Origin of the sequence: Paraburkholderia sp. BCC1886, from assembly GCF_900996245.1 — a bacterium.
In the GTDB taxonomy this organism is placed as follows: domain Bacteria; phylum Pseudomonadota; class Gammaproteobacteria; order Burkholderiales; family Burkholderiaceae; genus Paraburkholderia.
In genome coordinates this window covers 1-57,671 of sequence record NZ_CAAJGK010000074.1, presented here as the reverse complement: position 1 = coordinate 57,671, position 57,671 = coordinate 1, and the positions used below count along the sequence as shown (strand labels likewise).

The window sequence follows — 57,671 nt, the reverse complement described above, 5'->3', positions numbered from 1 at the left end:
GATCTCGGGCGGGGCATTTGCACAGGCAGCCGGGGGCGCAGGTAATGGCTCGAATGGCAGCACCGCCGGGCCGGCGAACCAGGCTGCACAGAGCGATAACACGAATAGCGGTTACGGAACGCCCGGTATGACCAATTCGGGCAGCGGGGCGGGGCTGCGCGCGCCGAACTCGGGCCTGCCGAGTGGCACGAATAGCGACACGAAGACCAGCGCGCCCAAGAGCAACAACACGCTGGCAAGACCGAGCGTCGTGTCGCCGGCCGCGAATCAGTAAGTGCAATAAGCGGTAAAGACGACAAGCCGTCTATCGGCTCGAACGTAAGCTGACAGGCGGCTAACAACTCCTTATTTCTTTTATTCAAGGAGGCGATCAGACTGCGGCGACTTTGTAAAAGTGGCCATGTCTGATCGGGCAACAACCGCGCAGAAAAGCAGAACGATAGCTTTGCGGTTCTATTGCTTTTCGTTGGAGCCGTTGGTCTCCTGCCGACGCATCGGCATGGCATCGATAGTCGACACCAACTGCGCCTGCGTGACCGGTTGGCGCGAGTCGATCTTCACGCCGCCATCCTTTCCGATCAATAGAGCCCGAAACGTTCCAGCAGAAACGTTGAAGCGCTGTCGCAACGCATCGGCCGAATCGCTCGTGCCCGTTACGTCGTTTCCCACCACCTGAATCAGATCGAGATCGCGCTCGGCGAAATCCTTGCAAGCCTGCGTGGCAATTGCGCGCTGTTTATCCAGCGACGAGACGTCGTGCGGATTCGCGAAGACGATCAACAACCGGCGTTGCCACACGAGTTGATCGATCGACGGGTCTTTCGCGACGACCGGACGTGAATAGGTCAGCGCAATAGTGCAGAGCAATAGCGCGCCACTCAGCGCGACCATCGTTGAAGACCGGTTCATCTTTACACCTCATCGGATTGCTGGAATGAACGGTGAACGAGCAACCTGCGGACCCGGCGCGGGGATTATTACCCCCGGCTAGCAGTAGCACCTGGTTCACCGGGAACAAAGACATTGGTGAAACGGCAGAGCCACGGCGCGATGCTTTCACACCGCTACACTTCGAGTACCGCTGTTTGCGCGGCTGCAAATAGGACCGTCACTCCGAATCTCCAGCAGTCCGGTAACCGAATTGCTCTTCCCGTTAGTCGTTAGCAGGACCGCCGCCCGGTCGCGCGGCGGTCAGCGCGCGTCTGTGTTCCTGATACAAGCGCGTACCTCCCGGCATTCGCTTTCAAAATCTTTACTCTTCCCCGGAGAATCCATGAGCAAACTGATGACAGCGTTCGGCGCCCCGGTACCCGATAACCAGAATACGCAGACCGCCGCCCCGCGAGGCCCCACGCTGTTGCAAGACGTATGGCCGCTCGAAAAACTCGCGGCTCGTTCAAAACCACTTTCGGCAAAACGCCGCGCGAGTTTCGCAAGCAGGGTTGATGCATTTGCCGGGTGCGCAGACCAGGAGCCCTCCGTGAGCCTATGAAGAAAGCGCGATAATCGCGCTCACCGCGACTTCCTTCTTCAGCTCACATGCGACCTCCGCGCCTCGATCAGCTCGACGATCTCGACCGCAACCTCGTGGCCCTGCTTCAGGCCAACGCGCGCGATAGCGTCGCCAATCTCGCACGCCAGCTCGGCGTGGCGCGCACCACGGTGATCGCGCGAATCGCGCGGCTCGAACGCAGCAATGTGATTGCCGGCTACAGCGTGCGGCTCGGGCAGGACGTGCTGGATTCGAGCCTCTATGCGTACGTGGGCATCATCATCGCGCCGCGGCACGGCTCGGCCGTGCAGAAGCGCCTGAACCGCATGCCCGAAGTGCAACTGCTGTGCGCGGTCAGCGGCGAATTCGATTACGTCGCCTGGTTGCGCGCCGACTCGCCCGATCGCCTGAACGATCTGCTCGATCAGATCGGCGGTCTGGAGGGCGTGGAGCGGACCACCACGTCCATCATCCTCGCGCGCAAGATCGACCGCGGTACGGTGTGAGCGCCAGGTTTCGACGAATCGGCTGAAAACATCGTCATAACGTCGAACCTACCGGTCATAACGCAGCAGTTTGCGCGTATGAACTGATTTTGCATCTCCTTAGACTGTGTGCCACGGGTTCGACGCGCGTGCGCCGGCAACCTACCGCACACACTCACTGAACGGGGAGACGCTCATGAAAGTTGCCATCGTTGGCGCAGGTTTGATCGGTCGCACTATCGCGCATCTGTTGCAGGAAACGGGCGACTACGAAGTGGTGGCTTTCGAACGCGATGCCCACGCGCTCGAACTGCTCACGAGTCTGGGCATTGCGGCGCGGCGCATCGATTCCGCCGACGCCGCGAGCCTGCGGGCCGCCGTGCAGGGTTTCGATGCGCTGATCAATGCCTTGCCGTATTACCTCGCGGTCAACGTGGCCTCGGCCGCAAAAGGCGCAGGCGTGCATTACTTCGATCTCACCGAAGACGTGCGCGCTACGCAGGCGATCCGGGCGATCGCCGACGAATCCACCCACGCCTTCATGCCGCAATGCGGGCTCGCGCCCGGCTTCATCGGGATTGCCGCGCATGAACTGGCCAGGCGTTTCACGGAGATTCGCGACGTGAAGATGCGAGTGGGCGCATTGCCCGAGTTTCCGACCAACGCGTTGAAATACAACCTGACGTGGAGCGTCGACGGCTTGATCAACGAATACTGCCAGCCGTGCGAGGCGATTCGCGAGGGCCGCACGCAGTGGGTGCAGCCGCTCGAAGGCTTGGAACATTTTTCACTCGACGGCACCGAATACGAGGCCTTCAACACTTCCGGCGGTCTCGGCACGTTGTGCGAAACGCTCGCGGGCCGCGTCGAATCGCTCGACTACAAGTCGGTGCGTTATCCGGGGCACCGCAATCTGATGCAATTCCTGCTGGAAGATCTGCGCCTGGCCGGCGAGCGCGATACGCTCAAGAACATTCTGCGCCGTTCGATACCGACCACCGCGCAGGACGTCGTGCTGGTATTCATCACGGTGAGCGGGATGCGCGAAGGACAACTGGTGCAGGAAGTGTTTACCCGCAAGATCTTCGCGAGCACGGTGTGCGGCATGCCGATGAGCGCGATCCAGATCACCACGGCCGGCGCAATGTGCGCGGTGCTCGACCTGTTCCGCGAACGGAAGCTGCCGCAGCGCGGTTTCGTGCGTCAGGAACAGGTGCCGCTCGGCGACTTTCTGGCGAACCGCTTCGGCCAGTTATACGAAGGTCAGCGGTTGCAGAGCATGGCGACGGCGTAAGCGCGCCGCAAGCCGCGACACTCAGGACCGCCTGTCCGGAGAACGCCCGGGCGGCAGGGCGTTGCGCTGCTGCGGGTCGCGCGCGAACTTGCCGCCCGCTTCGAGCCACATGACGTTGATGATGCCGAAGCCCAACGCCACGCCTATACCGAGAATCCAGGTGAAATACCACATTGCTGTCTCCTTGATCTGGGGGCGGCTCTGTCGCGACCTCATGTCTGCCGCGATCATGAAGAAGAAACCGGCGCCCCGCAAGAGGGCGCATCCCGCTGGCCGCTCGCGGCCGCCCGGGTAGATGGCCCGTGCATTGCTATGATGCCCTGCAGCGTTCATGGCCAGCCGTTAACATGGCGGCGGCGCGCGGTCAGGGTTCGACGGAACTAACGTCCGGCTTACACCGCGCATCGCACTTCGTGCACCCGCGCGGCAAGCGCTGGTCTGTTTTCGTTCTCAAGGTTATTCAACATGCTGATCAATTGCGCCGCCTATCAGGACGGCCGGAAGCTCGCAGACATCGATATCGATAGCATCAGCGATTACGTCGCGCGGCCCGAATGCTTCGTTTGGGTGGCACTCAAGGATCCGGACCCGGACGAACTGGCCGTCATGAAACACGAGTTCGATCTGCACGAACTTGCCATCGAGGACGCGCAGCACGGTCATCAGCGTCCGAAAATCGAGGAGTACGGCGAGTCGCTGTTCGCAGTGATGCACACGGTCGAAAAGGACGACGACGGCGAACTGCTGATCGGCGAAGTGGACGTGTTCGTGGGGCGCAACTACGTGCTGTCGGTGCGGCGCAATACGCGAACGGGTTTCCAGAATGTGCGGGCGCGCTGCGAGCGCGAACCGGAGTTGCTCAAGGAGGGCTCGGCGTTCGTGCTGTACGCGCTCGCCGACGATATCGTCGACCGGTATTTCCCGATCATCGACTCGTTGAGCAGCGAGATCGAAGCGCTCGAAGACCGCATCTTCGAACGCAACGATTCGGCGGCGTCGCGAGCGATCATTCAGGATCTGTACTCGTTAAAACGCCGTCTCGTGATTCTGCAGCACCATATCGCGCCCTTGCAGGAAGCGATCAGCAAGTTTACCGGCGGCCGCATTCCCAACATCTGCGAAGGCATGCAGGCTTATTTCCGCGACGTGTACGACCATCTGGAGCGCATCGTCAGGACGATCGACGGCCGGCGTGAAATGGTGGTCACCGCGGTTCAGGTCAATCTCGGCATGATCTCGCTGGCCGAGGGCGAAGTGACCAAGCGGCTGGGTTCGTTCGCCGCGCTGTTCGCGGTGCCGACCATGATCGCCGGTATCTACGGAATGAACTTCGAGAAGATTCCGGAGCTGCATTACAAATACGGCTATCCGCTCTGTCTGATCGTCATGCTCACGGTGGACATCGTGCTGTACTGGCGCTTTCGCAAGTCCAACTGGCTGTAACGCGGTCTGCGGCCTCGCGTTGTTCCCGGTTGCGGCGTGTGCAATAAAAGGCCAGCATAGGCGGCCCGCCGGATTGCAGTGCATCGCCGCAGATTCTGCGCACCGGTGCACTGCAGCACCGCATATCGTTGACAATCCGGTGAGCCTGCGCTGAGAATAGGCCTCGCAAACGTTTGCGCGCAACTATAAATACGGCTCCTGAGTGGCTTTCCCGTCACTCGTCGCGAGCCTGACAACCATGGAGATACGCATGACCCAACTGATTCGCCGTCGCCTGCTCACGGCCGCCGTCCTCGTCACCGCCTCCGCTGCACTGCCGTTTTCGGTCGCCCACGCGCAAAGCGCGCCGGCTCACAAGCCGAAAGTGGCGCTCGTCATGAAGTCGCTCGCCAACGAGTTCTTCCTGACCATGGAAACCGGCGCGAAGGACTATCAGAAACACAACCCCGCGCAGTTCGACCTGATCACCAACGGCATCAAGGACGAAACGGATACCGCGAACCAGATCCGTATCGTCGAACAGATGATCGTCTCCAAGGTCGACGCCATCGTGCTGGCGCCGGCCGACTCCAAAGCGCTCGTGCCGGTCGTGAAGAAGGCGGTCGACGCGGGCATCATCGTCGTGAACATCGACAACCGGCTCGACCCGGACGTCCTCAAGTCCAAAGACCTGAACGTGCCGTTCGTCGGCCCGGACAACGCAAAGGGCGCGCAGAAAGTCGGCGACTACCTCGCGAAGAAGCTGAAGTCGGGTGACGAGGTCGGCATCATCGAAGGCGTGTCGACCACCACCAACGCCCAGCAGCGCACGGCGGGCTTCAGGCAGGCCATGCAAACGGTCGGCGCGAAGGTCGTCTCCGTGCAGTCGGGCGAATGGGAAATCGACAAGGGCAACGCGGTCGCATCCGCCATGCTCAACGAGTACCCGAATCTGAAAGCGCTGCTGGCCGGCAACGACAACATGGCAATCGGCGCGGTTTCCGCAGTGCGCGCCGCAGGCAAGCAGGGCAAGGTGCTCGTAGTCGGTTACGACAACATCAACGCCATCAAGCCCATGCTCAAGGACGGCCGCGTGCTCGCCACCGCCGATCAATACGCGGCCAAGCAGGCCGTGTTCGGTATCGATACCGCGCTCAAGGCACTCAACGAGCACAAGAAGCAGTCGGAGTTGTCGGGCGTGGTCGAAACGCCTTGCGATCTCGTGACGAAGTAAAAGTAAACGCGCGGCGGATTCGCGCTCACGCATTAGATGCCTGAATTCAGGGCGTTATTACGCGAATCCGCGCCTTTTCTTCAAACGCTCAAGAAACCTGCCGCGCCGCCGTTAATGCCAGAGGTAAGCGTCATGACGGCCGCGCGATGGGAGGGGCGTCGCCGTGAGCCATGGAACCAGGATTGCAATGGATTCGACCGACCACGACGTCTTGCCCGACGTCCGCTTGAACAGCGCGGTGCTGTCCGTCAGCGGCATCGGCAAGACCTACGCCGAACCGGTGCTCGGCGGCGTTTCGCTGTCGCTGCATGCGGGCGAAGTGCTGGCGCTGACCGGTGAGAACGGCGCCGGTAAAAGTACGCTCTCCAAGATCATCGGCGGGCTCGTCGAGCCGAGCGCGGGCAGCATGCTGCTCGGCGGCGAACCGTATGCGCCGGCAAGCCGTGCCGAAGCCGAAACGCTCGGCGTGCGCATGGTGATGCAGGAGCTGAATCTGCTGCCCACGCTGTCGGTCGCCGAAAACCTGTTTCTCAACCGGCTGCCGCAAGCGGGTGCGTTCCGCTTCGGCTGGATCGACCGTCGCAAGCTGCGCGAGGACGCGCGGCTCGCCATGGCGCAAGTCGGCCTCGACGCGATCGACCCGGATACGCTGGTCGGCGAACTCGGCATCGGGCATCAGCAGATGGTCGAGATCGCGCGCAATCTGATCGACGATTGCCGCGTGCTGATTCTCGACGAGCCGACCGCGATGCTGACCGCGCGCGAAGTCGACCTGCTGTTCGAGCAGATCGACCGCCTGAAGGCGCGCGGCGTCGCGTTGGTCTACATCTCGCACCGGCTCGAAGAACTGGCCCGCGTGGCCGAACAGATCGCCGTGCTGCGCGATGGCCGGCTGGTCCATACCGACGCGATGGCCAATCTGAGCAGCGATCAGATCGTCACGTGGATGGTCGGCCGGGAACTCGGCGAGCGCATCGACCTGGGCGTGCGCAACATCGGCGCACCGCTGTTGAAAGTCGACCGGCTGGCGCGCGGCAAGGTGGTGCGGGACGTGTCGTTCGAAGTGCGCGCGGGTGAGATTTTCGGCATCAGCGGGCTGATCGGCGCGGGCCGGACCGAGTTGATGCGGCTCATCTACGGCGCGGACCAGAAAGACAGCGGCACGGTGCTGCTGGCGGCGACGCCCGGCGCGCCGCCCACGCCGGTGCAGATCGGTTCGCCCGCCGACGCGGTGCGCGCCGGCATCGCGCTGATCACCGAAGATCGCAAAGGCGAAGGCCTGTTGCTGCCGCAACCGATCGCGGCGAATGTGTCGCTGGGCAATATCGGCAGCGTGGCGCGGCACGGCATCGTCGATGCGAAGCGCGAGAACGCGCTGGCGCAGAAACAGATCGACGCAATGCGGATTCGCAGTTCGAGCCCGGCGCAGATCGTCGGCGAGCTGTCCGGCGGCAATCAGCAGAAAGTGGTGATCGGCCGCTGGCTCGCACGCGATTGCCGCGTGCTGTTATTCGACGAACCTACGCGCGGCATCGACGTCGGCGCGAAGTTCGATATCTATGGATTGATGGGTGCGCTGGCCCGTGAAGGGCGCGCGCTCGTCGTGGTGTCGAGCGACCTGCGCGAGCTCATGCTGATCTGCGACCGGATCGGCGTGATGTCCGCGGGCAGCATGACGGGCGTGTTCGAGCGCGACGCGTGGTCGCAGGACGCGCTGCTGGCCGCCGCGTTCGCCGGCTATCGCAGCCGCGACGCGTTGCTGCATGCGAGCGCTGACCATGAACCCCATCAGGAAGCAGGGAGTCTGTCATGACCGATCAATCTTTACGGGAAGCGGCGAGCAAGCCGGGTAATGCTGCCAATGCCGCTAACGCCGCTGAAGCACGCACTGTCACGCCGCCGCCCGACCCGTCCGCGCCGATCGCCAGCGGTAAACCGGCGGGCACGCGGCTCGGTTTTTCGAACTACCTGGGTCTTGCCGGCGCGTTGCTGGCAATGATCGTGCTGTTCTCGCTGCTCAGTTCGCACTTTCTGACCTACGACACGTTCAGCACGATCGCCAATCAGATTCCCGATCTCGTGGTGATGTCGGTCGGCATGACCTTCGTGCTGATCATTGCGGGCATCGATCTGTCGGTCGGCTCGGTGCTGGCGCTGGGCGCGTCGGTGGTCAGCGTGGCGGCGCTGAAGTGGGGCTGGGCGCCGTTTCCGTCGGCGCTGCTGGGTGTCGCCGCGGCGGCGCTGACTGGCGCCGTGACCGGCTCGGTGACGGTGGGCTGGCGGATTCCGTCTTTCATCGTCTCGCTCGGCGTGCTCGAAGCGGCGCGCGGCATGGCCTACCAGATGACGAATTCGCGCACCGCCTACATCGGCGACGCATTCGACTTCCTGTCCAATCCCATCGCGCTGGGCATCTCGCCGGCGTTTCTGATCGCGGTGGCGGTCATGGTGATCGCGCAACTGGTGCTCACGCGCACGGTGTTCGGCCGCTATCTGGTGGGAATCGGCACCAACGAGGAAGCGGTGCGGCTGGCGGGCGTGGATCCGCGCCCCTACAAGATCATCGTATTCGCGTTGATGGGCGCTTTCGCCGGTCTCGCCGCGCTGTTCCAGATTTCGCGTCTGGAAGCGGCCGACCCGAACGCCGGTGTCGGCATGGAACTGCAGGTGATCGCGGCGGTGGTGATCGGCGGGACGAGTCTGATGGGCGGGCGCGGCTCGGTGATCAGTACGTTTTTCGGCGTTCTGATCATCTCGGTGCTGGCCGCGGGCCTCGCGCAGATCGGCGCGAACGAGCCGACCAAGCGGATGATCACCGGCGCGGTGATCGTAGTGGCGGTCGTGCTCGACACGTACCGGAGCCGACGTAAGCGGGCGTGAGCGGGTGTGAGTGGATGTGAGTGGATGTAAGAGGGCGTAAGTCGAAGTCGCGCTCGTACGAGTGCGGCCGACTTCGCAAATTCCGTAAAAAGTTTCAGTATGCATGGTTTGGGTCGGTCTTCGAGGAAGACGTCCGGTGGGTCGCCAGTTGGCGCGGCCGGCGGGAACAACGGGCAGGAGAGCAACAGGTTATGGCGACGATCAAGGATGTGGCAGCCGTGGCGGGCGTGTCGTTCACGACGGTTTCGCACGTGGTGAACAACTCGCGGCCGGTGTCGGCCGACGTGCGTGCGAAGGTCGAACTCGCGATCCGTCAGCTTCACTACGTGCCGTCGGCGGTGGCGCGCTCGCTCAAGGCGCGGGCGACCGCGACCATCGGTCTGGTGGTGCCGAACGCCACGAACCCGTATTTCGCCGAACTGGCGCGCGGTATCGAAGATGGCTGCGCGCGCAACGGTTACTGCGTGTTCTTCTGCAACTCCGACGATGATCCGGCCAAGCAGCGCAACTATTTAAGGGTGCTTCAGGAAAAGCGTATCGACGGACTGATCGTCGCGTCCGCCGGCGACGACGCGGTGCTGGCGCAGACGCTCGCCGACGCGCGCGAGCCGCTCGTGATCGTCGACCGCAATATCGAAGGGCTGAACGCCGACCTGGTGCAGATCGACCACGAAAAAGGCGGCTATCTCGCCACCCGGCATCTGCTGGAACTCGGCCACGTGCGGATCGGCTGCATTACGGGGCCGGTGCAGACGGCCGTTAGCGCGATGCGGGTGCACGGTTTTATCCGCGCGATGACCGAGCGCGGCATCGAGATTCCGCCCGACGCGATCGTGGAGAGCGACTTTTCGGGAACCGGCGGCCATCGGGCGGCTGGGCAACTATTCGATACGGTCAAGCCGACCGCGATTTTCGCGGGCAACGACATGATGGGTATTGGCGCACTGCGCGCGGCGGCGGAGCGCGGTATCAACGTGCCGCGCGACTGCTCGATCATCGGATTCGACGATATCGAACTGGGGCGTTTCACGTATCCGGCGTTGTCGACGGTCGGTCAGTCGGTACGTGCTCTAGGCGATATGGCCGCGCAGACCCTGGTCGAGCGGATTGCCGGGACGACCTCGGGTGCGGCGCGCGGCGCGGGGCGTCGGCGCGTCGTTTCGCCGCGCCTCGTGGTGCGTGAATCCACTGCGGCATGGGCGGGCGCCGGCCGGCGCAATCTGGCGGCATGAGCCGATGAGCGCAGAACGAAAGGAAAGGGGACAGGCGTGAGCAGCAAGGAAGCGCGAGACGTCGCGCAAAGTTCGGCAGCGGGCGAAGCCCGAAGCGATGGAGCCGGCGACGCAAAAACCGATGCAGGCACGGACGCAAACACCGACGCAAGCACCGACGCAAAGCGCGGCTTGCCGCGCGGACGGGTCGCCGTGGTCGGCAGTCTGAACATGGACCTGGTTGCGCGTGCGCCTCGCCTGCCGCATCCCGGCGAAACCCTGGCCGGCCGGACCTTCGCGCAGGTGGCGGGCGGCAAGGGCGGCAACCAGGCCGTTGCCGCCGCGCGCCTCGGCGCGCAGGTCGCCATGCTCGGCTGCGTCGGCGCCGACGCCAACGGTGAGCAGTTGCGGGCCGGATTGGAAGTGGAAGGCATCGATTGCGCAGCGGTCGACACCGGCTCGCAAGCCACCGGCGTCGCGCTGATCGTCGTGGACGACGCGAGCCAGAACGCCATTGTGATCGTGGCGGGCAGCAACGCCGAAGTCACGCCGGACACGATCGCTCGCCGCGAAGCCATGCTGGCCGCCGCCGACGTGGTGGTTTGCCAGCTGGAAACCCCACCCGCGAGCGTGCGCGCGACGCTGGCGGCGGCCCGCCGGCTGGGCAAGACGGTGATCCTGAATCCCGCGCCTGCCACCGGTGCCTTGCCCGCGGACTGGCTGCCGCTGATCGACTATCTGATCCCGAACGAACTCGAAGCCGCCGCGCTCACTGGTCTGCCGGTCGGCTCGCCGGAGCAGGCAGCAGCGGCCGCGGCCGCATTGCGTGCCACGGGCGCGCGCAACGTGCTGGTCACGCTCGGCCCGCGCGGCGTGCATGCCACGCTGGAAGGCGCGGAGCCGACGCTGTACGACGCGCCGGCAGTCACCGCGGTGGATACCACGGCGGCGGGCGACACGTTTATCGGCGGCTTCGCGGCACAACTGGCGCAGGGCGCGAGCGTCGATTCGGCCATCCGCTTTGCACAACGGGCCGCCGCGCTGTCGGTGACACGGGCCGGTGCGCAACCCTCCATTCCGACGCGCGCGGAACTCGACGGCGCGGCCTGACAGGCGCGCAACAAAATGCTACGAACGCGCGTGTTGAGACGCGCGCCGTTCGGTCTAAAGCACGATCTTTCGAACCCTTACGCATCAATCGTCAGACGATTGAAATCCTTCAAGTCCCGGTTTGCTTTGCCGTAAACGAGAACAACAGAGCGCGGTTTCAAACGCGCCGCACGTAGAGACACTTTGACCCCACTACGTCGCCTCTCATTTCGCTAAGCACAGGAACCAGCATGTTGAACAAGGGCATTACGATCAAGGCTCGAATCGGCCTCACGATGGCGTTTCTCGCCGCTTTGCTGATCGCCATCGGCGTTTTCGGATTGTTCGGCATGAACCGGTCGAACGCCGCCTACAAAGACACCTTCACCAATGCCATGCCGAGCGCGGTCGCAATCGGTAATGCGGAGATTTATGTCGCGCGCGAACGTCTCTCGCTCGACCGGGCGGCGCTCTTCGCGGGCACCCCTGAAGCCCAAACCACCATCGAACGTGCGCGGACCATGCGCGCGACCTCCGACATGTGGTGGAAAAAGTATATGGACCTGCCGCGTGGCGCCGACGAGGACCGCCTCGCGCAGGATATCGTCGCGAAGCGCGACCGGATGCATCAGGAATTGGACGGTTTCGCGGCCACTGTTTCGGCCAATAACCAGAGTGGCCTGATCGACGGTGCCAAGCGCCTGCAAGCGAGCTACAACGACCTGTCGAGCGCCGACGACGCGCTGAGCAAATATCAGTTCGACGCCGCCAAGGCGGGCTACGACTCGGCGCAGGATAGCTTCACGATGTTCCGCACGGTCAGCATCAGTGCGCTCGTGATCGGCGTGCTGGCTGCGGCTTTCTCGTATCTGACGCTCAGCCGTGCGATCGGCCGGCCGCTCGGCGAAGCGCTGGGCCACTTCGACGCCATCGCTTCGGGCGATCTGCGTCGCCCGGTGGTGATTACCTCGCACGACGAGATGGGGCAGCTGCTCGACGGCATCGCCAAAATGCAGCGCAGCCTCACCGAAACGGTGCGCACGGTGCGCGGCGGCAGCGAATCGATCGCCACGGCAACCCGTCAGATTGCCGCCGGCAATATCGACCTGTCTTCGCGCACCGAAGAACAGGCCTCGGCGCTGCAGGAAACCGCGTCGAGCATGGAAGAGCTGACCGGCACGGTCAAGCAGAACGCCGACAACGCCCGCCAGGCCAGTTCGCTCGCGGCCAATGCATCGGACATCGCCAACAAGGGCAGCTCAGTGGTGAGCCAGGTCGTCGGCACGATGGGCGACATCAACCAGAGCTCGGCGAAGATCGCGGACATTATCTCCATCATCGAAGGCATCGCGTTCCAGACCAACATTCTCGCGTTGAACGCGGCGGTGGAAGCGGCGCGTGCCGGTGAAGAGGGCCGCGGCTTCGCGGTCGTGGCAGGCGAAGTGCGCAGCCTCGCGCAGCGCTCGTCGGCGGCGGCGAAGGAAATCAAGGAACTGATCGACACGTCGGTCGAACGCGTGCAGTCGGGCTCGGCGCTGGTCGACGAAGCCGGTCGCACGATGACCGAGATCATCGGCGCGGTGCAGCGCGTGACCGACATCATGGGCGAGATTGCGGCGGCTTCCGAAGAGCAAAGCAGCGGTATCGAACAGGTGGCGCGCGCCGTGACCCAGATGGACGAAGTCACGCAGCAGAATGCCGCACTGGTCGAGGAAGCGGCAGCGGCTGCCTCTTCGCTGGAAGATCAGGCCGGCAAGCTGCGCGCGGCGGTCGCGGTGTTTCAGGTCGAGGAAGGCGGGTATGTTGCGCCGGCCAGCTTCGCTGCGAAGCCTGCTGCGATAGTCCGACGCCCGGTGGCGGCGCGCAAGGCGCCGTCGCTGGCGTCCGCGAAGCCGGTGGCTGCAGCGCCTGCGAAGGCACTGGCAGGCGCTACGGCGGGTGGTGAGCAGGATTGGGAAACCTTCTAAGCCTGGAAGGCTGGCGGAGCTAGTGGGAGCGCGCAACGTTCGTTCCCGCTGGACTGGCTAGAGGCTGGAGGTTCGGGGCTGAAGGCTCGAGGCTTGAAAAGACCGCGACGGCTGACGCCCTCGCGGTCTATTTTTTTCATGAGAGTCGCATCAAGTCGTCTCGACGGGCTCGAGCGACGCCCCTGCCGACGCCTGGTTCCGGTACATTGACGGGCGCGGCCCAGGCCTCGACTGACGGTGAACGCGCGGCTCGTGCCGCCGCCGCGGTCGTTTGCCGGTTGCGGCTTCGATCCTTGCCGCTGATGGCGCTCCATGACCGCTGCGGCATCACCCCATTCGTCGACACCCTGTTTGTCTGCATCGTGTCGACCCACTCCGTCGTTCAACCTTTTGACCCTCGCTCAATGCGCCAGCCCCCAAGGACCGACATGACGCCATACGACCTCGCGCATCGCCTCGTCGAAGCACGCCGGCAACATCGCCCGATCGAAGCGCCCGCACCGGACAGTTTGCCGCCCGACGCGGCGACTGCCTATGCGATCCAGCAGGCCGTCATCACGGGTCTCGGCGACTCGACCGGCGCGTGGAAGATCGGCGCCAAAGCACCGGGCGGCGCGGCGGCAGGTGCGCCGATTCCTGCCTCGGTGGTGTTGCCTTCGCCCGCACGGGTCGCGCATGGCGGCTTTTTTCGCGTGCTGGTGGAGCTCGAAATCGCCTTCCGCTTCACCGAGGCCATCGAGCCGCGTGGCCGCGCCTATGCGCGTGACGAGGTGCTGGCAAGGCTCGGCGAGGTATTGCCGGCAATCGAGATCGTCGATAGTCGCTTCGCGGAGTGGCCAAACGTCGCGCCGCTCGCGCAGTTAGCCGATGCGCAGAACAACGGTGCGCTGATTACCGGGCATCCGGTGGCTTATGCGGGTCTTGCCCGCCATTTCGATTTCGTTTCGCCGGAACTCGAACTGAGCTTCGATGGCGTGTCGCTGATTCCCGAAGCGACCGGCAATCCGGCAGGCGATCCGCGCGAACTGCTGGTCTGGTTCGTCAATCATTGTGCGGCGATGGGCATCACCATCGAGCCCGACTGGACGGTCACGACCGGCTCGTATGTGGGTGCGCATCGATTGGACCGGGCCGGTATCGTGCGAGGTCACCTCGACGGGCTGGGCGAAGTGGAGCTCGAACTGACCTGACGGGTTACGGCGCGTTACGGTGCGAACGTTTCATGCAAACGGCTGCTTTCTGGCAGCCGTTTTTTTTCGTGCGCATCTGGACGCACCTGCTCGCCGTATAACTCAATGGGCCGCTATGAATGCCGTTGTGAATTCTATTGCGAATGTCCCGGAACAAATTGCGTGATGCGAGGACGAACCGCATGATGTCGACGATTGTTTTCGACCTGTGTGCTTCGCATGATGGGTTTGTGTAGACACACAGCTTGTGCTGGTGCAACGGCGAGATCGTTCGATGAACGAGACGATTCGTGCATTGAAGCATGATGCTCGGGGCACCGTGAGCGCAAGATTGTAAGTGGTGGAAACGGGCTTTCCTAGTGAGGAATGTGCCGGGGTGAATGCGGCGCGATTTTCGCAACGTAGTTCATGGAAAAAAAATTTAAAAGGGTTTAGGATGAATTCGAGCGATGTCGTTTCCGAATAGCGCGCCGCGCACGGCATCGTGTCTAGACTTTGGCGAGGAGGTAGCATGGATATCTACAGCAGTTTCGCGACCCGCTTCGAGAAAACGCGAGAAGACGAACTCTCGCTCGAGGAGTATCTCGCGCTCTGCAAAGACAATCCCGCCGCGTACGCCACCGCAGGCGAGCGCATGTTGACGGCAATCGGCGAACCAGAACAGATCGACACTCGTAACGACCCGCGCATGTCGCGTATCTTTGCGAACAAGGTCATCAAGGTATACCCCGCATTCCGTGAGTTCTACGGAATGGAAGAGGTGATCGAGCAGGTGGTCGCCTACTTCCGGCACTCGGCCCAGGGGCTCGAAGAGAAGAAGCAGATTCTGTATTTGTTGGGTCCGGTCGGCGGCGGTAAATCGTCGATCGCGGAACGTTTGAAACAGCTCATGGAGCGCGTGCCGTTTTACTCGATCAAGGGTTCGCCCGTGAACGAGTCGCCGCTGGGTCTGTTCGACTATGAAGAAGACGGTCCGATTCTCGAAGAACAATACGGCATTCCACGCCGCTACCTCAAAAGCATTCTCAGTCCCTGGGCGGTCAAACGCCTGCACGAATTCAACGGTGACGTCCGCAAATTCCGCGTCGTGCGCCGCTACCCATCCATCCTTCGTCAAATCGGTATTGCCAAAACCGAACCGGGTGATGAAAACAATCAGGATATTTCGTCGCTGGTCGGCAAGGTCGACATCCGCAAGCTCGAACAGTACGCGCAGGACGACGCCGACGCGTACAGCTACTCCGGTGGCCTGTGTCTGGCCAATCAGGGTCTGCTCGAGTTCGTCGAAATGTTCAAGGCGCCTATCAAGGTTTTACACCCGCTGCTCACCGCCACTCAGGAAGGTAACTTCAAGGGCACGGAAGGCTTCGGTGCAATTCCATTCGACGGTGTGATTCTCGCTCACTCGAACGAGTCGGAATGGAAGGCGTTCCGCAACAACCGTAACAACGAAGCCCTGCTCGACCGTATTTTCGTGGTGAAGGTGCCGTACTGCCTGCGCTACGGCGAAGAGGTCAAGATCTACGAGAAGCTGCTGCGCAGTTCGTCACTCGCCAATTCGGTGTGCGCGCCCGGCACCTTGAAAATGATGGCGCAGATGTCCGTGCTCACGCGTTTGCAGGAGCCGGAAAACTCCAGCCTGTTTTCGAAGATGCAGGTCTACGACGGCGAGAATCTGAAGGATACCGATCCGAAGGCGAAGTCGTACCAGGAGTATCGCGACTTCGCGGGTGTGGATGAAGGCATGACCGGTGTGTCCACCCGTTTCGCGTTCAAGATCCTGTCGCGCGTGTTCAACTTCGACACGACCGAGGTCGCGGCCAATCCGGTGCATCTCATGTACGTGCTCGAACAGCAGATCGAACGCGAGCAGTTCCCGCCGGAAACCGAGCAGAAGTATCTGTCGTTCATCAAGGACGTGCTGGCCTCGCGTTACGCCGAGTTCATCGGCAAGGAGATTCAGACTGCCTATCTGGAGTCGTACTCCGAGTATGGTCAGAACATCTTCGATCGCTACGTGACGTACGCCGACTTCTGGATTCAGGACCAGGAGTTCCGCGACCACGACACCGGCGAGAGCTTCGACCGCGCGGCGCTGAACGCGGAACTGGAGAAGATCGAAAAGCCGGCGGGCATCAGCAACCCGAAGGACTTCCGTAACGAGATCGTGAATTTCGTGCTGCGCGCACGGGCGGCCAACGGCGGAAAGAACCCCGCCTGGGTGAGCTACGAGAAGCTGCGCGTCGTGATCGAAAAGAAGATGTTCTCGAACACGGAGGAACTGCTGCCGGTTATCTCGTTCAACGCCAAGGGTTCGGCGGAAGAGCAGCGCAAGCACGAAGACTTCGTCAATCGTATGGTGACGAAGGGCTATACGCCGAAGCAGGTGCGTTTGCTGTGTGACTGGTATCTGCGCGTGCGCAAGTCGTCATGACCTGCATTGCGTGCCGCCCGCGCGGCAGAACCGCGCGGGCACCTTGCGAGGCGCAAGCTGCATGGACATAGCGGGGTATTGCCAAGGTGCATTGCAACATGCGTCTCGCGTACCCGCCACGGGAGACCAAGTGTGCTTCATCAAATCATCGACCGCAGGTTAGCAGGCAAGAACAAGAGCATTGCGAATCGCGAACGCTTTTTGCGTCGCGTCAAAAACTACATACGTCGCGCCGTGTCGGATGCGGTGCGCGACCGCAGCATCAAGGACATTCAGAACACCCAGAGCATCACCATCCCGCGCAAGGACATCGCGGAGCCGTCGTTCCGCCATGGTCCGGGCGGCAAGCGTGAAATGGTGCATCCCGGCAACGCGGACTACATCCGCGGCGACAAGATCCAGCGTCCGCAAGGCGGCGGCGGTGGTGGCGGCGGCAATCAGGCCGCCAACGAAGGCGAGGGTCAGGACGACTTCGTGTTCGAACTGAGTCGCGAAGAATTCATGCAGTATTTCTTCGACGACCTCGAACTGCCGCGTCTCGTCAAAACTCATCTGATGGCCGTGCCCACGTGGAAAAGCGTCCGCGCGGGTTGGGCTGCCGAAGGCACGCCGAACAACATCGACGTGGTGCGTTCGCTGCGCAGCGCGCTCGGCCGGCGCATCGCGCTCGGTGCGCCGCTCACCAACCAGTTGCGCGAGATGGAACGGCAACTCGAGGTGATGAAGGCGGACCCCGACGACCGTCGCGAAGAAATCAAACTGCTCGAAGAGGAAATCCACCATTTGCGTGGCCGCATCTGGCGCATTCCCTTCATCGACCCGTTCGACCTGCGTTACGTGAATCGCGTGAAGGAGCCCACACCGTCGAGCCAGGCCGTGATGTTCTGTCTGATGGATGTGTCCGGCTCGATGGACGAGCAGCGCAAGGACTTGTCCAAGCGCTTCTTCATCCTGCTGTACCTGTTTCTGAAACGCAATTACGAGCGCATCGAAGTGGTGTTCATCCGCCATCACACGCGCGCCGAAGAGGTGGACGAAGACACGTTCTTCCATTCGACCGAAAGCGGCGGCACGGTGGTGTCGAGCGCGCTGGAATTGATGCAGAAGGTGATGGACGAACGCTACTCGCCGACTGAATGGAATATCTACGGCGCGCAGGCCTCGGACGGCGACAACTGGACCGACGACTCGCCGAAGTGCCGCAAGCTGCTGGCAGATGACATTCTCGAAAAGGTGCGCTATTTTGCGTACATTCAGGTCGCGCCGGAAGAGCAGAACCTCTGGCTCGAGTATGCGCAACTGGCCATGAGCCAGCCGCATATGGCAATGAAGAAAGTCGAAACCGCGGCCGACATCTATCCGGTGTTTCGCGAATTGTTCGAAAAGCAGGTGTCGTCCTCATGACGAAAAAACACCTGAACAGCGACGTGCCCGGCAAGGCGCCGGAACACGAAACAGGCGTGCCGCAGCCGTCGTCGGGGCATGCCGGGGCGAAACCGGTCGAGGGTGACACCACCTCGGCCGCCACCGCCGGAGCAGTCGACAGTGCCGCAGCACGGGGACACACCGGAACGCCCACTCAGGGGCAAAGGGAAGTCCGTATGAACGCATCCGATAGACGGCCTTTGCCGTGCCCGTCCGACTGGACCTTCGAACTGATCGAGGAGTACGACTCGCATATTGCCCGCGTTGCGGAGCAATACGAACTCGACGTGTATCCAATCCAGCTCGAACTCATCAGCGCCGAACAGATGATGGACGCTTACGCGTCCGTCGGCATGCCCGTGAACTACCGTCACTGGTCGTTCGGCAAACACTTTCTCTCCACCGAAAAAAGCTACCGTCGCGGGCAGATGGGGCTGGCGTACGAGATCGTCATCAATTCGAATCCCTGCATCGCATACCTGATGGAAGAGAACACGATGACGATGCAGGCGCTCGTCATCGCGCATGCGGCCTATGGTCACAACTCGTTCTTCAAGGGCAATTATCTGTTCAAGCTGTGGACGGATGCGCACGCGATCATCGACTACCTCGTCTACGCGAAGAACTACATTGCGGAATGCGAGGAGCGCTTCGGGCTCGACCGCGTGGAGGAATTGCTCGATTCGTGTCACGCACTGATGAATTACGGCGTGGACCGTTACAAGCGTCCACAGAAGCAGTCGCTCGAGAAGGAGTTCGCCGCTCGCCGCGAACGCGAGGCGTATCTGCAATCGCAGGTCAACGAATTGTGGCGCACCTTGCCGACCCGGCAAACACCGTTGCCGGAAGAAGTCGAAGGGCGCTATCCGCCGGAGCCGCAGGAAAATCTGCTGTATTTCGCGGAGAAGAATGCGCCCTTGCTCGAACCGTGGGAACGTGAAGTCATTCGTATCGTGCGCAAGGTCGGGCAGTATTTCTATCCGCAACGCCAGACCCAGGTCATGAACGAAGGCTGGGCGACTTTCTGGCACTACACGCTGCTCAATACGATGTACAGCCAGGGCAAGCTGGAAGACGGCTTCATGATGGAGTTCCTGCACTCGCACAGCAACGTGGTGTACCAGCCGCCGGTCACGAAGCAGTACTACAGCGGTATCAATCCGTACGCGCTCGGCTTTTCGATGATGAGCGACATCCGCCGCATCTGCGAGACGCCGACCGAAGAAGACCGCAAGTGGTTTCCCGAACTGGCGGGCAGTCCGTGGCTACCCGCGCTGCACTATGCGATGCGTAACTTCAAGGACGAAAGTTTTATTGCACAGTACCTGTCGCCGAGTCTGATTCGCGAGATGCGCCTGTTCTCGGTGCTCGACGACGACATGCGCGATTCGCTCGAAGTGTCGGCCATCCACGACGACAGCGGCTACCGTTACGTGCGGCAGGCGTTGTCCCGGCAGTACGACATGCATCATCGCGAGCCGAATATTCAGGTCTGGTCGGTGAATACGCGCGGCGACCGGAGCCTTACGCTGCGGCACTTCATGAGCGACAACCGGCATTTGTCCGGTGACAGCGAAGAGGTGCTCAAGCACATGGCGCGCTTGTGGCAATTCGACGTCTATCTGGAAAGCGTCGACGAAAACGGCACCGTCAGGAAGCGTTACGACTGCCGGTACGTGCCGCCCGCCGTGAGGGTCTGACAGCACTGTCGTAGCGCCTCACGTCTTCCCCGTCGTTTAAAAGCCAGCCTCCGAGCTGGCTTTTTTCATGTGCGCGAGATTCGCAATTGCAGCCGATTCGCAGCCCGATTGTCGCAAAACTAACAATATCCCAACACGTCCTTTCTATTCTGTAAAATTCGCCCACGCGTTTTTGATCAGAGAGGAAGACCCACCATGAGCCAGCTAACCGACTCCGACTCCGCCGTGCCCTCGGCCCAGGACACGCGGCGGCGCATCTTTGCGATCGTCGGTGCTTCGTCGGGCAATCTCGTCGAGTGGTTCGACTTCTATGTGTATTCGTTCTGCGCGCTGTACTTCGCGCCGGCGTTCTTTCCGAGCGGCAATCCCACCACGCAGTTGCTGAACACCGCGGGCGTGTTCGCCGCGGGCTTTCTGATGCGGCCGATCGGCGGCTGGTTCTTCGGCCGTCTCGCCGACAAGCATGGCCGGCGCACCGCGATGATGGTGTCGGTGTTCATGATGTGCGGCGGCTCGCTGGTCATCGCCGTCCTGCCCACTTACGCGCAGATCGGCGCGCTCGCGCCGGCGTTACTGCTGGTGGCGCGGCTGTTCCAGGGCTTGTCGGTCGGCGGCGAATACGGCACGAGCGCCACGTATATGAGCGAGGTCGCGCTCAAGGGGCGGCGCGGGTTCTTCGCGTCGTTCCAGTACGTGACGTTGATCGGCGGGCAGTTGTGCGCGTTGCTCGTGCTGGTCGTGCTGCAACAGACGCTCTCTACGGAAGAACTCAAAGCATGGGGCTGGCGGGTGCCGTTTGCGATCGGCGCAGTGGCTGCGCTGATCGCGCTGTATCTGCGCAAATCGCTCGAGGAAACCACGACGGCCGCCACCCGTCAGCGCAAGGAGGCCGGCACGCTGCGTGGACTCTGGTTGCACAAGGGCGCGTTTTTGACCGTGCTGGGTTTTACCGCCGGCGGGTCGCTGATTTTCTACACCTTCACGACGTACATGCAGAAGTACCTGGTCAACACGGCCGGCATGCACGCCAAAACGGCCAGCAACGTGATGACCGGCGCACTGTTCGTCTACATGCTGATGCAGCCGGTGTTCGGCGCGCTGTCCGACCGGATCGGCCGGCGCCGTTCCATGCTGTTCTTCGGCCTGTTCGCGACGATCGGCACCGTCCCTCTGCTGCATGCGTTGAAGGACGTCACGAGCCCGTATGCGGCCTTCGGACTGGTGGTGGTCGCACTGGCCATCGTCAGCTTCTATACGTCGATCAGCGGGCTCATCAAGGCGGAGATGTTCCCGCCGGAAGTGCGTGCGCTCGGCGTGGGCCTCTCGTATGCGGTGGCGAACGCGATCTTCGGCGGCTCCGCGGAATACGTGGCGCTGTGGCTCAAGTCGGTCGGCAGCGAGTCGATGTTCTACTGGTACGTCACGGGAATGTGCGCGATTGCCGGCATCGTCAGCTTGCGGATGCGCGATCCGTCGAAAGAAGGGTATCTGCGTCACGAGCCTTGAGGCCGGCACCGAACCGGAACCGAACCGACCCGCGACCGACCCGGCAGCCCACTAAGCCACCACGATCTCGGTCCCGAGGCGATGCAGCAGGTCGCGTAGCGCCTCGGCCTGGTCCATCTTCGCACCGCTGCGTAGATGAATCTGCAGCGCGCGGCCCGCGATTCCTTCCACGGGATGCGCCAGCCACAATTCCACGGCGAGCCCTAAACCTTCCGGCTGATCGACGACCACCGGCTCGATGACACGCGGCTTGAAACAGGCACTCTCGGACATGGTGAACGACCTCCGGGCTGATAACGGTTCGAGGCCCATCGTAGTCATCGTCGCGCGCTGCTCCAAGCAACAAATTCGCGTTTGCTAATCAGCACGGTCATAGCAAGGATTCTCTGACGGGCTCGGAGCGCTCCGCTGCGAGGTCAGCCGACACCGCCGGGACGTCGGCGCGCCGCGGCATGCGTAACGCCGCCCGCGCGAGCAACAGCAGATGGTAGTAAAGCCGCACGCTCATCCCATAGCGATACGCAAACAGATGCGTGAGCGCGACTTGCAGTCCGACGCGCGCGTCCCGCTGCCGCGCATGCATCGACACGACGATCGGTGCGAGGCGTCGCAAGCTCCGCCTGCGGGCAGCTTCGAGCGTAGCCGGCAAGCTCAGCGCTTCGACGAACGCATACGCGCCGAGTGTCGCCGCTGCATTCGTGCCGCGCGTGCGATGCGAAATAGACGTCGCGGTCTTGCGATACACCGACACGTAGTCGTGCAGATACGCCACCTCGCGCGCGGCCAGACACAACTGCACGCCGAACACGAAATCGCAGCACATGCCGTATTCGTCCCGGTAGCCGATGCGCTTTACCAGTTCGGCATTCGCCATCCAGCCGTTGTTCGGAAACATCTGCGTGAGACCGGCGCGGCCGGGCGGCCGTTGCAATCCTTCGGCTGCGCGAGTGCGGTGAAACGCGCGGTTCAGTTGCTCGCTGGCCGCGAAGTCGATCGCGCCATCGTGATCGGCTTCGTACTGATCGCCGAACGCGGCATCGAGGTTCCGGTGAATCCGCCATAACGACAGGAGTTTCTCGAGACTATCCGTGGTCAACAGGTCGTCGTCGTGAATCAGGACGATCTTGTCGCCGCGAGCGCGCTCGAAAAGGCTGGCGACATTGCGCGCCTGACCGAGCGGCGGCTGGTTCAGCACATAGCGGATACGCGCTTCGTCTCCATAGCGCGCCGCAATCAGTCGTTGCGTTTCGGCGTTCGACGAATCGTCACCTATCACGATCTCGAGCGGTCCAACACTCTGCGTGAGACACGAGTCGATGCATTGCGCGATGAATTCGGGCCGGTTGCAGGTAGGCACGCAGATGGAAACCGTCGGACGGGTAGGGACCGCAGAAGAGATAGACATGGTGTCGCCTTTTATTATCGGAAGAGGGGCGGCAACCGTTTCGCTCGGCGCACGGTGCTGCATGGGGGAAAATAATCCATCGAGGCGAAAAAATAATCGGTAAAAATCAGGAAGAAATGTTTGCTATATGAAGGGAAGTAGAAGGGAAAAATTTATGCGGCTTTGCCCGTGAAATGCAGCAAAGCCGCTTGTAGACTGGCGTTTAATTGTTAGCCGGCTGAAGGCTCGCCTTCGCCGGGCTTCTTGCCGGGACGGTCTGCGGGCGACTGGTTGCGCCCTTCATCGTCGCGTTCGGGCAGTTTGCTTTTCTCGTTGTCGCTGTGAATAGCGGGCTGCGGATTGTCCAGATCCGGCGTGCTGCTTTTGCTTTGCTCTTTTGTTTCGCTCATGTCGTAACTCCTGGATTGACGATGCCTTACGAGTCAGCAAGGCGCAGACCCGATCTATGACCAGCACGCTGGGCATCGCGCCAGAATGCGCGCCTCCTGCACCCGGACGGTGCCCATCCGCTTCTTACAAGTGCAATCGCTGCTCGATATCGACCGCAGATCTAACAGCCAGATTGCCCGCCAGCCAGCGTTCATCAGGCATCGCAGCATCTATCGCATATCACTGGCACGACATTCGCTTAACCCCCACCAGAGTAGAAGCGGCTAGCGAGCCGGCGCTGTTTGCCGGTCACCGTGGGGCATTGCTCTTGGGGCGCATCGTGCGCCCACGTCGAAGCGATTCGACGTTTGAACGGAACCGTCCGGTTCCGCCAACAAGGAGCGTGCGATGCAGTTGCCCCAATTTTTCACCCGAGTGTCATGTGCTTTTTGCACGTCATCCCCGATTCAGTTCCGGGATGTGGGTCATGTCGCGCGTTCCTTGTCGCCTTGCCATTCCACCAAACCCATCCTCCCCACGTTCACACGGAGTTCAGTTATGCGCTTTGCGTCTCTGTTATCTGTCGCCTCTGCTACGTCGTTTCTCTCCTGCATTACGGGCGGGCTTGTTAGAAGCCGCTCTATCTTTACGCGTGTCACTGGTGCTGCTGCTATTGCAGGCGCAGCGCTCGCCGCGCCGCTCGCTCACGCCGAAGATCACGTGACCTTACTCACCAGCTGGTATGCGCAGGCCGAACACGGCGGCTTCTATCAGGCTGTCGCCACCGGCATCTACAAGAAGTACGGGCTGGACGTCACGATCAAGATGGGTGGCCCGCAGGTCAACGGTATGCAACTGCTGGCAGGCGGTCAGGCGGACTTTCTGCTCGGCTACGACTTCCAGGTGCTCTCCAGCGTCGAAGCCGGCATTCCCGTCACCACGGTTGCGGCCGCGTTCCAGTACGACCCGCAGGGCATGATGACGCACGCGGACGTCACCAGCCTCGCCGGTCTGAAGAACAAGACGATTCTGGTCGCCGGCTCCGGCCGCACGACGTGGTGGCCATGGCTCAAGGCCAAGTACGGCTACACCGAAGCGCAGGCGCGTCCGTACACGTTCAACCTGCAACCGTTCTTCGCCGATCCGAACGTGGCGATGCAGGCGTATCCGTCGTCCGAAACGTTCCAGGCGGAACAGGCCCATGCGAACGCGCACTTCTTCCTGTTCGCCGACGACGGCTATCCGCCGTACAACTCGACGATCGTCACGATGCGCGACACGCTCAAGAACAAACCGGACGTCGTGGCGCGTTTCGTCAAGGCGTCGATGGAAGGCTGGAAGAGCTACCTCAACGATCCGGCGCCGGCGAATGCGCTGATCAAGAAAGACAACCCGCAGATGAGCGACGCGCAACTCGCCTACGGCGTGGCGCAGTTGAAGAAACTGAAGCTGGTGACGGGTGGCGACGCCGCCAAAGACGGCATCGGCACGATGACCGATGCGCGCTGGCAGAAGACATTCGACTACATGGTCGGCGCCAGGCTGCTCAAGCCGACGACCGACTATCACGCGGCCTACACGCTGCAATACATCCAGAACGCGAAGGTCATGCCCTGAGGGCGGCCGCAATTCATTGAAGGAGCATCCCATGCTGGTCACCCGTCAACAAGTCCTGCGCCGCTTCTGGTACGCCATCATGCCGATGACGCAACTCGATTCAGGTCCGCAGCCGTTCACGCTACTGGGCGAACCGATCGTGTTGTGGAAGGGCGCAGGCGGCAAGCCGCACGCGTTGCGCGATCGCTGCTGCCACCGCACCGCGAAACTGTCGAAAGGATTCGTCGACGCCGACGGCAACATCGCCTGCGGCTATCACGGCTGGACCTACGACTGCACCGGTCAGTGCGTGAAGATTCCGCAGAACAACGGTGGTGCGATTCCGTCGCGCGCGGTGGTCGACGCGTTCCACTGCGAAGAGCGCTACGGTTACGTGTGGGTCGCGCTCGAAGACCCGCTGCAACCGATTCCCGAGTTTCCCGAAGACGGCGCGCCGGGTTATCGACGCATTCTGCAGTTCTACGAGCGTTGGGAAACCAGCCCGCTGCGCATGATGGAAAACTCGTTCGACAATTCGCACTTCAGCTTCGTGCATAAAGGCAACTTCGGTCTGTTCGACAACCCGAAGCCGTCGAAGTACGAATTCCGTCCGAACGACTGGGGCTTCGAGGCGGAGACGCACGTCCCCGTGCGCAATCCCGAGGCGAGCTACCGCATTACCGGCACGACCGAGGAAGTCACCGAGCGGCATCTGATCAACCGCTGGTTCATGCCGTTCGCGCGCCGCTTCGGCTGCGTGTATCCGGCGAGCGGCATTCACCACATCATCTACAACTGCGCGACGCCGATCGACGATAAAACGCTGATGCTCTCGCAATGGCTGTATCGCAACGACTCGGAAGAAGCGTGCTCGACGCAGGAACTGATCGACTGGGACCGGCCGATTACCGATGAAGACCGCGACATTCTCGAAGCCACCGATTACGACGCCTGCATCGACGTGCGTCGCCAGCAGGAGTGCCACATGGAATCGGATCAGCCCGGTTTGCTGATGCGCCGCATGTTGCTGAAGCTGCTGAACGATCATGGCGAATCCGAAGTGTTTCGCGACGTGGTGCCCATTCACGTGGAGCAATGACGATGACGGCGACTGAAGCTTATATTCCGGCTCCCGCCGCGCCGTTGCTGTCGGTGCAGCGTGTCGACAAGCGTTATCCGAACGGCACGGTCGCGCTCGAAGACGTGCGGCTCGCCATCGAGCCCGGCGAGTTCATCTCGTTGCTGGGTCCGTCCGGCTGCGGCAAGAGCACCTTGCTGAAGATGTTCGCCGGCATCGAGACGCCGACGCACGGTCATATGCGCTGGTGGGGTCAACCGTTCGGGACGGTCGGCTCGAAAGGCCGGCGCATGTCGATGGTGTTTCAGGAAGCCACGCTGATGCCATGGGCGACGGTCGCCGAGAACGTGCGCCTGCCGCTCGATCTCGCGCACGTGCCGCGCCGCGAAGCGGATGCGCGCGTCGCCGAAGCGCTCGACGGCGTCGGTCTCGCGAAATTCGGCAAGGTGTTGCCGCGCGAGTTGTCGGGCGGCATGCAGATGCGCGCGTCGCTGGCGCGCGCGCTCGTCACCGAGCCGGACCTGCTGCTGCTCGACGAGCCGTTCGGCGCGCTCGACGAATTCACCCGCAACCGCCTCGACAGCGACTTGCGCGCGCTGTGGCAGCGGCGCGGCATGACGGTGGTGTTCGTCACGCACAGCATCTACGAAGCGGTGTATCTGTCGAGCCGGGTGGTGGTGATGCAGGCGCGTCCGGGGCGCATCATCGCCGAGGTGCCGATCGGGGGGCCGCTCGCACGCGACGACGCCTATCGTGTCAGCGAACCGTTCATGCAGCACTGCAAGGCGCTCTCCGAGCTGATCACCGACGCGCATCGCGCGTCGTTCGCGAACGAAGAAACAGGAGTGCAATCATGACAGGCGAAGTGCTTGCGGGTCATTCGGGCCAGTCGGGTCAGTCGAGCCATTCGGGAGACGGCGCGCGCGAGGCGGCGGCCGTCAGGCCGGTACGCAAGCCATGGCTGCAGCGGCCGGGCGTGACCAAAGCGGTTGCGCCGTGGGTCGTCGGCATCGTGGTGCTGGCGCTGTGGCAAGCGTGGTGCGTGTTGGGCAAGGTGCCGGCTTATCTGGTGCCGTCGCCCTCGGCCATCGTCACGGAACTCGTGCAGGACGCGCCGTTGCTGTTCGGCAGTCTGCTCGCCACGTTGAAGGTGACGTTGCTGGCGTTCGCGCTCGCCACCGTTTTAGGCGTGGTCATCGCGTTGCTGTTCGTGCAAAGTCCGTTGATCGAGGCGAGCCTGTTTCCGTATGCGATCCTGTTGCAGGTCACGCCGGTGGTCGCCATCGCGCCGCTCATCATTATCTGGGTGAAGGACATGAATGTCGCGCTGGTGCTGTGCGCGACGCTGGTGGCCTTGTTCCCGATCATCTCGAACACGGCGCTCGGTTTGCGCAGCGTGAATCCGGGGCTCGTCAATCTGTTCAGGATCAACCGTGCAACCCGCTGGCAGACTCTGGTGCGCTTGCGCATTCCCAGCGCGTTGCCGTATTTTTTCGGCGGACTGCGTATTTCCAGCGGTCTTTCGCTGATCGGCGCGGTGGTCGCGGAGTTCGTCGCCGGGACCGGCGGCAGCGGCGCGGGCCTCGCGTATCAGATCCTGCAGGCCGGCTTCCAGTTGAACATTCCGCGTCTGTTCGCCGCGCTGTTGCTGATTACCGTGACGGGCGTCGTGCTGTTCGCCATCACGGCATGGGTGTCGCGCCTCGGTTTGCGCGGCTGGCACGACAGCCAACTCTGATTCCTTGCACGAGACTTTATGACGACACCTGACACGACGCCTTCCACGCTGATCCGCAACGCGGCTGCCATCATGACCGGCGGCCGCGGTACGGCGGACGATCCGTCTCGCGTGAAGGGACCCGATATCCGCATCGTCGGCGACACGATCGAGACGATCGGCGCGCTCACGCCACGCCCCGGCGAAACGATCGTCGACGCGACCGATTGCGTGATCTATCCCGCGTGGGTCAACACGCATCATCACCTGTTTCAGTCCTTGCTGAAGGGCGATACCGTCGGCCTCGACGCGACGCTCACGCCGTGGCTCGCCGCCACGCCGTACCGGTTTCGCGCGCTGTTCGACGAGCGGCGTTTCCGGCTGGCCGCGCGTATCGGTCTGATCGAACTGGCGCGTTCCGGTTGCGCAACGGTGGCCGACCACAACTACGTGTATTACCCGGACATGCCGTTCGACAGCTCGGCGATCCTGTTCGAAGAAGCGCAAAAACTCGGCTTGCGTTTCGTATTGCTGCGCGGCGGCGCGACGCAGACGCGGCAACTCGAAGCGGAGTTGCCGACCGCCCTGCGGCCCGAGTCGCTCGATGCATATGCCGCGGATATCGAGCGGCTGGCGGCGCGCTATCACGACGCGTCGCCGCGCGCGATGCAGCGCGTGGTGATGGCGCCGACCACGGTGCTGTATTCGATCTCGCCGTCCGAGATGCGCGCGACGGCGGCGCTCGCGCGGCGGCTCGGTTTGCGTCTGCATAGCCATCTGTCGGAAACGGTCGGCTATCAGGACAGCGCACAGGCGATGTACGGTCAATCGCCGGTCGCGTTTTGCGGCGAGCACGACTGGCTCGGCAACGACGTGTGGTACGCCCATCTCGTCAAGGTCGACGCGGATGAAATCGCCATGCTCGCGCAGACCGGTACCGGCGTCGCGCATTGTCCGCAGAGCAACGGGCGGCTCGGCAGCGGCATCTGTCCGGTGCGCGAGATGGCCGATGCCGGCGTGCCGGTGTCGATAGGTGTCGACGGCGCGGCCTCCAACGAAGCCGCCGACATGATCTCCGAAGTCCACATGACCTGGCTCGCGCAGCGCGCGCGGCGCGGCATGCAGGCACAACCGGCGTATCGCGGCGGCAGTTTCGAGGGTGGCGCGAATGCGGCGAGCGTGGCCGACGTGATTCACTGGGGCACGGCCGGCGGCGCGCAGATCATGGGACTCGACGAGATCGGCAGGGTCGCGCCGGGCTTCGCGGCGGACCTTGCCGTGTATCGTCTCGACGACCCGCGTTATTTCGGCTTGCACGATCCGGCCATCGGTCCGGTCGCGTCGGGGGGACGTCCTTCTCTGGCCGCTTTGTTCGCGGCGGGCAAACGCATCGTCGCGGACGACGCGATCGACGGTGTGGATCTGAAGGAACTGGCCCGCGAGGCACGCGCTGCCGTGAGCGAGTTGCTCGCCGAAGTCGCGTAACGCGAATGCGTGAGGAGCGCGGCCGGCACTTACAAACGAGTGCTTGACCGCCTCCGGCAATCAGCGCACCGTGCACGAGCCGACACACCTGTACGCGGGAGTAAGCCATGTCTCTGAACTTCCCGAATTCGAGCCGCAGTTATGACTCATCGCGCCGTTGCGTCAATTTCTGGGGTTACGACAATACCCGCGAAATCGTCTTCGCCGTGAACACTTCCGTCATCTCGCATCTGAGCCCCAGCGCAGGCAGCGACGAGCCCGCGTTACTGGCGGCGTTCGACCGGCATCGCGAGCAGATACTGACTTTGGCCCGTGGTTTGTACGCGGGCGGTCCGCAGAACCGCTATACGATTGCGTGACGGTCGCAGCCCGTCACCGTCCAAGAAATTCCAGCGCGTTCTGCAGCAGCCAGTTGTCCCGTGCCGTGTCGGACATCGGCAAGGCTTCGAATTGCGCGAGCGCCTGCTCGACCGGCATCATCGGGAACGAGGAGCCGAAGATCATCCGTTTGTTCAGCACCGTGCGGCCGTATTGCAGCAGCGGCTCGTAACCGGAATGCGCGGTCTCGAACAGCTTCGGCTTGACGGCCACGGTGCCGATCCACAAATTCGGATGACGCCACGCCACCGCGATCAGATCGAGCACCCACGGCCAACCCGGCGGCGACGCGCAGACTTTGAGATCGGGCAGCGCCATCATCACGCGGTCGAGCGCGGCGGGGTGACCCAGGCTCATCGACGTGTGCGTCGAGAAGTTCGTGCCGCAGTGAATATTGACCGGTACGCCGAGTTCGACACACTTCCTGTACAGCGGAAAGAGCAGCGGGTCGTCGATCGTAAGCCGGTGCTCGAAGCCCTGCACATTGAGCCCCTGAAGCCCCAGTTCGCGGACTGCGGTTTCGAATTCGGCAACGGCCTCGTCGCCCCGATGCGGGTCGACGCCCGCAAAGCCGATATAGCGCTCGCCATACGTGCGGCAAAACTCGCTGACGGCTTCATTCGAAAGTCGCACGCCGAACGTCGACCGTAAATCGCGCGCCTTGAGAATCACGTGTTTGGCCTGCAGGCGTTCGTAGCTGTCGAGATACGCGGCGAGCGGGTCGGCATGGCTCGCCTGTTCCCGCGCCTGCGCGACCTGAGCCTCGGTGCCCGAATACACGCGTCGATAGTTGGCGAGATGCGTGGACTGGCCGTCGAGTTGCAGAACGGGCGGACGGCTTGAAAAGTCGACGAACATGTAGGGTTCTCCAGAGCACTCGATGTCTGACGGCTTAGCGCCAGCGCGATTCCTGACGGTCGTAGGTGCCGGCGAAAGGGTCGGCGGTCCCGGCAATCAGGCGCTTCTTTGCGATCTTGCGCGACGGGGTGCGCGGGAAGTCCTCGGTCATGTAGTGCAGAAAACGCGGCACCTTGAAGCCGGCAAGATGTTTCGCGCAATGTTCGAAGATCAGCGCGGGCGGCACGTCGGTCTGGCTCAGACCGTCGCGCAGTTTGATATAGGCTTTGACCTCTTCGCGGCGCAACGGATCGGGCACCGCCACGACCGCCGCTTCGTCGATCGCGTCCATGCTGCGCAGCACCGTTTCGACTTCGGTGGCCGACACGTTTTCGCCGGCCCGTTTGATCATCTCCTTGATGCGGCCGACGATGTAATAGAAGCCTTCGGCATCGCGCCGGAACAGGTCGCCCGTGCGGAACCAGCCGCCGTCGAAACTTTCGGCATTGGCTTGCGGGCGCTTGTAGTAACCCCACAGAATGCCGCGTCCGCGTATCCATAGTTCGCCGATCTCGTCCACGGCGGCCACCGTGCCGTCGTCGCGGCGAATCTCGACATCGCGAAACGGCGCCGGCAATCCGCACGTGCGTTCGAGCGCCTGCCCGGCGGCCCAGGCGGGAACCAGCAGTCCGGTGCCCACTTCGGTCATCCCGAATCCTTCGCGTGCAACGACGTTGAAGCGCGACTGCACCTCTTCGCGCGCCGCGCGGGTCCAGCCATAGATGCTGATATAGCGCAGACACAGGTCGGCATCGCCGGGTCCTGCGGGATGCGCCTTCAACGCCGGTTCCGGGAAGATGCAATAGTGAATCCGGTAGTCGACGAGCCAGGTCATGAAACGCGTCAGACTCATCCGTTCGGCGATATACGCGGTGCCGCCGAGTTTCAGCGTCATCAGAAACTGCCACATCGGGTCCATGTAGAAGAAGGGCGCCCAGATCAGCACGTTCTCGATGCTGCTGTCCGCTGCACGGCGATGACGCGCGGCACCGTGGCAGTGAATCATCCAGTAGTCGTGACTCAGCATGCAACCCTTCGGGAAACCGGTCGTGCCGGACGTGTACTGCAGGTTCAGCAGATCGTCGCGCGACACTTGCGCGGGCGCGACGAAATCCGCATCGCCGGCTTCGACGAACGCGTCCCAGTTCAACGGATGGTCGGAGTCGCCGCGCACCACCACGCGCTCCCACGCGATCAGGCCGGGCAGCGCCGGCATCGAACGCAGACGCGGCAGGAATTCGGCATCGATCACCAGGTACTGCGCATCGGCGTCGTTCAGCACGAAAGCCATCTCGTCTTCGGTGTAGGCCGCGTTGACCGGGACCATCACCGCGCCGATGCGCCCGAGCGCAATCCAGGTCAGCGGAAATTCAGGGCCGTTCCTGAGCATGAGCGCGACGTGGCAGCCTTTGCGCACGCCATGCTTCATCAGCGAGTCGGCGAGTTGCGACGCCGCCCGGTCGATCTGCGCGTAGGTCATCGTGACGCCGCGGTCGAACCAGACGGCGGCCGGTTTGTCGCCATACAAGGCGGCCTGTTCGCGAACGAACTGGCCGAGCGATTCCGGCAGGGCGAGTTGCTCCTGCCGCTTGCGACGGACGAGTTCGTCCGCCACGGTCGGCGACTGTGTGTTCATGTCATTCTCCTGAAGCTTTTTAAGCGTCCCGTCCATGCGACGGGGAACTGGGCAACGTTGAGGACGCCGCGGCGGGTCCCTTCAGCCGTCCGCGATAATCAGGCAGTTCTCCGGCGCCCAGTCGAGCACCACCGGGTCGCCTCGCGTATAGACGCCCGCCGCGCGGTCGTTCTGTTGCTGCACGATGATCTGGCGGTCGCCCGTAATCCGGACGTGATGCCGCACGACGCTGCCTAGCGTGATCGAATCGTCGAGCGTGCCGCTGCCCTGAACCACGCCGTCGTGAGCCGCATCGGCGGCCGCGCGCAGCCGCACGTATTCCGGGCGGATCAGCAGTTGCACGGCGGAGCCGTTCGCCGGCGCTGTGTCGCCGCTCACGCCACGCAGCGGACCGAGCGGCGTCGACACGACCGTGTGGCCGTTTTCAAAACCTAGCACGGTGCCCGGAATCAGATTCGCCGTGCCGATAAAGTCCGCGGCGAATGCCGTGCGAGGCGCGCGATAGAGTTCGTTGGGCGTCGCGATCTGTTCGACGCGGCCCTCGTTCATCAGCACGATGCGGTCGGACATCGACAGCGCTTCGTCCTGATCGTGCGTGACATTGAGCATGGTGATGCCGAGCTGCGCATGCAGGCGGCGAATTTCCACCTGCATCTGTTCGCGAAGTTTCTTGTCCAGCGCCCCGAGCGGTTCGTCGAGCAGGATCAGCGCCGGGTTGTAGACGATGCAACGCGCGAGCGACACGCGCTGCTGCTGCCCGCCCGACAGCTCTTTCGGTTTGCGCTCGGCGAGATGCGGCAGACGCACCATCTCGAGAACGTCCATCACACGGCGCCGGATCTCGGCCTTGGCCAGCTTGCGAACCCGCAGCGGGAAAGCGATGTTCTGGAACACCGTCATGTGCGGCATCAGCGCGTAGTTCTGGAACACCATGCCGAGGCCACGCTCGCTGGGCGGTGTATGCGTGATGTCCACGCCGCGCACGAAAATGCTGCCGCTGCTCGGCGACGCCATGCCGGCAATCAGGTTGAGCAGCGTGCTCTTGCCCGAACCGCTCGGTCCGAGCAGGGTCACGAATTCCCCCTGACGCACGGTCAAATCGGTCGGCGCGAGCGCCTCCACCGAGCCGTAGCGTTTGGAGACCTGCTTTAGTTCGATCATCGGTGTCATCTGATTTCCCCTGAAGCGCCGGTTCAGCGGCGCTCGTGGCGCATGACCACTTGCGCCGCGTTATGTCCCGGCACGCCGGTGACGCCGCCGCCCGGATGGACCGACGCGCCGCATTGATAAAGCCCTTCGACGGGCGTGCGGTAATCGGCGGCGCCGCGTACCGGTCGCTTGAAGAAAACCTGATCCGCGCTGATTTCCCCTTGATGCACATGACCGCCGGGCAACGCGAAAATCCGTTCGATATCGACGGGAGCGAGCACCTGGGCCGCGTCGATGCACTCGCGGATATCCGGTGCATGCTCGGCGAGCGTGTCGAGCACGGTCTCGTACAGACGTGGCCGGTGCGTGTCCCAGTCGCCGTCGCGAAGACGGTAGGGCGCATGCTGTCCGAAGATGCTGATGAGATGTTTGCCGGCCGGCGCTACCGTGGGATCGACGGCACTCGGCGTAATCACGACCAGCGGCGGGCGCTGGGCAATCTCGCCGTACTTCGCCGCATCGAAGGCCCGCTCGAGGTACTCGATGGACGGCCCGATGCGCACCTGCGCCGGGTACGCAAAGCCGGCGTCGGCGGCATCGAAGTCGGTGAAGGTCGGCAGCCGGTCGAGCGCCAGGTTGACCTTGAAGACCGTGGAACGATCGCGTATATGCGACACGCGCTGCAAAAACTCGCCGCTGACCGAGTCGGGCTTCAACAGTTGCTGGAACAGGATCTTTGTCGCAACGTTCGAGATCACGCAGCCGGCCTCGATGCGTTCGCCCGTCGTCAGCGTGACGCCGCTCGCGCGGCCGCCGGTCAGGTCGACGGAGGCGACCGGTGCGCCGCAACGCACTTCCATGCCATGTGCGCGTCCCGACGCGGCAATCGCTTCGGAGATCGAACCCATGCCGCCGCGGATGAAGCCGGCGGGACCGGCCGGCGTGGTGTGATCGCGAATGAAGCCACGCAGCAGCACGCTGGCGGAGCCCGGCTCGCAGATGCTGGTCGTCGCGCCACCGCACGACGCGTAGAAACCGAGCGCCGTGATCATTGCTTCGGAGCGGAACCAGCGAGCCAGCAGATCGCGCGCGCTCAGAGTCAGCAGGTCGCAGATATCGTGAAACTGCTCGCCCATGTCGCGATAGCGCCATGCGAATTTCAGGAGCTTGCTGCGCGCGGAGAGCGACGCGTCGGCGGGGTCGGGCGGAATCTCGAACAGCATCTGCTCGATGATCTTGCCGAGCTTCAGCATGTACTGGCGCCAGGCCGGATACACCTCGGCATCGCGCGTGTCGAAGCGCGCCATGTCGGCGGCGAGGCGCGCGGGATCGGCGCGCATCAGCAGCGTGCGGCCGTTGCCGAACAGGTGCAGCATCGGCGGCGGCGTCAGCACCTCGTAGCCGTACTTCGCCAGTTCCAGTTCGGTAATGATGCGAGGCTGCAGCAGCGCCATCGTGTAGGACGCCACCGAGACCCGATAGCCGGGCCACACGGCTTCGCTGACCGCGGCGCCGCCGGCCAGATCGCGCCGCTCCAGCACGCAGACCTTGTAGCCCTGGCGGGCAAGATAAGCGCCGCACACCAGCCCGTTGTGTCCGGCACCGACGATGACCGCGTCGTATTTCCTGTTCATGGTGGGGTTCGGAAAGTTATTCGTTAGGGGCATTGCGGTGCTGCAACGCCATGATGGTCAAGCAGGCTGCCAGCGAAAGCACGGTCAGCAACGTCGAGACGGCGGCCAGAACCGGCGACACTTCCCAGCGGATCGCGCTATACATCTTCACGGGCAGCGTGGTGGTCTGCGGCCCCGAGATGAAATAGGCGATCACCACTTCGTCGAACGACAGCAGGAAAGCAAACAGCACGCTCACCGCCACCGAGCCGCGAATCTGCGGCAACACGACTTCGCGGAAAATGCGCACACGGCTCGCGCCCATCAGCAGCGCCACGGCTTCGAGCGACGGGTCGGCGTTGCGCAATCCCGAGCCTACGGCAATCACCACGAACGGCACGACCAGCACGGTGTGCGCAAGCGCGAGTCCCCACACGGTGTTGACCAGCGACAGCGCGGAATATTGCATGTACACGCCGAGCCCGAGCACGACGACGGGCACCAGCATCGGCGTGATCGCGATGGTTTCGACCAGACGCTTGCCGGGGAAGCGGGCGCGGGCCAGCGCATAGGCGCCGGGCACGCCGGCCGCCACCGACAGCGCGGCGGCCAGCAGGGCGACCATCACGCTATTGCCGATCGCGCTCCACCAGGCCGGATCGCCGAGAAACTGCCGGAACAGTTCGAGCGAGAACTGGTGAGGCGGGAATTGCAGTTCGGTGCCGCCGCCGAACGAGATCGGCACGATGACGAGACTCGGCAACAGCAGGAACAGATAGCCGATCCAGCCGCCGACCGAAACGAGCACGCGGGTCAGCACGCGCCAGTCGCGGCGGCGCGGGACGGCAGGGGCGAAGTCGTGGCCGGTGCCGGCCTGAGTGATGGATTCCATTAGTGCAATGCCTCCTTGCCGCGTTCCAGTCGACCGAGCAGCGCCACCAGCACGCCCGAGCAGGCCAGCAGGACCATCGCGATGGCGGCCGCCAGCGTCCAGTCGAGCGTCTGCCGCGTGAAGGTGTCGACCAGGTTGGCCAGCATCATGTCGCGGCGTCCGCCGAGCAGCGCCGGGGTGATGTACATGCCCATCGAGAGCGTCAGGCACATCAGGACGCCGGCCAGCACGCCCGGCATCGACAGCGGTAACGTGATGCGGGCAAAGATGGTCGACGGCGGCGCGCCCATCAGCTCGGCCGCACGTTTCAGGTTGGGATTCTGCGCAGTGAGGCTCGTCAGGATAGGCAGCACCATGAACGGCAACAGGTAGTTCATCATGCCGATCACCACGCCGATGCGATTGAACACGAGCTCCGGATGCAACGCATCGCCGCTTAGCCACGCTATCGTCCTGGCGACGATCCCCTGACTGCCCAGCACGACGGTGAACGCAAAGCTCTTCACCAGAATGCTGGTCCAGAACGGCAGCATCACCATGATCAGATACGGTGTGCGGCGCCGCGCGCTCAGACTCGCCAGATGCAGCGCGATCAGATAGCCGAGGACGAGGCTCGCCAGCGTGGACTGCGCGGCGATGGTCAGCGTGTTACCCAATACGCGGTGAATCAGCGTGCTGTGCAGGACCTCGCTATAGCCGCGCAACGTGAAGCCGTCGGCATGGATGCTCGACCAGCCCACGAGGCCGAGCGGCCACATGAAGAACACCGCGAGCAGCCCATACAGCGGCAGCAGCATCGCGAACAACGTGCGGGGATTGAGGGTATAGGTCATGGCGGCTTGCCGGCCTGCGATTAGTCGAGCATCCAGGTGGTAAAGCGGTTCTGCAGCGCATCGTAGTGGTCGCCCCACCAGGCATCGTTGATGACGATGCTGTTGGCGTCGTGCATGTCGGGCATCCGTTGTTTTGCGCTCGCGGAGATCAGCTTCATTGCGTCGGCGACGTTGGGGGCGAACTCGACCTGTTCGCAGAACGCCGCCTGACGATCCGGGCGCAGGCAGAACGCGACGTACTGCATGGCGGCTTTGGTGTTCTTGCCGTATTTCGGCACTGCCAGATATTCGAGGCTGTTGAGCGTCTGTTTCATCGCCATCTGGATGGACGTGCCGGCCCGTTGCGCCGGCAGCACGCGGCTCAGATACGTGTAGGTGAAATCCAGTTCGTTGGAGGCGATCAGGCTGACCGTCTCGGGCGTCGTCTCGATCCATTTGCGCACACCCGGCTTGATGCGGTCCATCGCCTTGAATGCACGTTCAATATCGAGCGGATACAGCTTGTCCGGCGCGACGCCGTCGGCGAGCAGCGCCATCTCCAGGTTTTCGCTGACGCGCGGGCGCAGGCCGCGGCGGCCCGGAAAGGCCTTGACGTCCCAGAACTCGGCGAAAGTCGTGGGATGCCTGCCATCCGGCGTGCGCTTCGGGTCGAAGCCCAGACCGCCGGCGTACGAGTAGGTGCCGACGAAATCCGCGCCGGTCTTCGTGATGAGTCCGCCTGTCGCCACGATCGACGGATCGAGTTTTTCCCACATGCCCTGACGCGAGCCGGAGACGATCTGCGGGCCGATGCTGTCGAAGACGTCCCACGAGACGTTCTTCGAGTCGACCTGAACCTTCATGCGGGCGAGGTCGGCGCTATTGAGCAGTGTCACCGGGATACCGGTTTCTTTGGCAAACGGCTCGGCGAACGACGAACGCACTGCGGCTTCGTACGCGCCACCCCAGCAGGTGACCGTGATGCCGCGCGACTGCGCGCGCAGGATGGCCGGCGCGCCGAGCATAGCGGCGCCGGCGATGACGCCGCTCTGCTGGAGAAAGCGCCGCCGCGCCGGTCTGATTTCCGGCAACACGGTGTCGACAGTCGAAGAAGGCGAGGGCTTGTTCATATCGTTGCTCATAGGGGTCTCCAGGCGCGGCTCAGGACGTAGTTCAAAGGCGGATTTATCCGGCGATCCAGATGGCTTTCCAGTCCATGTATTTGTCGAACGCATGCATCGACTTGTCGCGGCCGAAGCCGGACTGCTTGAAGCCGCCGAACGGCGAAGACATGGTGCCGCGATCGAAACAGTTGACCCACACGACGCCGGCTTTCAACGCACGCGACATCTGCTGGACGCGCGTCACGTTCGAGGTCCAGACCGCGGCGGCGAGACCGTAGATGGTGTCGTTGGCAATCGCGATGGCTTCTTCGGGCGTGTTCACGGTGATCGCGGAGAGCACCGGGCCGAAGATCTCTTCACGTGCGATACGCATGTCGTTGCGCACGCCGTCGAAGACCGTGGGCTCGATGAAATAGCCGCCGCTGTCACGATTCGCGGCCCGGCCGCCCGCGATCACGCTGGCGCCGTCCGCCCGGCCTGCGTCGATGTAGGAGAGCACCGACTCGTATTGCGACTGGCTGACGATCGCGCCCATGCGCGTGGCAGGATCGAGCGGGTCTCCGGGCACCAGATCCTTCGCGATCGCCGCGACCTTGTCGAGCAGCGCGTCACGGATCGACGCCTGCACGATCAGCCGCGAGCCGGCGTTACACACCTGGCCGCTGTTGCCGAAAATGCCCGCGGCGACGGCACGCGCGGCGGCGTCGAGGTCGGGACAATCGTCGAGCACGATATGCGGACTCTTGCCGCCGCATTCGAGTCCGACGCGTTTGATATTCGACTGCCCCGAGTACTGCATGAAGAGCTTGCCGACCGCCGTCGAGCCGGTGAATCCCACGCCGTCGACGTCCATGTGCAAACCGAGCGCGCGGCCCGCGGTTTCGCCGAAACCCGGCAGCACGTTGAGGACGCCCGCAGGCAGACCCGCTTCGCAGGCGAGCGCCGCAATCCGGATCGCGGTGAGCGGGGACTGCTCGGCGGGCTTGAGCACGACCGAGTTGCCGGCGGCGAGCGCGGGACCGAGTTTCCAGCTCGCCATCGACAGCGGATAGTTCCACGGCACCACGGCGGCGACCACGCCGATCGGCTCGCGCACGATCATCGTCGTCACGTCGGGCGCGGCGGGTGCGGTCTCGCCATACAGCTTGTCGATCGCCTCGCCGTACCACTGGATGCAGGTCGCTGCGCTCACGATGTCGCCGTTATAGGCGTTCGTAATCGGCTTGCCCACGTCGAGCGATTCGAGCAGCGCAAGCTCTTCCCGATGCGCAAGAATCAGCTCGGCGAATCTCAGCATCACGGCTTTGCGTTCGGCCGGCGCGCGGCGCGACCACACGCCCGATTCGAATGCCTGGCGAGCGCTCTTCACGGCGAGATCGACATCTTCGGCGTCGCACTCGGCGATCTGCGCGATCGTCTGTCCGGTGGCGGGGTTGATGGTCGGAAAAGTTTTGCCGGATCGGGCCTGCACGTACTGGCCATTGATGAAGGCGCGTCCTTCCGGACGCAGGTTGGCGGCGCGTTCGCGCCAGACCGACGCTTGAGGAATGCTCACGGCTTTGCTCCTGGAGAATGAGGCGGACGAGATGCTTTCGCTACGGATTGAAATCGAGTGTACGGCTCCAAATCTATGAAAACCAATACATTTTGGTACGCTAAAATCTTCTCGAAAGTTATAGGCCGAAGGCGGAGATGCCATGCTCAAAGTGCGTCATCTGGAAGTGTTCCGGGCCGTCGTGAATGCCGGCAGCGTGTCGGCCGCCGCGCGGCTTCTCTACGTCTCGCAACCCGCGGTCACGAAGACGTTGCACGTGCTCGAGGGCGAGCTGGGTCTCACGCTGTTTTTGCGGGTGAAGGGGCGGCTCGTGTGCACGCCGGAGGCGGAGGCGATCCTGCCGGAGATCGAGCGGTTATTCGGCAACGTGCAGGTCATTGCCGAGCGCGCGAGAGAGATTCACGAAGGCAGGCGCGGCACTATCCGGTTGTCGACGGTGGCCACGCTCGCATCCACCATCGTGGCGCGCGCGGTGGGCGTGTTCCGCGAGCAGCATCCGTACGTGGAGTTCGATATTCGCGCGTTGCCGACGCGGCATGTCGTCGAGTACGTGAGCAACAACCAGGTGGACTTCGGCATTCTCGATGTGCCCACGCCATCGGGCTCGCTGGAGGTGGAGGAGTTCTGCAGTGCGGAGTTGAGTTGCGTCATGCGCAGCGATCATCCGCTGGCTTCGCGCAAGCTCATTACGCCCAGGCTTCTCGATAACGAAGCGATCGCGGCGTTCGGTGAAGAGACGGTCACCGGCTGGCGTTTGCGGGAAGCGTTCCGCGCCGCGGGCCGGACCTTCGCGCCGGCGTTCGCATCGAACAGCACGTCGGTCCTCTGTGCACTCACGCGGCAAACGCATGCGGTCGCGCTGGTCGATCCTTTTGCGTTACTCGATCAGTCTTTTCCGGGGCTGGTGTTGCGCCGCTTCACGCCGACCATTGCGGTCGAGCCGCGTTTTCTGTTTTTGCCGGCACGGCCCCGTTCCGTGATCGTGCAGCGTTTTCTGGTGCAATTGCGGGACACCGCACGCGACATGCTGCGCTGACCGATGATTGTTTAGCGTTGATCGCTAGCCGGTACCGCTCGCTGCCGATGGCGCTTCGCGAATCGCGCTGCTCGCGGCACTCCCCGTCAGCGACAGCACGAATTCGAAAAACGCCCTGACCTTGGCTGGCGGATGATGCCGCGAAGGGTAGAGCGCATACAGCGGATACACCTCGTCGCCCCAATCCGGAAACAGTTCGAGCAGTTTGCCGCTGCCGAGCAGGGACTCGGCGCCGAGTTCGAGAATCTGCGCAATACCCTGGCCTGCCACGCAGGTGCTGTGCAGGGTGCCCACGTCGTTGACGGTCAGACGGCCTTGCGGCGCGATCTCCACACGCTTGCGGCCGCGATGAAACTCCCAGTTGAACGGATAGCCCGTGGCCGGATCGCGGAATTTGATGCACACGTGCCGGCCGCTTTCCAGATCGGCCGGGTTCACCGGATGACCATGCTTCTTCAGATACGAAGGCGACGCCACGGTGAGAATGCGCGTGTCCAGCAGCTTGCGGGCGATCAGCGTGGAGACCGGCGGCTCGCCGAAACGGATCGCCAGGTCGAAGCCGTCGGCGACCATATCGCCTAGCTGGTCGCGCGTGATCAGTTCGAGTTGCAGGTCCGGGTGTTTATCGACGAAGCCGCCGAGCCGCGGACCCAGCACCAGCCGCGAGAAGAACGGGTCCATGTTCACGCGCAGGCGCCCGCGTACCGCCGTGGCGCCCTGAGCCGCCGAGGCCGCGGCCTCTTCGAGGCCACCGAGTAGGGGCACGATCTGCTCGTAGAAGCGCCGGCCCTCGTCGGTCAGTGTGACCGAACGCGTGGTGCGGTCGAACAGGCGGATGCCCAGGCGCGCTTCCAGCCGCGCCACCGAACGGCTTACGCCCGATTGCGACATGTCGAGCGTAGCGCCCGCCGCCGCGAAGCTGCCGCAATCCACAATGGCGGTCAACACGCCCATGCCGTTCAACATGCGCTCGTCAAATGGCATGTGAAGTTCCTTTCTTATGCAATCACGCGTGACATGCTAACGCGAAATGACCGTTTTATTTCACGCGGACACATGGATAGGCCGTGACGTGTCGTCGAATCAATGCGCTCGTGTCATGAGTGGAATGCCGCCCAGGCGCTCGCTTCACTGTGTGGCCGCGCGCTAAGCTGTGCCGAGTTCAAACGATACGCGATGCCATGCGCTCTTCATCATGCGTGCAGCATTGCGGGCAAATCGAAAGGAGATTTAACAATGTCGCGTATTTTCATTACCGGCTCGGCCGACGGATTGGGGCAGATGGCTGCGCGCCTGCTGGTCGATGCCGGCCATCAGGTTGTTTTGCATGCGCGCAACGAGGCGCGCGCCGAACAGGCGCTACGAGCCGTGCCCGGTGCGCAGACGGCGCTGGTCGCCGACTTGTCGAGCATTGCGGCCACGATCGGGCTCGCGGATCAGGCGAACCGGCTCGGCCGCTTCGATGCGGTGATCCATAACGCGGCAGTCGGCTATCAGGAGCCGCATCGCGTCGCAACGGTGGATGGGTTGCCGCACGTATTCGCCATCAATACATTGGCGCCTTATGTGTTGACCGCGCTAATGGACCAACCCCGGCGGCTCGTGTATCTGAGCTCGGGTTTGCATCGCAGCGGCGACGCGAGTCTCGACGATCTGACGTGGGAGCGGCGTCGATGGCAGGGCACCGCGGCTTACTCGGATTCGAAACTGCACGACGCGCTGCTGGCGTTCGCGATAGCGCGCCGTTGGCCGGCGGTATTGTCGAACGCGCTGGAGCCGGGTTGGGTCGCAACGAAGATGGGCGGTGCGGGCGCCCCGGACGATCTGCAGGCAGGGCCGACCACGCAGGTGTGGCTCGCAACCAGCGACGACCCGGCGGCGCGCGTGAGCGGCGCGTACTTCTATCACCTGTTGCCGCGCGAGACGCATCCGGCGGTTCGCGACGTCGCGGTGCAGGAGCGTTTGATCGACGCGTGTGCGGGTTATTCGGGGGTCCGTTTGCCGGACTGACGCTGTGCTCGCGTCCTCGTCCGATCGACCCGCTTCAGCGTCCCGCGCCCTGAGTCGCCTGAGCACGCGCGGCGCCCGCGCCCGGCGCTTCGTCGAGTTGACGAAATACCCAGGCCGACGCCAGCGTCACCACGCCCACGCACACGAAACTCAGCCGGAAGCCGAGGGCGGCCGAACCCCATTCGACGGAGAACAGCTTCACGAGTCCGCCTCCGATCGACACGCCGAGTCCGATCGCCAGCATCTGCACCATCGAGAACAGGCTATTGCCGCTGCCGGCATCTTCATGCGACAGGCCTTTGAGCGTGACGCTGTTCATCGCCGCGAACTGCATGGAGTTGGCTGCGCCGAAAATGCCGAGAATCACGATCTCGACCACGAGCGGCGTGCTGCTTGAAATCAGCGCGAACGAAACGATGGTCAGGCCGACGATCAACGTGTTGACGAGCAGGAACAGGTCGTAGCCATAGCGCCGGATCAGCGGTGCAATCCAGCGTTTCGAGACGGTGCCGGCGAGCGCCGCGGGCAGCATCATCAGGCCCGAGTGCAGCGGCGAGTAGCCCAGTTGCAATTGCAACAGCAGCGGCACGAGAAACGGCACGGCGCTCGAACCGATGCGGCACACGAGGTTGCCGATCAGCCCGACGCTGAAGTTGGGTTCGCTGAACAGCGAGAGCTTGAAGAGCGGATTGCGGCGGCGCCGCGCATGCGGAATATAAGCGAGCGCGCTGGCCACCCCGAGCACGAACAGCCCGCTGGCCCACGCGGTGCGATGGCTGTCGACCGGCGCCTCGACGGCGAGCGAAAGCGCGATCATGCACAGCGACAGCAACCCACAGCCGACGAAATCGAACGGCGGCGCCTGGGTCTCGCCATGCGCCGGCAAATAGCGCTGCACCGCATACAGACCCACGGCGCCGATCGGCACGTTGATCAGGAAAATCCAGTGCCACGTCATGGCCTGCACGAACCAGCCGCCGAGCGTCGGTCCGGCGATCGGACCGAGTTGACCGGCCACCGCGACGAAGGCGAGCGCCGACACGTACTGTTCGCCCGTCACGCTGCGCAAAACCGCGAGCCGGCCGATCGGCAACAGCATCGAGCCGCCGATACCCTGCAGCACGCGCGCCATCACGAGTTGACCGAGCGTATGCGCGCTCGCGCAGCACAGCGAACCGAGCACGAACACGAGAATCGCCGCGAAGTACACGCGGCGCGTGCCGAAGCGGTCGGCCAGCCAGCCGGAGGCGGGCGTGAGCATCGCCATGGTCAGCGTGTACGCGACCACCACCGGCTGCGTCGCGAGCGGGGCGACATGCAGACTGTGGGCGATCGAGGGGAGCGCGGTGTTGACGATCGTCGTGTCGAGCGACTGCATGAAAAACCCCGCGGCGACGATCCAGAGCAGGGCGGAGTGGGCGGAATCCTTGGTCATGTGTGACGGGCTTGGAAGGCTTTTAACTGCCTGAAAGCAGGCTTGATAGGCGAGCCAGGCGGCCGGGGCGCGCGGCTTCGAATAAATGAGGATCGGCCAGATCGCGATGACGTCATCATATTGACATTCGCGTCAATCGGGAACCCCACTAAGGGCGGTGACTGTTATCGACATTGCCGATGACCGGCGCGACAATGCCCCATGCTCAATCCCATCTGGCTCAAGACCTTCGCGACCGTCGCCGCCTCGCATAGCTTTACCCAGGCCGCGCGCCAACTCGATCTGACGCAGTCGAGCGTCAGCGAACACATCCGCCGTCTCGAAGAGAGCGTCGGCCGCCGTCTGTTCGTGCGCGATACCCATTCGCTCGCCATGACGCCGGACGGCGAGGCCATGCTCGCGCACGCCAGCGTGATCCTGCAGGCGCTAGCGCGTGCGGAATCGCAGTTTCGCGCGCCGCGTCTGAAAGGCCGGGTGCGGCTCGGTTCGTCCGACGACGTCGCGCTTGGGCCCCTGCCCACGGTGCTGGCGGCGTTTCGTAACGCGCACCCCGACGTCGAACTGGAAATCACCATCGGCATGACCGGCAAGCTGTACGAGCTACTCGATGCGGGCTCGATCGACCTGCTGGTGGGCAAACGGCGGCTCGGCGACCGGCGCGGTGTGCCGCTCTTCACCGGACGGCTGGAGTGGCTGGCGCGCACCGGCACGCTGGTCGATCTGAGCCAGCCGCTGCCGCTGATCCTCGTGGCCGAACCTAGCGTCACCCGTGCGGTGGTGCTCGACGCGCTCGCCGAAGCGGGCTTCGGCTGGCAGGTGGTCTGCACCAGCAGCAGTCACGCGGGATGTATCGCGGCGGCGCGCGGCGGACTCGGCATCACCGTGCGGCCGCAGTATCTGGCCGCGCGGGGGCTGGCGCCGCCGCTCAATGCGAGCAGTTTGCCGACGCTGCCCGCCGTGGAATTCATCGCGCTCGCGGCGAAGCGCCTGAGCCGTCCGGCCGGCACGCTTTTGCAACTGCTGCACGACAGCGACCTGCGCGGCTCGTGGATCGGCGAGTAAGCCAAGCGTCCTTACCCCGCGTAATGGCATCGTTGCCCGACTGGAGGCGAGCGGGTAAGGTGGGCGTCGACTTATTGGGAGAGACGCTTCATGACATCCGCCGCAGATCCACACACGGCGCCCGCTCGAGCCACGTCGCCCACGTCGCCGATCCGCTCCGACGTGCTGATCGTCGGCGCGGGACCGGTCGGCCTGTTCGCGGCATTCGAGGCGGGTGTGCTCGGCCTGTCCTGCCAGATCGTCGATGCGCTCGACAAGGTCGGCGGTCAATGCATCGAACTGTATCCGGACAAGCCGATCTACGATATTCCCGCAATCGTCTCCTGTACGGCGCGTGAACTCGTGGATCGGCTGCTGCTGCAATGCAAGCCGTTCGACGTGCCGATTCATCTGGAACAGCGCGTCGAATCCGTCGAACAGCGCGACGACGGCCGCTGGATCGTGCGGACGAGCAGCGGGCTCGTGTTCGATGTCGCGGCGATCCTGCTGGCCGCCGGCAACGGCGCCTTCGTGCCGCAAAAACTGGCGCTGGACGAAGCGGTGCCGCTCGAGTCGCGTCATGTGCATTACAGCGTGCCTCGCCTCGCCGATTTTGCCGATCGCACCGTCGTGGTAGCCGGCGGCGGCGACTCGGCGCTCGACTGGGCGCTGGCATTGCGCAAGGTCGCGCGGCGCGTGACGCTCGTCCATCGGCGCAACGGGTTCAGCGCGACGGATTCGAGTGTCGCGACGATGCGGCGCGCAGTCGAAGCTGGAGAAATGGACTTCGTGGTGGGTGCTATCTCGTCACTGCATGTCGAAGACGATGCGTTGCGCGCGCTTACGTTGCGTCAACTGGAAGGCGAGAGCCGGCTCGACACCGACCATCTGGTCGTGTTGTATGGCCTCGTCGCCGATCTCGGGCCGATTGCACGATGGTCGCTCTCGATTCACGGCGGCCGGGTCGATGTGGATACCTCGAACTACGAGAGCTCGCGTCCGGGCATTTTTGCGGTCGGCGATATCGCCAACTATCCGAACAAGCAGAAGCTGATTCTGTCCGGCTTTCATGAAGCATCGCTCGCGTTGCGCAAGGCATATGCGTACGCGTATCCCGAGAAAAAACGCGTGCACGTGCATTCGAGTTACGACGCGAAACTGGCGGGAAAGCTGGCACACGGGGAGTAAACGGCGACGCTCCGGCAACGAAGGGTAGTTCGATGCCGGAGCGTTTTGACAGACTGCCCGATGAGCGCGCTCGATGGAGCGCGCTTTTTCATGATTGCACGACCGACCGCTTACTTCCCGGCCGGTGCCTGATTGGCCGCTGCCGCGCTGGCGGCTTTGTCCTTCTTCTTGGCTTCATGGTGGCCGATTGCGCAGCCGGCAGCGGCGCCAGCGACGCCGTGGCCGCCTGCGACGTGTCCGGCTACGCCACCGACTACCGCACCCTTGGTGCAGCCTTCGGCTTGTGCCGCGGTGTACGCGAGGGTAAGGGTGGCGGCGACAGCGAGAGTGGTAAAGGCTCGTTTCAAGTGAAGCTCCTGTTTTTGATTGATGTGTGCAGCGGGTGTAGCAATTGAGAGGCCTGACCCACGGGAAGCTCTCCATGGCCATCGATTAGCATTTCGCGGTGTATCCTCTTGGAAGCGTTATTTCTGTTCCCACTGGCTTCCATGATTCCCGTCGACGTTCCCATTGCCGGCAATCCCGGTAACACCAGCAACACTGGTGACCTTCCCACTCCTGCGGCTGTCTCCCAGGCCGGCGCGGCCGTCGCCATCGATTACGGCACCCTGGTTCAAGCCATCGAGGACTACGCGATCTTCCTGCTCGACGCGACCGGTCACATCGTCAGCTGGAATGCCGGTGCGCAGAAGATGAAGGGTTATACGGAACAGGACATCGTCGGCCAGCACTTCTCGCGTTTTTACACGCCGGAGGCCGTTGCTACCGGCTGGCCCGATCACGAATTGCAACAGGCGTCGCTGACCGGGCGCTTCGAAGACGAGGGTTGGCGCGTGCGCAAGGACGGCACGACTTTCTGGTCGAACGTCGTGATCACGTCGATTCGCAACGAGGCGGGCATTCTCACCGGTTTCGCCAAGATCACGCGCGATCTGACCGCGCAGCGCGAGTACGTCGAAGCATTGCGGCAAAGCGAGGAACGCTTCCGTCTGCTCGTGCACAGCGTTAAGGATTACGCGATTTTCATGCTCGATCCGGACGGCTACGTGATCAGCTGGAATGCGGGCGCGGCGCGCATTAAAGGGTATTCGCGCGAGGATATCGTCGGCAAACATTTCTCGACCTTCTATCCGCCCGAAGACGCGGCCGCCGGCAAGCCGGCTCAGGAACTCGTCGTTGCCCGGCAGATCGGTCACGTGGAAGACGAAGGCTGGCGCGTGCGCAAGGACGGCACGACCTTCTGGGCCAACGTCATCATCACCGCCGTGTATGACGAGTCGAACCGGCTGCGCGGTTTCGCCAAGGTCACGCGCGATCTCACCGAACGGCGTCAACGCGAAGAACTCGAACGCTCCGGCGAGCGCATGCGCCGTTTTCTCGCCACGCTCGCGCATGAATTGCGCAATCCGCTCGCGCCGGTCCGCAATGCGGTCGGCGTGATGAAGCTCGAGACCGGCATCAGTCCCACGCTTGCCCGCTCGCGCGATCTGATCGACCGGCAGGTGACGCACCTTACGCGGCTCGTCGACGATCTGCTCGACGTCGGCCGCATCATGTCGGACAAGGTCGAACTGCGTCTCGCGCGGGTGGACGTGGCCGAACTGGTCGCACGCAGTGTCGAAGCGGCCCGGCCGTTCACCGACGCGCACGAACAGCAGGTCGTCGTGCACCTGCCGCCCGAGCCGGTCGCCGTGAAGGGCGATATGACGCGGCTCGTGCAGGTGCTGCAGAACCTGCTGCACAACGCGTCGAAGTTCTCGCCGATAGAAAGCCGGATCGACGTGCTGCTGCGGCTCGACCGGCAGATGGCCGTGCTCGAGGTCCGCGATGCAGGCTGCGGTATTCCGGCAGGATCGCTCGAGACGATCTTCGATCTGTTCGCGCAGGAGAAGGATGGCCAGAGCGCAGCGGAAGGCGGCTTGGGCATCGGCCTGACGCTGTGCCGGTCGATGGTGGAAATGCACGGCGGCAGCATTATCGCGAGCAGCGAGGGCGCGGGACGCGGCAGCAGTTTCACGTTCAGTCTGCCGCTCGCCGCGGCGCCTTCGCCTGCGGCGCACGAACAGTCGGGCAGCGGTACCGGCGAGATCGCGCCGCTGCGCATTCTGCTGGTCGACGACAATTGCGATGCCGCCGACAGCCTCGCGATGCTGCTCGAACTCAAAGGCCACGAAGTGCGGATCGCTTACGAAGGCGAGCAGGCGTTGCTGGTGGCGCCACGCTTCGCGCCCGACCTCGCGGTCATCGACATTGCCATGCCCAAGATGGACGGGTACGAAACGCTCGCCGCGTTACGTCAGTTGCCGGGCCTCGAGGACACGATGTTCGCCGCCATGACCGGATTCGGTCACGCGAGCGATCGCGAGCGCACGCGCGAAGCGGGCTTCGACGTCCACCTCGTCAAGCCGGTGGAACTCGCGTTGTTCGATACGTTGCTCGTCGAGGTCGAAGCACGACGCAACCAGCGGGCTCGCGGCTAGCGAATCCGCTTCCTTCATACCAGAGCGAGGCGGCCACTTCGACTCGCCTGGTAGAAGCTTCTCAAGATTCTTTCCTTTCTCCCTGAAACGACGCCCCGGCGTGCGGTCGTGGCAAGCGGCACGGCGCTTGCTGTTTTCCTCGGCATGAACAGCGGCAGGCCATACGCCGCTCACATCCGACAAAAACGTTTCAGGGAGTCACCATGTTCGATACGCGCGAACGTTCTGCAGGGACGGCCAGTGCGGCCATTGCCATGGCCCGGCTGTATCCGGTCATTAGCAGCGCAAGCCGTTCAGTCGAGCCGGCGCGGCGCGAGGCGCAGCCGTCGGCTCGCGCCGTGCGCCCGCTGGATGAAGCGAAACCCGCGACTAGCAGCACCCTGGGCGAGTTTCTGCAAAGCGCGCATATCGATCCGGACGATCCCGCCTCGCTCGGCAGCTTGCTCGACCAGTTGATCCAGCATGGCTACGACCGCGCGCCCTTCATGCCGCTGCCGGGTCATGGCCAGACACTGACGCGCTGGCGCACGCTGGCGGCCGTTGCCGCCTGCGATCTCGGACTGGTGAAGCTGTTCGAAGGCCATACGGATGCGCTGGCGATCCTCGCTGAACTGCGTGCGCGTACGCCCGTTGCAGGCAGTCGGTGGGCGGTCTGGGCAGCGGAGCCGCCCGATGCCCGCGTCACCGCGACTCGCGTCGCCTCTGCCGACGGCGAACCGTCTGAACTGCAACTGACCGGCAAGAAAGCATGGTGTTCGGGCGCGGCCGTGGTGAGCCACGCGCTGATAACGGCATGGCTCGACGACGAGCCGGTGCTGGTTTCCGTCGCCATGGACGACCCTTCGATTTCGATCGACACGACGCAGTGGCAAGCCATCGGCATGCGCGCAACCGCGAGCGCCGACGTGAGCTTCGAGCGCACGCCCGCCACGTTGATCGGCGGTGCGCAGGCGTATGTGAAGCGGCCGGGATTCTGGCATGGCGGCGCGGGTATCGCCGCGTGCTGGTACGGCGCGGCGGCGCAGATCGGCGCGATGTTGCGCAACGCGTGCAACGAGCGCGCGGACGCCCATCGGCTCGCGCATCTCGGCGATGTGGACGTTGCGCTGGCGGGCGCAGCTGCCTTGCTGCGCGAGACCGCTGCGTCGATCGACGCCAATCCGCTCGCCGACGCGCAGCGCGCAGTCATGCGCGTGCGCCTTGCGGTAGAAGCCGCGGCCACCGAGGTCATGACGCACGCCACCCGCGCGCTCGGTGCCGCTCCGCTATGCCGTGATGCGCGCTTTGCGCGGGCGTTGACCGACTTGCCGGTGTTTCTGCGACAAAGCCACGCCGAACGCGATCTCGCTGCGCTCGGCGAGTTGATTGTCGCTGCGAAGAGTCAGCCCGGCACGTCGACCGACGCGGCCGATGCCCCGTGGTCATTGTGATGCTCTCCATCTACGCATCTACCCAAGGTCGCTGACATGAACGGAAAAATGAACACCGCGGCGCTGTATATCGACGAGCTTTATAAACAGAGCGACGACCCGTGGAAATTGCGCGACGGCTGGTACGAAAGCCGCAAACGTTCGCTAACGCTCGCGTTGCTGCCGCGTCCGCGCTATCGCAATGCGTTCGAGCCGGGTTGCGCGAACGGTGAATTGACGGCGGGGCTCGCGCCGCGTTGCGAAGCACTGCTGGCGGCGGACCTGCACGAACGCGCCGTGCTCGCTGCCCGCGAACGTCTCGCGGACCAGCCGCACGTACGCGTCGAACAGCGCACGGTGCCGCATGAATGGCCGACCGACGCGGGTCCGTTCGATCTGATCGTGATCAGCGAATTCGCTTATTACCTCGATGGCACCGATCTGGAAACGCTCGCCGCGCGAATCTCGGCGTCGCTGACCTCGGATGGGACGCTGCTTGCCTGTCACTGGCGCCGGCCGTTTGCCGAAGCGCTCGAATCGGCCGATACCGCGCACGCCTTGTTCGATACGCGCTGCGGGTTGACGCGTCTCGCGCATCACGACGAGGCCGATCTGCTCATCGATGTCTGGTCGCGCGATGCGCGTTCGGTCGCACAACGGGAGGGACTTCTATGATCGGCGTGATCGTTCCGGCGCATAACGAAGAGGGCATGCTCGCGCCTTGTCTCGCGGCGCTGATTGCCGCTTCGCGTCATGAAGACCTGGCCGGCGAAACCGTGCGCATCGTGGTCGTGCTCGACGCTTGCGACGACTTCACCGGTGCGATCGCACGCGCTTACGGCGTCGAGACGCTGACGCTGAAGGCGCGCAACGTCGGCATCGCGCGCGCGACCGGCGCCGACTGGCTGCTCGCCGACGGCGCGCGCTGGCTGGCTTTTACCGACGCCGACAGTCGTGTGTCACCGGGCTGGCTGGTCGCGCAACTGTCGCTGGACGCGGATGCCGTGTGCGGCTCGATCGCCGTCGACGACTGGACCGCGCATCCGCTCAGCGTGCGCGAATATTTCCGCAAGACGTATGTCGATGCCGACGGGCATCGGCATATTCACGGCGCCAATCTCGGTGTTTCGGCCGATGCTTACCGTCGCGCGGGCGGCTTTCCGCCGCTCACGTGCAGCGAAGACGTGGCGCTGGTCGACCGGCTCATCGCGATCGGTGCGCGCATTGCGTGGAGCGCCGCGCCGCGTGTGATTACGAGCGCGCGGGCCGCGGCGAAGGCGCGCGGCGGATTCGGCGACACGCTCGTTTCGTGGGCGGCGACGGCAGGGTGAGGGCGGCGGGCTAGCCGCGTCCGCCGCGCGAGATTTCCTCGCCCGCGCCGCGCGGCAGCCGCAGCGTGACGGGTATCGAGGCGAACGAGCACAGCCCGACCACCAGAAACGCGGGCCAGAAATCCGACCACATGATGCTGGCGTGGCCGTTCAGATAACGCGAGATCTGCAGCACGATGCCGCCGATGGTCACGCCCAGACCGAGCGACATCTGCTGCACGACGCTGCCCAGACTCGTTGCCCGGCCGACGTCGCGACTGGCGATTTCTGCGTAGGTCAGCGAGTTCAGACTGGTGAATTGCAGCGCGGGGAAAAAGCCGCCGAGCAGCACGACGACCCAGATCACCCAGGTGGGCGTCCCCGGAAAGAACAGTCCGCATGCCGCAATGGCCACGCCGGACAACGCCGCGTTGACCACCAGCACCGAACGGAAGCCAAAACGACGCAACACGCTCGAGGCGACCGTGCGCATGAACATGCCGCCGAACGCGGACGCACAGGTAATCAGCCCGGAGCGGAACGCGCTCATGCCGTGGCCTTCCTGCAGCATCAGCGGCAGCAGGAACGGCAACGCGCCGAGTCCGATGCGAAACAGCGAGCCGCCCAGCACGCTCGCCTGAAACGTCGGCACCTTGAAGAAACGCAGATCGAGTAAGGGCAGGGCGACACGCCGGGCATACGCAACGTACGCCGCGAGCAGCACTGCGCCGGCTGCACACATGGCGAACGCGTCGCCGTTCGAAACCAGTTCGCCGCCGATCAGCGACAAGCCCAGCAATAGCAACACGGCGCCCGCGGCGGACAGGAAGAAGCCAGTCCAGTCGAGCGGTCCGGGGTGCGGTTCGCGCGTGTTGGCGATATGCCGGTTCGTGAGATAGATACCGAGCAGCCCGATGGGCACGTTGATGAAGAAGATCAGACGCCAGTGCAGATACGTCGTGATGAAGCCGCCGAGCAGCGGTCCCGCCGCCGGCCCGAGCATGGCAGGCAGGCTGAGATAGTTCATCGCGCGAATGAAGTCCGATTTATGGACGACGCGAAAAATGATGATGCGGCCGACCGGCACCATCATCGCACCGCCCACGCCCTGCACGAAGCGCGCAACGGTGAAGGTGGCGAGGGAATTCGACGCCGCGCACAGCAGCGAACCCGTCACGAAGATGCCGATTGCGGTGCGGAAGATCGTGCGCGCGCCGAAACGGTCGGCAAGCCATCCGCAGACGGGAATAAAGACGCCGAGACCGAGCACGTAACTGGTCACTGCGATTTTGAGCGTGACAGGATCGCGCGCGAAGTCGCGCGCCATGGCGGGCAACGCGGTGACGATCACGTTCGCATCCACACTTTCCATGAACATCGCGCAGGCAACGATGAGCGGCGCGATCAGAGCTGTTTCCCGAACTGACATGAAGGCGTGGCGCGGCGCGATGTCGCAGGTAAAGGGGGCCCCATTATTGCACCCGTTCGGTGCGAGACTAGGCGCAAGCGCGTAATTTTTTGTTATTGAGACTGGCGATGCGGCTGCACGGCCTATTCATCAAAGGGTTGCATCTTTTTTAATATATGTTGCAGTGCGGGATGAGATCGTTATAATCGGGTTATTGCCTAGGTACAAACCCTATATCGGAGTCCGCCATGAACACCGCGTCCAACACCGCAACCGTCCGTGCCACCGCTGCTGCCAACTCGACGTGGCTCGGCAAGCTGCGCGCCGTGGCCCTGCATGCACTGAACCTGCATCTGCAAAATTGTGCCGTGATCGCCGAAGCGCATCGCCGTCCGCAATAAGTTTCTGCTTCAACCAACTCGTAGCAAATCCCGCAGTAGTCCGGTTGTCGCGGCCGTCGCATAGCGGCGGCGCGCTTCCGGCGTTCTTCTGGGCGTTATCTGCGTTCCGTGCTCGACTGAATCGCCGCCCGCATTCTGTTGGCGCGCGTGGACAACGCACAGACCATCAGCGCGATCGTCATCGATCCGGCCAGATACAGGCCGGCCATCACCCAATCCTGTTCGGTCATCGTCCTCTCCCTGCTGGTGTAGTCGCTCGTGCTTGCAATGACGGCAAGCGCGGCGAAAACCTTGAATCAGCGGGCTGGATTCTTTTACGACCACCGACGATCTCCATGCAAACGCCGCGGTTTTTTCATCTCGCGCGTCGCGTTTAGCGATTACACTCCAGCCCCCGTCGGCCGCCTCGCGGCCCGCTCGCCGACCTTGCCAGCGTTCCTTACGGTCACGTAAACCCCGGTTCACCGTAATTGCTGTCAACCTTTTCAACAAATCACCGTTATCCCTTTGTAATCGCTGATTAATCCCGGATGAAAGGCGACGCCGCGGTGGACGATCTGCCGTGGCGACAGATCCATGCAAGGCCCAGCATCGACCATGCTTCATCGACAGAACAAAAAACTCGACCCGCTCGGCGAGATAGCCATCCGGGCAAAAAAGACATTGGGGAGCCGGGGATTCGTCTCGCCTCTGCTGGCGCTCGGCATCGGCGCATTACTGCTGGTCGTGCTGCAGCATCTGTCGCAAGCGGTGGACTATCGCTCGGTGATCCGTCAGTTGCGTCAGTTGACGGCGAGCGAGTGGGGCGCCGCACTGGGCGCCACCGCACTCAGCTATCTGGCGCTGATCGGTCGTGATGCCGTCGGCCTGCGATACCTTGGCGTCCGCGTGCCGCGCGTGGCGCTGTGGATCGGCGCCACGGCCGGTTCGGCGCTCGGCAATGCCACCGGCTTCGGCGCATTGACGGGCGGCGCGGTGCGCGCGCGCGTCTACGGCGTGGCGAACGTCACGCCCGTGCAGATTGGCCGCATGACGGTGTTCACGAGCGTCTCGCTGGCGCTCGCACTCGTCCTGATGACGGCGCTCGGCATGCTCTGCGTCGCCGATCCGCTTGCGCCTCTGCTGCATCTTTCTCCCGACACGCTGCGCTTTTGCGGCGCCGCTTTGCTGCTGCTGCTCGTTGCCGGCGCGGCCGCCTGCCGGCGCGACACGCGCGCGGTTCGTACACGCTGGACGTGGCTTTCGTTCGACATTCCGGCGCGTCGCGATCTGCTCGCTCAAGTGGGCCTCGCGGTGCTCGACGTGGTCGCCGCCGGCCTCGCGTTGTGGGTGTTGCTGCCGCATGCGCACGTGAGCTTTATCACGTTCATCACGGTGTACGCCGCCGCGATGCTGCTCGGCATGATCGGTCATACGCCGGGTGGCGTGGGCGTGTTCGAGGCGGCGATGGTCTTCACGCTGAACGGCAGTGTGCCCACTCAACTGATGGTCGCCGCGCTGCTCGCGTATCGCGCGATCTATTTCGGCGCACCGCTGATCGTTTCGGCGGCGCTGCTGGCCGGCTTCGAAGGCCGTGCCTTGAAAAGCCGCATGCCGCTGCGCCATGCCGCGGGCGTGACCCGGCTCGCGCCGCTGTTTCTGAGCCTCGTGACGTTCGTGATCGGCGGCATGCTGGTCATTTCCAGCGCGACGCCCGCGTTCTCCCAGCGCATCCAGATCCTGCGCGACATGCTGCCGCTGTGGGTGCTCGAAAGCTCGCAGATGCTGTGCAGCGTGCTCGGCGTGCTGCTGCTGTTCGTCGCGCGCGGTCTGCTGCGCCGTCTCGACGCCGCCTGGTGGATGACGCTGCTGCTCGCATTGACGAGCCTCGCGCTGTCGCTCGCCAAGGGTCTCGCCTTCGTGGAAGCCGGCGTGCTCGCCACGCTGATCGTGCTGCTGCTCTCAACCCGGCGCAGTTTCAACCGGCATTCGTCGCTGTTCGCCGAGCGCTTCACGTCGGGCTGGCTGGTGTCGGTCGCGATGGTGATGATGCTGGCCGTCTGGGTGATGCTGTTCGCTTTCCGCGACGTGCCGTACACGCGCGACCTGTGGTGGCAATTCGCCTTCGACGAACGCGCGCCGCGCGCGTTGCGCGCGACGCTTGCGGCCAGCCTGTTCGCGGCGACCTTCGCGTTCTGGCAGTTGCTGCGTCCCGCGGCGGGCCGCTTCGTGAAGCCGGCTGCGCAGGATCTGCACGACGCCGCGCGCATCGTGCGCGCGCAGGAGCGCAGCGATGCCGGTCTCGCGTTGATGGGCGACAAGAGTTTCCTGTTCTCGGAGTCGCGTCGTGCGTTTCTGATGTACGCGAAAAACGGCCGGACGTGGGCCGCGCTGCACGATCCGGTGGGACCGCGTGAGGAATGGGCGGCGCTGATCGGCAAGTTCGTCGCGCTCGCGCATGCGCATGGCGGCCGTGCGGCGTTCTATCAGGTCCGCGCCAACGCGTTGCCGCTGTACCTCGATGCCGGCCTCACGCTGATGAAGCTTGGCGAGGAAGCGCACGTCGTGCTCGACGATTTCGACCTCAAGGGCTCGCACCGCGCGCATCTGCGTTATGCGATGAAGCGCGGCGAGCGCGACGGCTTCGCGGTCGAGGTGATAGACCAGGCGCACGTGCCCGAGTCGCTCGAAACCTTGCGCGAGATTTCCGACGGCTGGCTCGACAGCCGCGATGCGCGCGAAAAGAGCTTCTCCGTGGCCGCGTTCACCGATGAATACCTGGCGGCGCAATCGGTAATGCTGGTTCGCCAGAACGGCGCGCCTGTCGCGTTCGTCACGTTCATGACGACCGACATGAATACCGAAGCGACGGTCGGCGTGATGCGTCACGTGGAAAGCGCGTCGCCGTACGCGATGGAATATCTGTTCACGCAACTCGCGTTGCATCTGAAGCAGGCCGGTTTCCGCTCGCTCAGTCTCGGCATCGCGCCGCTCTCGGGCATGCTGCCCACGCCACTCGCGTCGCGCTGGCATCGGTTTGCCGGCATCGTGTGGCGTTTTGGCGGGCGTTTTTATAACTTCCGCGGTCTGCGTGCTTTCAAGAGCAAGTTCCAGCCGCATTGGGAGCCGCGCTATCTCGCGGCGTCGGGTTCGGTGGGCGTGTTCTTCACGCTGGCGGATCTGTCATTGCTGGCAGGAGGCCGGCGTTCATGACTTTGCAATCTGTTTTCAGGCTGGTTCGCAGTGCGGTAGTGGCGGGTGTTTGTGTGGGCAGTGCGGGCGCTTCGTTCGCGGCCACGGCGGGACCCGCCACGATTCCCGGCGGCCGTTACGGCGATGTCACGGTGACGCAGCCGGTCGGTCCGCTACGCGGCTTCGTCGTGCTGTATTCGCAGGCGAGCGGCTGGAGCGCGGCGGATCAGCAGAACGCGGATGCGCTCGCCCGCGCCGGTGCGCTGACGGTGGGCGTGGATACGGCGCGTTACATCGCGAATCTGCATGCGAAGCAGGAGACCTGTCATCAACTGGTGGGCGACGCGGAAGCGCTGAGTCACCAGCTCGAGCGGCAGTCGCAATCGAGCCATTATTTCGCGCCGATCGTCGCGGGCATCGGGCAGGGCGGCACGCTCGCGGTGCACGTGCTCGAGCAGGCGCCGTCGAATACGATTGCGGGCGCCGTGTCGGTGGACGCAGACCGCACACTGGACTCGCGCTTCGAACCTTGCCCGCCGGATTCGACGATCATTCGCGACAAGGTGCCGGGCTTCGTCGAAAAAGCCGTCGGCGCCGGCGATGCGTCGAACGCGCGGCTCGTCGCGTTGCTCACGCCGCATCTCGAAGCCGTGTCGACGAATGCCGACGACGTGTCGGATCTGCCGCTGATCGAATTGCCGGCAGCGCACCCCAACGGTCTGATGGCCATCGTGATTTCCGGCGACGGCGGCTGGCGCGATCTCGACAAGACCATTGCGCAAGCGTTGCAGAAAGACGGCGTGTCGGTGATCGGCTGGGACAGCCTGCGTTACTTCTGGAGCGAGAAGCCGCCCGCGCAGACGAGCCGCGACCTCGCCCGCGTGATGCAGACTTACGGCGCGCGTTGGCATGCGCAGCATATCGCACTGGTCGGCTATTCGTTCGGCGCCGACGTGATGCCGTTCGCCTACAACCGTCTGCCCGCGTCGTTGCGCGCGCAAGTTCCGCTCATCGCACTGCTAGGCTTCGCACCCGACGCCGATTTTCAGATTCGCGTCGGTGGCTGGCTCGGGATGCCGGCGAGCGACAAGGCGCTGAAAGTGCAGCCGGAATTGAAGCCGATCGAGCCTGCGATGGTGCAATGCTTTTACGGTGAGAACGAGAAGGACACCCTGTGCCCGGCGCTGGCGAATACCGGTATCGACGTGATTCGCACGTCTGGTGACCATCACTTCGGCGGCAACTACAACTCGCTCGAACAGCACATTCTCACCGCGTTCAAAAAGCGTAGCGGCGTGCCGAACTGAGTCGGGAGCGGGTTGACAAAATTCGGGAACTCAACGAAGATCGCCGCCATGCACCGCCTCGACATCCGTATTGCGCTGATTATTAGCACCATTCAGAGAATGGTGGGTTAGCGCACGTCGAATAGCAGCAACACTGCAGTAGACAAATTAACCCGCCCCACGAGGCGGGTTTTTTTATGTCCGCTTTCTGCCTGCCTCCTGGTGACCTTACGTTGATCGGCTTTTGCCGTACAGGAGCTTGCCTTGCCATTGCGCCCATCCGAAGAGCTTGCCGATACCGCTGACGGTCTCGCGCTACGCCACGACTACCTGAAGAAAATCCTCACCGCGCGCGTCTACGACGTGGCTCGCGAGACCGAACTCGAACCGGCGCCGAACCTGTCGGCGCGGCTGCGCAATCCGGTTTATCTGAAGCGCGAGGACAACCAGCCGGTGTTTTC

At 63.5% G+C, this 57,671-nt stretch carries 50 protein-coding genes and 2 pseudogenes (1 of these 52 running past the window's edge); 34 read left to right on the top strand and 18 right to left on the bottom strand.

Annotation, left to right across the window (positions count from 1 at the left end; translation table 11 throughout):
• A protein-coding gene (locus tag FQ746_RS24845) for a hypothetical protein (protein ID WP_144112387.1) crosses the window boundary here: on the top strand, positions 1–274 show its 3' portion. Its footprint begins 47 nt before the window's first position; the window shows 274 of its 321 coding nt (coding positions 48–321); the start codon falls outside the window, past its left edge; its stop codon occupies positions 272–274.
• A gap of 179 nt (positions 275–453) precedes the next feature.
• Here the strand turns inward: FQ746_RS24845 and FQ746_RS24840 are convergent, their stop codons facing one another.
• Complete coding sequence (locus tag FQ746_RS24840; RefSeq protein ID WP_144112386.1) at positions 454–909, bottom strand: DUF4174 domain-containing protein; 456 nt, start codon at positions 907–909, stop codon at positions 454–456.
• A 364-nt stretch (positions 910–1,273) separates the two neighbouring features.
• Here FQ746_RS24840 and FQ746_RS35635 point away from each other — a divergent pair.
• The 3 genes and pseudogenes from FQ746_RS35635 to FQ746_RS24825 form a co-directional block, all read left to right on the top strand.
• Positions 1,274–1,423, top strand: a pseudogene (locus FQ746_RS35635) (catalase); the annotation flags it as partial.
• 116 nt (positions 1,424–1,539) lie between these two features.
• The gene (locus FQ746_RS24830; RefSeq protein WP_144112384.1) at positions 1,540–1,998 is read left to right on the top strand and encodes an Lrp/AsnC family transcriptional regulator; all 459 of its coding nucleotides are present in this window, start codon (positions 1,540–1,542) and stop codon (positions 1,996–1,998) included.
• A gap of 175 nt (positions 1,999–2,173) precedes the next feature.
• Entirely contained in the window at positions 2,174–3,271 is a 1,098-nt protein-coding gene (locus FQ746_RS24825; RefSeq protein WP_144112382.1) for a saccharopine dehydrogenase family protein, read from the top strand.
• A 21-nt stretch (positions 3,272–3,292) separates the two neighbouring features.
• Here FQ746_RS24825 and cydX read toward each other — a convergent pair whose 3' ends face one another.
• Positions 3,293–3,445, bottom strand: coding sequence for a cytochrome bd-I oxidase subunit CydX (gene cydX / locus FQ746_RS24820; RefSeq protein ID WP_144112380.1), 153 nt, complete (start codon positions 3,443–3,445; stop codon positions 3,293–3,295).
• 291 nt (positions 3,446–3,736) lie between these two features.
• Between cydX and corA the strand changes: the two genes are divergently transcribed.
• The 12 genes from corA to FQ746_RS24760 all read left to right on the top strand — a co-directional run bounded on the left by corA (position 3,737) and on the right by FQ746_RS24760 (position 21,329).
• Entirely contained in the window at positions 3,737–4,714 is a 978-nt protein-coding gene (corA, locus tag FQ746_RS24815) for a magnesium/cobalt transporter CorA (RefSeq protein WP_144112378.1), read from the top strand.
• A 250-nt stretch (positions 4,715–4,964) separates the two neighbouring features.
• Positions 4,965–5,927, top strand: coding sequence for a sugar ABC transporter substrate-binding protein (locus FQ746_RS24810; RefSeq protein WP_144112376.1), 963 nt, complete (start codon positions 4,965–4,967; stop codon positions 5,925–5,927).
• A gap of 187 nt (positions 5,928–6,114) precedes the next feature.
• Complete coding sequence (locus tag FQ746_RS24805; protein WP_144112374.1) at positions 6,115–7,740, top strand: sugar ABC transporter ATP-binding protein; 1,626 nt, start codon at positions 6,115–6,117, stop codon at positions 7,738–7,740.
• Positions 7,737–8,807 (top strand): ABC transporter permease, encoded by a 1,071-nt coding sequence (locus FQ746_RS24800; RefSeq protein ID WP_144112371.1) that lies wholly within the window; start codon positions 7,737–7,739, stop codon positions 8,805–8,807. Before FQ746_RS24805 ends, FQ746_RS24800 begins: the two co-directional genes overlap by 4 nt.
• A gap of 191 nt (positions 8,808–8,998) precedes the next feature.
• Positions 8,999–10,039, top strand: coding sequence for a LacI family DNA-binding transcriptional regulator (locus FQ746_RS24795; protein ID WP_144112369.1), 1,041 nt, complete (start codon positions 8,999–9,001; stop codon positions 10,037–10,039).
• A 171-nt stretch (positions 10,040–10,210) separates the two neighbouring features.
• Positions 10,211–11,128, top strand: coding sequence for a ribokinase (gene rbsK / locus FQ746_RS24790; protein WP_260854170.1), 918 nt, complete (start codon positions 10,211–10,213; stop codon positions 11,126–11,128).
• A gap of 230 nt (positions 11,129–11,358) precedes the next feature.
• Positions 11,359–13,074 (top strand): methyl-accepting chemotaxis protein, encoded by a 1,716-nt coding sequence (locus FQ746_RS24785; RefSeq protein ID WP_144112367.1) that lies wholly within the window; start codon positions 11,359–11,361, stop codon positions 13,072–13,074.
• A 428-nt stretch (positions 13,075–13,502) separates the two neighbouring features.
• Positions 13,503–14,264: a hydratase gene (locus FQ746_RS24780; RefSeq protein WP_144112365.1), complete on the top strand. Its 762-nt coding sequence runs from the start codon at positions 13,503–13,505 to the stop codon at positions 14,262–14,264.
• Between the two features lie 511 nt (positions 14,265–14,775).
• Positions 14,776–16,698 (top strand): PrkA family serine protein kinase, encoded by a 1,923-nt coding sequence (locus FQ746_RS24775; protein WP_144112363.1) that lies wholly within the window; start codon positions 14,776–14,778, stop codon positions 16,696–16,698.
• 132 nt (positions 16,699–16,830) lie between these two features.
• Positions 16,831–18,102 carry a YeaH/YhbH family protein gene (locus tag FQ746_RS24770; protein WP_144112361.1) on the top strand — a complete coding sequence of 424 codons (1,272 nt, stop codon included), beginning with the start codon at positions 16,831–16,833 and terminating at the stop codon, positions 18,100–18,102.
• Complete coding sequence (locus FQ746_RS24765; protein ID WP_144112359.1) at positions 18,099–19,823, top strand: SpoVR family protein; 1,725 nt, start codon at positions 18,099–18,101, stop codon at positions 19,821–19,823. Before FQ746_RS24770 ends, FQ746_RS24765 begins: the two co-directional genes overlap by 4 nt.
• A gap of 195 nt (positions 19,824–20,018) precedes the next feature.
• Positions 20,019–21,329, top strand: a complete 1,311-nt coding sequence (locus tag FQ746_RS24760) for an MFS family transporter (RefSeq protein WP_144112357.1) — start codon at positions 20,019–20,021, stop codon at positions 21,327–21,329.
• A 51-nt stretch (positions 21,330–21,380) separates the two neighbouring features.
• Here the strand turns inward: FQ746_RS24760 and FQ746_RS24755 are convergent, their stop codons facing one another.
• The 3 genes from FQ746_RS24755 to FQ746_RS24745 form a co-directional block, all read right to left on the bottom strand.
• Positions 21,381–21,602 carry a hypothetical protein gene (locus FQ746_RS24755; RefSeq protein ID WP_144112355.1) on the bottom strand — a complete coding sequence of 74 codons (222 nt, stop codon included), beginning with the start codon at positions 21,600–21,602 and terminating at the stop codon, positions 21,381–21,383.
• Positions 21,603–21,699: 97 nt separating this feature from the next.
• On the bottom strand, positions 21,700–22,734 hold the full coding sequence (locus FQ746_RS24750) for a glycosyltransferase family 2 protein (RefSeq protein WP_144112353.1): 1,035 nt from the start codon (positions 22,732–22,734) through the stop codon (positions 21,700–21,702).
• A 209-nt stretch (positions 22,735–22,943) separates the two neighbouring features.
• A complete protein-coding gene (locus FQ746_RS24745) occupies positions 22,944–23,123 on the bottom strand; it encodes a hypothetical protein (protein ID WP_144112351.1) in 180 nt (59 codons plus the stop codon).
• A 622-nt stretch (positions 23,124–23,745) separates the two neighbouring features.
• Between FQ746_RS24745 and FQ746_RS24740 the strand changes: the two genes are divergently transcribed.
• The 6 genes from FQ746_RS24740 to FQ746_RS24715 all read left to right on the top strand — a co-directional run bounded on the left by FQ746_RS24740 (position 23,746) and on the right by FQ746_RS24715 (position 29,338).
• A complete protein-coding gene (locus FQ746_RS24740) occupies positions 23,746–24,720 on the top strand; it encodes an ABC transporter substrate-binding protein (RefSeq protein ID WP_186310848.1) in 975 nt (324 codons plus the stop codon).
• Between the two features lie 31 nt (positions 24,721–24,751).
• On the top strand, positions 24,752–25,798 hold the full coding sequence (locus tag FQ746_RS24735) for an aromatic ring-hydroxylating oxygenase subunit alpha (protein WP_144112347.1): 1,047 nt from the start codon (positions 24,752–24,754) through the stop codon (positions 25,796–25,798).
• 2 nt (positions 25,799–25,800) lie between these two features.
• On the top strand, positions 25,801–26,634 hold the full coding sequence (locus tag FQ746_RS24730; RefSeq protein WP_144112345.1) for an ABC transporter ATP-binding protein: 834 nt from the start codon (positions 25,801–25,803) through the stop codon (positions 26,632–26,634).
• Entirely contained in the window at positions 26,631–27,515 is an 885-nt protein-coding gene (locus FQ746_RS24725) for an ABC transporter permease (protein WP_260854159.1), read from the top strand. The genes FQ746_RS24730 and FQ746_RS24725 overlap by 4 nt, the downstream gene beginning before the upstream one ends.
• A gap of 18 nt (positions 27,516–27,533) precedes the next feature.
• Positions 27,534–28,979: an amidohydrolase family protein gene (locus tag FQ746_RS24720; RefSeq protein WP_144112343.1), complete on the top strand. Its 1,446-nt coding sequence runs from the start codon at positions 27,534–27,536 to the stop codon at positions 28,977–28,979.
• Between the two features lie 107 nt (positions 28,980–29,086).
• Entirely contained in the window at positions 29,087–29,338 is a 252-nt protein-coding gene (locus tag FQ746_RS24715; protein ID WP_144112341.1) for a DUF1488 domain-containing protein, read from the top strand.
• A 13-nt stretch (positions 29,339–29,351) separates the two neighbouring features.
• Here the strand turns inward: FQ746_RS24715 and FQ746_RS24710 are convergent, their stop codons facing one another.
• The 8 genes from FQ746_RS24710 to FQ746_RS24675 form a co-directional block, all read right to left on the bottom strand.
• Positions 29,352–30,215 (bottom strand): amidohydrolase family protein, encoded by an 864-nt coding sequence (locus FQ746_RS24710; RefSeq protein WP_144112339.1) that lies wholly within the window; start codon positions 30,213–30,215, stop codon positions 29,352–29,354.
• A gap of 34 nt (positions 30,216–30,249) precedes the next feature.
• Positions 30,250–31,890: a class I adenylate-forming enzyme family protein gene (locus FQ746_RS24705; RefSeq protein ID WP_144112337.1), complete on the bottom strand. Its 1,641-nt coding sequence runs from the start codon at positions 31,888–31,890 to the stop codon at positions 30,250–30,252.
• A gap of 81 nt (positions 31,891–31,971) precedes the next feature.
• Positions 31,972–33,060, bottom strand: coding sequence for an ABC transporter ATP-binding protein (locus FQ746_RS24700; RefSeq protein WP_260854158.1), 1,089 nt, complete (start codon positions 33,058–33,060; stop codon positions 31,972–31,974).
• Between the two features lie 23 nt (positions 33,061–33,083).
• The gene (locus FQ746_RS24695) at positions 33,084–34,673 is read right to left on the bottom strand and encodes a phytoene desaturase family protein (protein ID WP_144112335.1); all 1,590 of its coding nucleotides are present in this window, start codon (positions 34,671–34,673) and stop codon (positions 33,084–33,086) included.
• A gap of 16 nt (positions 34,674–34,689) precedes the next feature.
• Entirely contained in the window at positions 34,690–35,544 is an 855-nt protein-coding gene (locus tag FQ746_RS24690) for an ABC transporter permease (RefSeq protein ID WP_144112333.1), read from the bottom strand.
• The gene (locus tag FQ746_RS24685; protein WP_144112331.1) at positions 35,544–36,377 is read right to left on the bottom strand and encodes an ABC transporter permease; all 834 of its coding nucleotides are present in this window, start codon (positions 36,375–36,377) and stop codon (positions 35,544–35,546) included. The genes FQ746_RS24690 and FQ746_RS24685 overlap by 1 nt, the downstream gene beginning before the upstream one ends.
• Before the next feature lie 20 nt (positions 36,378–36,397).
• Positions 36,398–37,498, bottom strand: coding sequence for an ABC transporter substrate-binding protein (locus FQ746_RS24680; RefSeq protein WP_144112329.1), 1,101 nt, complete (start codon positions 37,496–37,498; stop codon positions 36,398–36,400).
• A gap of 43 nt (positions 37,499–37,541) precedes the next feature.
• Entirely contained in the window at positions 37,542–39,035 is a 1,494-nt protein-coding gene (locus FQ746_RS24675) for an aldehyde dehydrogenase (RefSeq protein ID WP_260854157.1), read from the bottom strand.
• A 142-nt stretch (positions 39,036–39,177) separates the two neighbouring features.
• Here FQ746_RS24675 and FQ746_RS24670 point away from each other — a divergent pair, with 142 nt between their 5' ends.
• The gene (locus FQ746_RS24670; protein WP_144112325.1) at positions 39,178–40,071 is read left to right on the top strand and encodes a LysR family transcriptional regulator; all 894 of its coding nucleotides are present in this window, start codon (positions 39,178–39,180) and stop codon (positions 40,069–40,071) included.
• A 24-nt stretch (positions 40,072–40,095) separates the two neighbouring features.
• Here FQ746_RS24670 and FQ746_RS24665 read toward each other — a convergent pair whose 3' ends face one another.
• A complete protein-coding gene (locus FQ746_RS24665) occupies positions 40,096–41,055 on the bottom strand; it encodes a LysR family transcriptional regulator (protein ID WP_144112323.1) in 960 nt (319 codons plus the stop codon).
• A gap of 252 nt (positions 41,056–41,307) precedes the next feature.
• Between FQ746_RS24665 and FQ746_RS24660 the strand changes: the two genes are divergently transcribed.
• The gene (locus FQ746_RS24660; RefSeq protein WP_144112321.1) at positions 41,308–42,081 is read left to right on the top strand and encodes an SDR family NAD(P)-dependent oxidoreductase; all 774 of its coding nucleotides are present in this window, start codon (positions 41,308–41,310) and stop codon (positions 42,079–42,081) included.
• A gap of 34 nt (positions 42,082–42,115) precedes the next feature.
• Here the strand turns inward: FQ746_RS24660 and FQ746_RS24655 are convergent, their stop codons facing one another.
• Complete coding sequence (locus FQ746_RS24655) at positions 42,116–43,516, bottom strand: DHA2 family efflux MFS transporter permease subunit (protein ID WP_144112319.1); 1,401 nt, start codon at positions 43,514–43,516, stop codon at positions 42,116–42,118.
• Positions 43,517–43,717: 201 nt separating this feature from the next.
• Between FQ746_RS24655 and FQ746_RS24650 the strand changes: the two genes are divergently transcribed.
• Positions 43,718–44,578, top strand: a complete 861-nt coding sequence (locus tag FQ746_RS24650) for a LysR family transcriptional regulator (RefSeq protein ID WP_144112318.1) — start codon at positions 43,718–43,720, stop codon at positions 44,576–44,578.
• Between the two features lie 90 nt (positions 44,579–44,668).
• Entirely contained in the window at positions 44,669–45,745 is a 1,077-nt protein-coding gene (locus tag FQ746_RS24645; RefSeq protein WP_144112316.1) for an NAD(P)/FAD-dependent oxidoreductase, read from the top strand.
• Positions 45,746–45,855: 110 nt separating this feature from the next.
• Here the strand turns inward: FQ746_RS24645 and FQ746_RS24640 are convergent, their stop codons facing one another.
• A complete protein-coding gene (locus FQ746_RS24640) occupies positions 45,856–46,092 on the bottom strand; it encodes a hypothetical protein (RefSeq protein ID WP_144112314.1) in 237 nt (78 codons plus the stop codon).
• A gap of 141 nt (positions 46,093–46,233) precedes the next feature.
• Here FQ746_RS24640 and FQ746_RS24635 point away from each other — a divergent pair, with 141 nt between their 5' ends.
• The 4 genes from FQ746_RS24635 to FQ746_RS24620 all read left to right on the top strand — a co-directional run bounded on the left by FQ746_RS24635 (position 46,234) and on the right by FQ746_RS24620 (position 50,965).
• On the top strand, positions 46,234–48,225 hold the full coding sequence (locus FQ746_RS24635; protein ID WP_144112758.1) for a PAS domain S-box protein: 1,992 nt from the start codon (positions 46,234–46,236) through the stop codon (positions 48,223–48,225).
• Between the two features lie 203 nt (positions 48,226–48,428).
• Positions 48,429–49,655 carry an acyl-CoA/acyl-ACP dehydrogenase gene (locus FQ746_RS24630; RefSeq protein WP_144112312.1) on the top strand — a complete coding sequence of 409 codons (1,227 nt, stop codon included), beginning with the start codon at positions 48,429–48,431 and terminating at the stop codon, positions 49,653–49,655.
• A 36-nt stretch (positions 49,656–49,691) separates the two neighbouring features.
• Complete coding sequence (locus FQ746_RS24625) at positions 49,692–50,309, top strand: SAM-dependent methyltransferase (protein WP_409932426.1); 618 nt, start codon at positions 49,692–49,694, stop codon at positions 50,307–50,309.
• Positions 50,306–50,965, top strand: a complete 660-nt coding sequence (locus tag FQ746_RS24620; protein WP_144112310.1) for a glycosyltransferase — start codon at positions 50,306–50,308, stop codon at positions 50,963–50,965. The genes FQ746_RS24625 and FQ746_RS24620 overlap by 4 nt, the downstream gene beginning before the upstream one ends.
• A 10-nt stretch (positions 50,966–50,975) precedes the next feature.
• Here FQ746_RS24620 and FQ746_RS24615 read toward each other — a convergent pair whose 3' ends face one another.
• Positions 50,976–52,373 carry an MFS transporter gene (locus FQ746_RS24615; RefSeq protein WP_144112308.1) on the bottom strand — a complete coding sequence of 466 codons (1,398 nt, stop codon included), beginning with the start codon at positions 52,371–52,373 and terminating at the stop codon, positions 50,976–50,978.
• Positions 52,374–52,600: 227 nt separating this feature from the next.
• Between FQ746_RS24615 and FQ746_RS34875 the strand changes: the two genes are divergently transcribed.
• A complete protein-coding gene (locus FQ746_RS34875) occupies positions 52,601–52,753 on the top strand; it encodes a hypothetical protein (RefSeq protein WP_186310830.1) in 153 nt (50 codons plus the stop codon).
• Between the two features lie 95 nt (positions 52,754–52,848).
• Here FQ746_RS34875 and FQ746_RS35325 read toward each other — a convergent pair whose 3' ends face one another.
• Positions 52,849–52,983 (bottom strand): hypothetical protein, encoded by a 135-nt coding sequence (locus tag FQ746_RS35325; protein WP_260854155.1) that lies wholly within the window; start codon positions 52,981–52,983, stop codon positions 52,849–52,851.
• A gap of 367 nt (positions 52,984–53,350) precedes the next feature.
• Here FQ746_RS35325 and mprF point away from each other — a divergent pair, with 367 nt between their 5' ends.
• The 3 genes and pseudogenes from mprF to FQ746_RS24600 form a co-directional block, all read left to right on the top strand.
• Complete coding sequence (gene mprF, locus FQ746_RS24610) at positions 53,351–55,945, top strand: bifunctional lysylphosphatidylglycerol flippase/synthetase MprF (RefSeq protein WP_144112306.1); 2,595 nt, start codon at positions 53,351–53,353, stop codon at positions 55,943–55,945.
• Entirely contained in the window at positions 55,942–57,231 is a 1,290-nt protein-coding gene (locus tag FQ746_RS24605) for a virulence factor family protein (RefSeq protein ID WP_144112304.1), read from the top strand. Before mprF ends, FQ746_RS24605 begins: the two co-directional genes overlap by 4 nt.
• A gap of 243 nt (positions 57,232–57,474) precedes the next feature.
• Positions 57,475–57,671, top strand: a pseudogene (locus tag FQ746_RS24600) (threonine ammonia-lyase, biosynthetic); the annotation flags it as partial.

Coding starts and splice junctions, on each gene's coding strand:
- FQ746_RS24685 (WP_144112331.1), bottom strand. CDS start 36,377: ATGACCTATACCCTCAATCCCCGCACGTTGTTCGCGATGCTGCTGCCG.
- corA (WP_144112378.1), top strand. CDS start 3,737: ATGCTGATCAATTGCGCCGCCTATCAGGACGGCCGGAAGCTCGCAGAC.
- FQ746_RS24655 (WP_144112319.1), bottom strand. CDS start 43,516: ATGACCAAGGATTCCGCCCACTCCGCCCTGCTCTGGATCGTCGCCGCG.
- FQ746_RS24670 (WP_144112325.1), top strand. CDS start 39,178: ATGCTCAAAGTGCGTCATCTGGAAGTGTTCCGGGCCGTCGTGAATGCC.
- cydX (WP_144112380.1), bottom strand. CDS start 3,445: ATGTGGTATTTCACCTGGATTCTCGGTATAGGCGTGGCGTTGGGCTTC.
- FQ746_RS24630 (WP_144112312.1), top strand. CDS start 48,429: ATGTTCGATACGCGCGAACGTTCTGCAGGGACGGCCAGTGCGGCCATT.
- FQ746_RS24735 (WP_144112347.1), top strand. CDS start 24,752: ATGCTGGTCACCCGTCAACAAGTCCTGCGCCGCTTCTGGTACGCCATC.
- FQ746_RS35325 (WP_260854155.1), bottom strand. CDS start 52,983: ATGACCGAACAGGATTGGGTGATGGCCGGCCTGTATCTGGCCGGATCG.
- mprF (WP_144112306.1), top strand. CDS start 53,351: ATGCTTCATCGACAGAACAAAAAACTCGACCCGCTCGGCGAGATAGCC.
- FQ746_RS24805 (WP_144112374.1), top strand. CDS start 6,115: ATGGATTCGACCGACCACGACGTCTTGCCCGACGTCCGCTTGAACAGC.
- FQ746_RS24635 (WP_144112758.1), top strand. CDS start 46,234: ATGATTCCCGTCGACGTTCCCATTGCCGGCAATCCCGGTAACACCAGC.
- FQ746_RS24765 (WP_144112359.1), top strand. CDS start 18,099: ATGACGAAAAAACACCTGAACAGCGACGTGCCCGGCAAGGCGCCGGAA.
- FQ746_RS24705 (WP_144112337.1), bottom strand. CDS start 31,890: ATGAACACACAGTCGCCGACCGTGGCGGACGAACTCGTCCGTCGCAAG.
- FQ746_RS24680 (WP_144112329.1), bottom strand. CDS start 37,498: ATGAGCAACGATATGAACAAGCCCTCGCCTTCTTCGACTGTCGACACC.
- FQ746_RS24720 (WP_144112343.1), top strand. CDS start 27,534: ATGACGACACCTGACACGACGCCTTCCACGCTGATCCGCAACGCGGCT.
- FQ746_RS24645 (WP_144112316.1), top strand. CDS start 44,669: ATGACATCCGCCGCAGATCCACACACGGCGCCCGCTCGAGCCACGTCG.
- FQ746_RS24785 (WP_144112367.1), top strand. CDS start 11,359: ATGTTGAACAAGGGCATTACGATCAAGGCTCGAATCGGCCTCACGATG.
- FQ746_RS24780 (WP_144112365.1), top strand. CDS start 13,503: ATGACGCCATACGACCTCGCGCATCGCCTCGTCGAAGCACGCCGGCAA.
- FQ746_RS24650 (WP_144112318.1), top strand. CDS start 43,718: ATGCTCAATCCCATCTGGCTCAAGACCTTCGCGACCGTCGCCGCCTCG.
- FQ746_RS24615 (WP_144112308.1), bottom strand. CDS start 52,373: ATGTCAGTTCGGGAAACAGCTCTGATCGCGCCGCTCATCGTTGCCTGC.
- FQ746_RS24695 (WP_144112335.1), bottom strand. CDS start 34,673: ATGAACAGGAAATACGACGCGGTCATCGTCGGTGCCGGACACAACGGG.
- FQ746_RS24750 (WP_144112353.1), bottom strand. CDS start 22,734: ATGTCTATCTCTTCTGCGGTCCCTACCCGTCCGACGGTTTCCATCTGC.
- FQ746_RS24840 (WP_144112386.1), bottom strand. CDS start 909: ATGAACCGGTCTTCAACGATGGTCGCGCTGAGTGGCGCGCTATTGCTC.
- FQ746_RS24715 (WP_144112341.1), top strand. CDS start 29,087: ATGTCTCTGAACTTCCCGAATTCGAGCCGCAGTTATGACTCATCGCGC.
- FQ746_RS24690 (WP_144112333.1), bottom strand. CDS start 35,544: ATGGAATCCATCACTCAGGCCGGCACCGGCCACGACTTCGCCCCTGCC.
- FQ746_RS24795 (WP_144112369.1), top strand. CDS start 8,999: ATGGCGACGATCAAGGATGTGGCAGCCGTGGCGGGCGTGTCGTTCACG.
- FQ746_RS24825 (WP_144112382.1), top strand. CDS start 2,174: ATGAAAGTTGCCATCGTTGGCGCAGGTTTGATCGGTCGCACTATCGCG.
- FQ746_RS24800 (WP_144112371.1), top strand. CDS start 7,737: ATGACCGATCAATCTTTACGGGAAGCGGCGAGCAAGCCGGGTAATGCT.
- FQ746_RS24605 (WP_144112304.1), top strand. CDS start 55,942: ATGACTTTGCAATCTGTTTTCAGGCTGGTTCGCAGTGCGGTAGTGGCG.
- FQ746_RS24730 (WP_144112345.1), top strand. CDS start 25,801: ATGACGGCGACTGAAGCTTATATTCCGGCTCCCGCCGCGCCGTTGCTG.
- FQ746_RS24775 (WP_144112363.1), top strand. CDS start 14,776: ATGGATATCTACAGCAGTTTCGCGACCCGCTTCGAGAAAACGCGAGAA.
- FQ746_RS24760 (WP_144112357.1), top strand. CDS start 20,019: ATGAGCCAGCTAACCGACTCCGACTCCGCCGTGCCCTCGGCCCAGGAC.
- FQ746_RS24755 (WP_144112355.1), bottom strand. CDS start 21,602: ATGTCCGAGAGTGCCTGTTTCAAGCCGCGTGTCATCGAGCCGGTGGTC.
- FQ746_RS34875 (WP_186310830.1), top strand. CDS start 52,601: ATGAACACCGCGTCCAACACCGCAACCGTCCGTGCCACCGCTGCTGCC.
- FQ746_RS24700 (WP_260854158.1), bottom strand. CDS start 33,060: ATGACACCGATGATCGAACTAAAGCAGGTCTCCAAACGCTACGGCTCG.
- FQ746_RS24725 (WP_260854159.1), top strand. CDS start 26,631: ATGACAGGCGAAGTGCTTGCGGGTCATTCGGGCCAGTCGGGTCAGTCG.
- FQ746_RS24810 (WP_144112376.1), top strand. CDS start 4,965: ATGACCCAACTGATTCGCCGTCGCCTGCTCACGGCCGCCGTCCTCGTC.
- FQ746_RS24620 (WP_144112310.1), top strand. CDS start 50,306: ATGATCGGCGTGATCGTTCCGGCGCATAACGAAGAGGGCATGCTCGCG.
- FQ746_RS24830 (WP_144112384.1), top strand. CDS start 1,540: ATGCGACCTCCGCGCCTCGATCAGCTCGACGATCTCGACCGCAACCTC.
- FQ746_RS24745 (WP_144112351.1), bottom strand. CDS start 23,123: ATGAGCGAAACAAAAGAGCAAAGCAAAAGCAGCACGCCGGATCTGGAC.
- FQ746_RS24625 (WP_409932426.1), top strand. CDS start 49,692: ATGAACGGAAAAATGAACACCGCGGCGCTGTATATCGACGAGCTTTAT.
- FQ746_RS24665 (WP_144112323.1), bottom strand. CDS start 41,055: ATGCCATTTGACGAGCGCATGTTGAACGGCATGGGCGTGTTGACCGCC.
- FQ746_RS24710 (WP_144112339.1), bottom strand. CDS start 30,215: ATGTTCGTCGACTTTTCAAGCCGTCCGCCCGTTCTGCAACTCGACGGC.
- FQ746_RS24660 (WP_144112321.1), top strand. CDS start 41,308: ATGTCGCGTATTTTCATTACCGGCTCGGCCGACGGATTGGGGCAGATG.